At 67.3% G+C, this 55,623-nt stretch carries 57 protein-coding genes and 1 pseudogene (1 of these 58 only partly in view); 36 read left to right on the top strand and 22 right to left on the bottom strand.

Translation table 11 applies throughout. The features are described 5' to 3' along the window. The 5 genes and pseudogenes from rpoN to NS355_RS19180 all read left to right on the top strand — a co-directional run. Positions 1-135 carry the 3' end of an RNA polymerase factor sigma-54 gene (gene rpoN, locus NS355_RS00655; protein WP_058743887.1) on the top strand. Its footprint begins 1,350 nt before the window's first position, so only the last 135 of its 1,485 coding nucleotides appear in the window; its start codon lies beyond the left edge, outside the window; it ends in the stop codon at positions 133-135. A gap of 71 nt (positions 136-206) precedes the next feature. Beyond that, positions 207-578, top strand: coding sequence for a hypothetical protein (locus tag NS355_RS00650; protein WP_058743886.1), 372 nt, complete (start codon positions 207-209; stop codon positions 576-578). A gap of 754 nt (positions 579-1,332) precedes the next feature. Then, the gene (locus NS355_RS00645) at positions 1,333-1,824 is read left to right on the top strand and encodes a MucR family transcriptional regulator (RefSeq protein WP_056432212.1); all 492 of its coding nucleotides are present in this window, start codon (positions 1,333-1,335) and stop codon (positions 1,822-1,824) included. 237 nt (positions 1,825-2,061) lie between these two features. Then, a complete protein-coding gene (locus NS355_RS19185; protein ID WP_209445001.1) occupies positions 2,062-2,322 on the top strand; it encodes a GNAT family N-acetyltransferase in 261 nt (86 codons plus the stop codon). Positions 2,323-2,346: 24 nt separating this feature from the next. Then, a pseudogene (locus NS355_RS19180) lies at positions 2,347-2,652 on the top strand (GNAT family N-acetyltransferase); the annotation flags it as partial. Positions 2,653-2,676: 24 nt separating this feature from the next. On the opposite strand, the gene NS355_RS00635 reads toward NS355_RS19180, so the two are convergent. From NS355_RS00635 to flgB, 13 genes are all read right to left on the bottom strand, one after another. Then, a complete protein-coding gene (locus NS355_RS00635) occupies positions 2,677-3,567 on the bottom strand; it encodes a flagellar motor protein MotB (RefSeq protein ID WP_058743885.1) in 891 nt (296 codons plus the stop codon). A gap of 3 nt (positions 3,568-3,570) precedes the next feature. After that, positions 3,571-4,434: a flagellar motor stator protein MotA gene (gene motA / locus NS355_RS00630; protein WP_042487297.1), complete on the bottom strand. Its 864-nt coding sequence runs from the start codon at positions 4,432-4,434 to the stop codon at positions 3,571-3,573. Between the two features lie 101 nt (positions 4,435-4,535). Beyond that, the gene (gene flgL, locus NS355_RS00625; protein ID WP_058743884.1) at positions 4,536-5,429 is read right to left on the bottom strand and encodes a flagellar hook-associated protein FlgL; all 894 of its coding nucleotides are present in this window, start codon (positions 5,427-5,429) and stop codon (positions 4,536-4,538) included. A 5-nt stretch (positions 5,430-5,434) separates the two neighbouring features. Continuing rightward, complete coding sequence (flgK, locus tag NS355_RS00620; protein ID WP_058743883.1) at positions 5,435-6,778, bottom strand: flagellar hook-associated protein FlgK; 1,344 nt, start codon at positions 6,776-6,778, stop codon at positions 5,435-5,437. Positions 6,779-6,793: 15 nt separating this feature from the next. Beyond that, complete coding sequence (locus tag NS355_RS00615; protein WP_084787413.1) at positions 6,794-7,123, bottom strand: rod-binding protein; 330 nt, start codon at positions 7,121-7,123, stop codon at positions 6,794-6,796. Continuing rightward, the gene (locus tag NS355_RS00610; RefSeq protein ID WP_058743882.1) at positions 7,120-8,217 is read right to left on the bottom strand and encodes a flagellar basal body P-ring protein FlgI; all 1,098 of its coding nucleotides are present in this window, start codon (positions 8,215-8,217) and stop codon (positions 7,120-7,122) included. The genes NS355_RS00615 and NS355_RS00610 overlap by 4 nt, the downstream gene beginning before the upstream one ends. Positions 8,218-8,228: 11 nt before the next feature. After that, entirely contained in the window at positions 8,229-8,897 is a 669-nt protein-coding gene (locus NS355_RS00605; protein ID WP_058743957.1) for a flagellar basal body L-ring protein FlgH, read from the bottom strand. Between the two features lie 74 nt (positions 8,898-8,971). Further along, positions 8,972-9,760, bottom strand: coding sequence for a flagellar basal-body rod protein FlgG (gene flgG, locus NS355_RS00600; protein ID WP_058743881.1), 789 nt, complete (start codon positions 9,758-9,760; stop codon positions 8,972-8,974). 13 nt (positions 9,761-9,773) lie between these two features. Further along, positions 9,774-10,529 (bottom strand): flagellar basal body rod protein FlgF, encoded by a 756-nt coding sequence (locus tag NS355_RS00595; protein WP_058743880.1) that lies wholly within the window; start codon positions 10,527-10,529, stop codon positions 9,774-9,776. Between the two features lie 30 nt (positions 10,530-10,559). Continuing rightward, entirely contained in the window at positions 10,560-11,852 is a 1,293-nt protein-coding gene (locus NS355_RS00590; RefSeq protein WP_058743879.1) for a flagellar hook protein FlgE, read from the bottom strand. Positions 11,853-11,881: 29 nt separating this feature from the next. Continuing rightward, on the bottom strand, positions 11,882-12,577 hold the full coding sequence (locus tag NS355_RS00585) for a flagellar hook assembly protein FlgD (RefSeq protein ID WP_058743878.1): 696 nt from the start codon (positions 12,575-12,577) through the stop codon (positions 11,882-11,884). 2 nt (positions 12,578-12,579) lie between these two features. Continuing rightward, positions 12,580-12,990 carry a flagellar basal body rod protein FlgC gene (gene flgC / locus NS355_RS00580; protein WP_056432238.1) on the bottom strand — a complete coding sequence of 137 codons (411 nt, stop codon included), beginning with the start codon at positions 12,988-12,990 and terminating at the stop codon, positions 12,580-12,582. Positions 12,991-12,993: 3 nt separating this feature from the next. Then, complete coding sequence (gene flgB, locus NS355_RS00575; RefSeq protein WP_058743877.1) at positions 12,994-13,344, bottom strand: flagellar basal body rod protein FlgB; 351 nt, start codon at positions 13,342-13,344, stop codon at positions 12,994-12,996. 222 nt (positions 13,345-13,566) lie between these two features. Between flgB and NS355_RS00570 the strand changes: the two genes are divergently transcribed. From NS355_RS00570 to NS355_RS00530, 9 genes are all read left to right on the top strand, one after another. After that, a complete protein-coding gene (locus NS355_RS00570) occupies positions 13,567-14,277 on the top strand; it encodes a motility protein A (protein WP_058743876.1) in 711 nt (236 codons plus the stop codon). Beyond that, complete coding sequence (locus tag NS355_RS00565) at positions 14,274-14,825, top strand: hypothetical protein (RefSeq protein WP_244489502.1); 552 nt, start codon at positions 14,274-14,276, stop codon at positions 14,823-14,825. Before NS355_RS00570 ends, NS355_RS00565 begins: the two co-directional genes overlap by 4 nt. Continuing rightward, on the top strand, positions 14,822-15,319 hold the full coding sequence (locus NS355_RS00560; RefSeq protein ID WP_058743875.1) for a flagella basal body P-ring formation protein FlgA: 498 nt from the start codon (positions 14,822-14,824) through the stop codon (positions 15,317-15,319). The genes NS355_RS00565 and NS355_RS00560 overlap by 4 nt, the downstream gene beginning before the upstream one ends. Positions 15,320-15,424: 105 nt before the next feature. After that, a complete protein-coding gene (gene flgM, locus NS355_RS18035) occupies positions 15,425-15,715 on the top strand; it encodes a flagellar biosynthesis anti-sigma factor FlgM (protein ID WP_084787411.1) in 291 nt (96 codons plus the stop codon). Continuing rightward, positions 15,712-16,023: a hypothetical protein gene (locus NS355_RS00550; RefSeq protein WP_058743874.1), complete on the top strand. Its 312-nt coding sequence runs from the start codon at positions 15,712-15,714 to the stop codon at positions 16,021-16,023. The genes flgM and NS355_RS00550 overlap by 4 nt, the downstream gene beginning before the upstream one ends. Before the next feature lie 221 nt (positions 16,024-16,244). After that, positions 16,245-17,102 carry a hypothetical protein gene (locus NS355_RS00545; RefSeq protein ID WP_058743873.1) on the top strand — a complete coding sequence of 286 codons (858 nt, stop codon included), beginning with the start codon at positions 16,245-16,247 and terminating at the stop codon, positions 17,100-17,102. Between the two features lie 3 nt (positions 17,103-17,105). Further along, entirely contained in the window at positions 17,106-19,187 is a 2,082-nt protein-coding gene (gene flhA, locus NS355_RS00540; protein ID WP_058743872.1) for a flagellar biosynthesis protein FlhA, read from the top strand. After that, positions 19,184-20,002 (top strand): sigma-70 family RNA polymerase sigma factor, encoded by an 819-nt coding sequence (locus NS355_RS00535; protein ID WP_058743871.1) that lies wholly within the window; start codon positions 19,184-19,186, stop codon positions 20,000-20,002. Before flhA ends, NS355_RS00535 begins: the two co-directional genes overlap by 4 nt. A gap of 207 nt (positions 20,003-20,209) precedes the next feature. Then, complete coding sequence (locus tag NS355_RS00530) at positions 20,210-21,436, top strand: FtsX-like permease family protein (protein WP_058743870.1); 1,227 nt, start codon at positions 20,210-20,212, stop codon at positions 21,434-21,436. Between the two features lie 134 nt (positions 21,437-21,570). Here the strand turns inward: NS355_RS00530 and NS355_RS00525 are convergent, their stop codons facing one another. Beyond that, a complete protein-coding gene (locus NS355_RS00525; protein WP_058743869.1) occupies positions 21,571-22,416 on the bottom strand; it encodes a flagellin in 846 nt (281 codons plus the stop codon). Positions 22,417-22,629: 213 nt separating this feature from the next. Beyond that, entirely contained in the window at positions 22,630-23,505 is an 876-nt protein-coding gene (locus NS355_RS00520; protein WP_058743868.1) for a flagellin, read from the bottom strand. Positions 23,506-23,791: 286 nt separating this feature from the next. Between NS355_RS00520 and NS355_RS00515 the strand changes: the two genes are divergently transcribed. The 18 genes from NS355_RS00515 to fliS all read left to right on the top strand — a co-directional run bounded on the left by NS355_RS00515 (position 23,792) and on the right by fliS (position 40,004). Beyond that, positions 23,792-25,075, top strand: a complete 1,284-nt coding sequence (locus NS355_RS00515) for a sigma-54 interaction domain-containing protein (protein ID WP_058743867.1) — start codon at positions 23,792-23,794, stop codon at positions 25,073-25,075. Next, entirely contained in the window at positions 25,072-25,446 is a 375-nt protein-coding gene (gene fliE / locus NS355_RS00510; RefSeq protein WP_058743866.1) for a flagellar hook-basal body complex protein FliE, read from the top strand. Before NS355_RS00515 ends, fliE begins: the two co-directional genes overlap by 4 nt. A 1-nt stretch (position 25,447) precedes the next feature. Continuing rightward, entirely contained in the window at positions 25,448-27,262 is a 1,815-nt protein-coding gene (gene fliF, locus NS355_RS00505) for a flagellar basal-body MS-ring/collar protein FliF (RefSeq protein WP_058743865.1), read from the top strand. Further along, positions 27,262-28,275 (top strand): flagellar motor switch protein FliG, encoded by a 1,014-nt coding sequence (gene fliG / locus NS355_RS00500; protein ID WP_058743864.1) that lies wholly within the window; start codon positions 27,262-27,264, stop codon positions 28,273-28,275. The genes fliF and fliG overlap by 1 nt, the downstream gene beginning before the upstream one ends. After that, the gene (locus NS355_RS00495) at positions 28,268-29,065 is read left to right on the top strand and encodes a FliH/SctL family protein (RefSeq protein WP_058743863.1); all 798 of its coding nucleotides are present in this window, start codon (positions 28,268-28,270) and stop codon (positions 29,063-29,065) included. The genes fliG and NS355_RS00495 overlap by 8 nt, the downstream gene beginning before the upstream one ends. Continuing rightward, positions 29,059-30,396 carry a FliI/YscN family ATPase gene (locus NS355_RS00490; RefSeq protein ID WP_058743862.1) on the top strand — a complete coding sequence of 446 codons (1,338 nt, stop codon included), beginning with the start codon at positions 29,059-29,061 and terminating at the stop codon, positions 30,394-30,396. The genes NS355_RS00495 and NS355_RS00490 overlap by 7 nt, the downstream gene beginning before the upstream one ends. Positions 30,397-30,421: 25 nt before the next feature. Further along, positions 30,422-30,859 carry a hypothetical protein gene (locus NS355_RS00485; RefSeq protein ID WP_244489501.1) on the top strand — a complete coding sequence of 146 codons (438 nt, stop codon included), beginning with the start codon at positions 30,422-30,424 and terminating at the stop codon, positions 30,857-30,859. A 10-nt stretch (positions 30,860-30,869) separates the two neighbouring features. Then, a complete protein-coding gene (locus tag NS355_RS00480; RefSeq protein ID WP_058743860.1) occupies positions 30,870-32,402 on the top strand; it encodes a flagellar hook-length control protein FliK in 1,533 nt (510 codons plus the stop codon). 10 nt (positions 32,403-32,412) lie between these two features. After that, positions 32,413-33,117: a flagellar basal body-associated FliL family protein gene (locus tag NS355_RS00475; protein WP_058743859.1), complete on the top strand. Its 705-nt coding sequence runs from the start codon at positions 32,413-32,415 to the stop codon at positions 33,115-33,117. Between the two features lie 3 nt (positions 33,118-33,120). After that, complete coding sequence (locus tag NS355_RS00470) at positions 33,121-34,098, top strand: flagellar motor switch protein FliM (protein WP_058743858.1); 978 nt, start codon at positions 33,121-33,123, stop codon at positions 34,096-34,098. Then, positions 34,095-34,385, top strand: a complete 291-nt coding sequence (gene fliN / locus NS355_RS00465) for a flagellar motor switch protein FliN (protein ID WP_042487397.1) — start codon at positions 34,095-34,097, stop codon at positions 34,383-34,385. The genes NS355_RS00470 and fliN overlap by 4 nt, the downstream gene beginning before the upstream one ends. A gap of 7 nt (positions 34,386-34,392) precedes the next feature. Next, the gene (locus NS355_RS00460) at positions 34,393-34,749 is read left to right on the top strand and encodes a FliO/MopB family protein (RefSeq protein WP_058743857.1); all 357 of its coding nucleotides are present in this window, start codon (positions 34,393-34,395) and stop codon (positions 34,747-34,749) included. Continuing rightward, positions 34,746-35,627, top strand: a complete 882-nt coding sequence (gene fliP / locus NS355_RS00455; protein ID WP_058743856.1) for a flagellar type III secretion system pore protein FliP — start codon at positions 34,746-34,748, stop codon at positions 35,625-35,627. The genes NS355_RS00460 and fliP overlap by 4 nt, the downstream gene beginning before the upstream one ends. A gap of 201 nt (positions 35,628-35,828) precedes the next feature. After that, positions 35,829-36,098, top strand: coding sequence for a flagellar biosynthesis protein FliQ (gene fliQ / locus NS355_RS00450; RefSeq protein WP_042487406.1), 270 nt, complete (start codon positions 35,829-35,831; stop codon positions 36,096-36,098). 2 nt (positions 36,099-36,100) lie between these two features. Beyond that, positions 36,101-36,874, top strand: coding sequence for a flagellar biosynthetic protein FliR (fliR, locus tag NS355_RS00445; protein ID WP_058743855.1), 774 nt, complete (start codon positions 36,101-36,103; stop codon positions 36,872-36,874). Next, positions 36,874-38,001, top strand: a complete 1,128-nt coding sequence (locus tag NS355_RS00440) for an EscU/YscU/HrcU family type III secretion system export apparatus switch protein (protein ID WP_058743854.1) — start codon at positions 36,874-36,876, stop codon at positions 37,999-38,001. Before fliR ends, NS355_RS00440 begins: the two co-directional genes overlap by 1 nt. A 91-nt stretch (positions 38,002-38,092) precedes the next feature. Beyond that, positions 38,093-39,583, top strand: coding sequence for a flagellar filament capping protein FliD (gene fliD / locus NS355_RS00430; protein WP_084787408.1), 1,491 nt, complete (start codon positions 38,093-38,095; stop codon positions 39,581-39,583). A 1-nt stretch (position 39,584) separates the two neighbouring features. After that, positions 39,585-40,004, top strand: coding sequence for a flagellar export chaperone FliS (fliS, locus tag NS355_RS00425; protein ID WP_058743851.1), 420 nt, complete (start codon positions 39,585-39,587; stop codon positions 40,002-40,004). Between the two features lie 107 nt (positions 40,005-40,111). On the opposite strand, the gene NS355_RS00420 is transcribed toward fliS, so the two are convergent. The 5 genes from NS355_RS00420 to argH all read right to left on the bottom strand — a co-directional run bounded on the left by NS355_RS00420 (position 40,112) and on the right by argH (position 44,915). Beyond that, complete coding sequence (locus NS355_RS00420; protein WP_058743850.1) at positions 40,112-41,065, bottom strand: zinc transporter ZntB; 954 nt, start codon at positions 41,063-41,065, stop codon at positions 40,112-40,114. Beyond that, positions 41,062-41,835, bottom strand: coding sequence for a precorrin-2 dehydrogenase/sirohydrochlorin ferrochelatase family protein (locus tag NS355_RS00415; RefSeq protein ID WP_058743849.1), 774 nt, complete (start codon positions 41,833-41,835; stop codon positions 41,062-41,064). The genes NS355_RS00420 and NS355_RS00415 overlap by 4 nt, the downstream gene beginning before the upstream one ends. A 217-nt stretch (positions 41,836-42,052) precedes the next feature. Next, on the bottom strand, positions 42,053-43,315 hold the full coding sequence (gene lysA / locus NS355_RS00410; RefSeq protein WP_058743848.1) for a diaminopimelate decarboxylase: 1,263 nt from the start codon (positions 43,313-43,315) through the stop codon (positions 42,053-42,055). Next, on the bottom strand, positions 43,315-43,551 hold the full coding sequence (locus tag NS355_RS00405) for a hypothetical protein (protein ID WP_042487426.1): 237 nt from the start codon (positions 43,549-43,551) through the stop codon (positions 43,315-43,317). Before NS355_RS00405 ends, lysA begins: the two co-directional genes overlap by 1 nt. Then, positions 43,548-44,915, bottom strand: coding sequence for an argininosuccinate lyase (gene argH / locus NS355_RS00400; RefSeq protein WP_084787407.1), 1,368 nt, complete (start codon positions 44,913-44,915; stop codon positions 43,548-43,550). The genes NS355_RS00405 and argH overlap by 4 nt, the downstream gene beginning before the upstream one ends. 16 nt (positions 44,916-44,931) lie before the next feature. On the opposite strand from argH, the gene NS355_RS00395 reads away from it, so the two are divergent. Continuing rightward, on the top strand, positions 44,932-45,528 hold the full coding sequence (locus NS355_RS00395) for a TlpA family protein disulfide reductase (RefSeq protein ID WP_058743847.1): 597 nt from the start codon (positions 44,932-44,934) through the stop codon (positions 45,526-45,528). Positions 45,529-45,636: 108 nt separating this feature from the next. Here NS355_RS00395 and NS355_RS00390 read toward each other — a convergent pair whose 3' ends face one another. Continuing rightward, positions 45,637-48,603, bottom strand: coding sequence for a TonB-dependent receptor domain-containing protein (locus NS355_RS00390; protein WP_058743954.1), 2,967 nt, complete (start codon positions 48,601-48,603; stop codon positions 45,637-45,639). A 170-nt stretch (positions 48,604-48,773) separates the two neighbouring features. Between NS355_RS00390 and NS355_RS00385 the strand changes: the two genes are divergently transcribed. Beyond that, positions 48,774-50,339 carry a glucan biosynthesis protein gene (locus tag NS355_RS00385; protein WP_244489500.1) on the top strand — a complete coding sequence of 522 codons (1,566 nt, stop codon included), beginning with the start codon at positions 48,774-48,776 and terminating at the stop codon, positions 50,337-50,339. Next, a complete protein-coding gene (gene mdoH, locus NS355_RS00380) occupies positions 50,336-52,135 on the top strand; it encodes a glucans biosynthesis glucosyltransferase MdoH (protein WP_084787406.1) in 1,800 nt (599 codons plus the stop codon). The genes NS355_RS00385 and mdoH overlap by 4 nt, the downstream gene beginning before the upstream one ends. A gap of 18 nt (positions 52,136-52,153) precedes the next feature. On the opposite strand, the gene NS355_RS00375 is transcribed toward mdoH, so the two are convergent. Next, positions 52,154-53,152, bottom strand: coding sequence for a ligase-associated DNA damage response exonuclease (locus tag NS355_RS00375; protein WP_058743846.1), 999 nt, complete (start codon positions 53,150-53,152; stop codon positions 52,154-52,156). 19 nt (positions 53,153-53,171) lie between these two features. Here NS355_RS00375 and NS355_RS00370 point away from each other — a divergent pair, with 19 nt between their 5' ends. Continuing rightward, entirely contained in the window at positions 53,172-55,583 is a 2,412-nt protein-coding gene (locus NS355_RS00370; protein ID WP_209444999.1) for a ligase-associated DNA damage response DEXH box helicase, read from the top strand. The last annotated feature ends 40 nt before the right edge of the window (positions 55,584-55,623 follow it).

The raw sequence follows: 55,623 nt of genomic DNA, 5'->3' as shown, positions 1-55,623 counted from the left end.
TCGGACGACACGCTGGTCGAACTGCTCCAGGCCAAGGGTTTCGATATCGCCCGGCGAACGGTCGCCAAATATCGCGAATCGCTCGGTATCGGCAGCTCGGTCCAGCGTCGTCGCGCCCGCGCCCTGGCGGGGTGATATTGCCCGCCGCTTGAACACCGCGCCACGTGTATTACATCAAGCATACACGAGATTGCGAGGCCAGGCCGATGGGCAAGAAGAAGCATAAGAAGAAGCAGAAAAAGGCCAAGCTGGACGAACAGCCGGGCACGTCCTCGGGTCCCTCGTCCCTGCACCGGATCGGTCAGGCACTGCTCGATCAGGCTCGCAGTCCAGCCGGGCGGCAATTGCTCGCCACCGGACTGATCGTCGCAGCCTCGGCACTGGCGCGCGAGACGACGAAGCGGCCGACGGAAGGCGCGGCACCATCCCCCGAGCCGACCCGGACCGAAGCGTCCGATCCGCCGCATGAGGGCGGAACGACGAAGTCGGGCATGTCCGAGGTCGTTGCCTTTGCTGGCATGGCGCTGTCGGCGCTGGACCAGTTCATCCACCGCCCGTCGTCCGACAACAAAGGCTGAACCGGCTTTTCGGGGCGGGAGGGCTCGTGGGGTCTCTCCCGTCTTCTTTTGGATGACTTGGTCATCAGGTTCGGCCCTGGCCTTCGACTTCGCTCAGGCTGAACGGGGTTATGTAATCCGAACCATTCTTCGCTCCGTCCAGCCTAAGCGAAGTCGAAGGTCACGCCCAATCCTCGGACGATGATCGAAAAGGCCACCCGACAGCGAAGGTCAAACGGGGGGAGCGACCCGGTCGCTCGACCCCCGGCACCGACGCGCGATGCCGGTTTTTCCGGCGGCTTCCACTCCTGCTTATAACTATCGTTGAAGCGCGGCGATGGGTCAGCCTAGGCCGATGTGCGGCGGAAGCAAGACAAAAAAAGGGCCGATCGTGAGACCGGCCCGTAAGTTTTTTAGGAGAGGATGCCTGAAAGGCCCGCTCTCTATGCCGAGCCCGGACGATTTACACAAATGCAACCTCATTAATTTTGGTTGCATATTGTGCATTCACGTGTCGGAGACAAACGGTTTGAAGGCCTCCGCCCCGCGATCCCCTTTTGATCGAAATCAGAATGTTGCCGTGGTTTATATCCCGCCTGACCGGGTTCTCTTTTACCGATCTTTGCCTGATTTTCGCGGCTGATCGAGTCCATTCATGAGCATTACGCAAATATAAAATCGGTCATAAACCATCTAAATTCGATCCGATGCTGCTTCGGACGGTTGACCTTCTGTGATTGACGGTTAGGTCACACGGAAACAACAGGAGCGTATCATGGCCGACGACCCTATCGATGTGAATGCCGTAGAACTGGCAACTGAGCTGACCATTGCGTGGTTGGGAAATCCCAATACCCGCACTTCGTCGGAAGAGGTTCCGGCTTTCCTCCACAAGATGCACGAGACCGTGTCTTCGCTTCTGGGCAGCGCACCGCAGGCGACCGATGTCGAAGCGCCGACCGAATATGTTCCGGCCGTGTCGGTTCGCAAGTCGCTGGCGTCGAAGGATCACATCGTCTCGATGATCGACGGCAAGCCCTACAAGACGCTGCGTCGTCATCTGGCCACCCATGGCCTGACGCCCGAAGAATATCGTGAGCGTTACGGCCTGAAGCCCGACTATCCGATGGTCGCCGAGAGCTATTCGGAAAGCCGTCGCGCGATGGCCAAGAAGATCGGCCTGGGCCGCAAGCCTGGTCCGCGCAACGCTGCGGCCGCCCCCGCCCCGCGCAAGTCGCGCAAGAGCGAAGCCGCCGACGCCGAGTAATCGCGTCGCGATCGAATGACGAATAACCCGCCCGGCTGCCCATGCTTGTCTCCCGAAGCATGGATGGCCGGGCGGGTTTTCTTTTGGGGCACTGCGCCTGTCCTTGCGCACACGCATAGTAGTTAATGCGGCAGCGCCCATCGGTGATGACGGGACATGACCGATGTCCCGCCCGGCCCCGTCGTTACTGAAACAGTCCGCCCCCTGCCTGGGGCCAACCGTCATGTCGGCAAAGCCGTGACCCTCGAACCGCTGTCCGCCGGGCACGTTGCCGATCTGTGGGACACGGCGCAGGGCGCGGACCGATCATGGGCCTATCTGAAATACGGGCCATTCCCGACCACGCAGGACCTCGCGGCGCATGTCGCACGGATCAGCGACCTGGAGCAGCAGCCATTCTTCGCCGTCATTCCCGCGACCAGCGGCAAGGCCGAAGGCTGGGCCTCGTTCTGCGACATAGCCCCGCACGATGCCGCGTTGGAGATCGGAAGCATCTAGTTTTCACCCCGGCTACAACGCACCCGCGCCGCCACCGAATCGATCTTCCTGATGATGCGGCATGCCTTTGCGATCGGCTATCATCGGGTTGTCTGGCGTTGCAACGCGCTTAACGACGCATCCCGGCGCGCTGCGGGCCGGTTCGGCTTCACCTATGAAGGGACGTGGCGGGGTGACGGCATCGTCAAGGGACGCCGCCGCGACACCGCCTGGTTCTCGATCCTGGACCATGAGTGGCCAGCCCAACAGGCCCGGTTCGAAGCGTGGCTAGACGACCGCAACTTCGACGCAGATGGCCGGGCCTTCAAGCCCTTATGTCCGGGCGATTGAGGGCGCAAATCCCGCCCCCGCGCCCTACTGCCCGAACATGCCCTTGCGATAGAGCAGCGTGATCGCCACGCGACGGTTGCGCGGGTCGGAGGGGTTGCCCGCGATCATCGGTTCGCGGTCGGCCACGCCCTCGATCCGCTCGAACCGCGATTCGGGCAGCCCACCGGCGGCCAGGCGGCGGCGGGTCGACTCGGCGCGGCTGGACGAGAGCAGCCAGTTGTTCATCGCCCGCGGATCGCCATAAGGCACGCTGTCGGTGTGGCCGCGGATCATGATCGTGTTGGGCACGTCGGCGACCGTCTTCGCGATGGTGCCGATCAGGTCGGACGCCGCCGGAGTCAGGTTCGTGGTGCCGGTCGCGAACATCGAATAATCGGCATTGTCGACCAGATCGATGCGCAGGCCGTCATCGGTCGGGATGAAGCGCACCTGCTGCGCCAGCTTCTTGAGCTGGGGGGTGATCTCCATCTTCTTCAGGAGTTCGCGCTTGATCGCGTCGAAGGTCTTCTGGTCCTGCGCCTTGGCGTTGGGATTGCGCAGCGAGCCCTTGTCGCCGGTTCCGGCCTTGTCGCCGCCGCCCTCCGACGCCTTGGGCACGATCAGCTGGATACGCCCGGTGATCCCGCTCTGCTGGCGACCCGCGCCCGGCCCGCCGTTCAGCACCCCGCCGCCGATGCCCGTCGACTTGGTGTCGATCAGCGTCGGCGCGAAATAGTCGGCGATGCCCTTGCGCTGTTTCTCGGTGGTCGCACCCAGCAGCCAGAGCAGCAGGAAGAACGCCATCATCGCCGTCACGAAGTCGGCATAGGCCACCTTCCACGCGCCGCCATGATGCCCGCCATGACCATCGGCGATGATCTTCTTGACGATGACGATCTTGGGCGGCTCGTTCTTGCCATGCGGGGCGCGGGCCATGGCTTACTTGCCCCGCAGGCCGTCGAACACCTCGGCGAAGCCGGGCTGGTCCTTGTGCTTGATGCCCGAGCGCGCCGCCTCGATGACCAGCGGCTGCGGATGGCCGTGGAGCGAGGCGATGATGATCTGCTTGACCACGTGATAGATGGCGGCATCGGCGTCGATGACCTGCTTCAGGCGCCCCGCAAAGGGGTTGACGATGCCATAGGCCAGCAACACGCCCATGAAGGTGCCGACCAGCGCCGAGCCGATCATCCCGCCGAGCACGCTCGGCGGCTTGTCGATCGAGCCCATGGTCTTCACGATGCCGAGCACGGCCGCGACGATGCCCAGCGCGGGCAGCGAGTCGGCCAGGCTCTGTAGCGTGCCCTGCGGCCCCTCGACCTCGTGGTGATGGGTCTTGATCGCATTGTCCATGACCTCTTCGACCGCGTGCACGTCGAGCGTGCCCGACGACACCACGACCAGGCGCAGCGTGTCGGCGATCAGGTTCACCAGGGTGTGGTCGGCGACGAGCCGGGGATATTCGGCGAAGACCGAGGAGGACTTGGGGTCCTCGACATGCGGCTCCAGCGCGATCGGGCCCTCGGTGCGCAGCATCTTCATCAGCTTCGAGACGAGGAAGATGACGTCGAGATAGTCCTGCTTCTTGTATTTCGGGCCCTTGAAGATCTTGCCCATCGCCCCGCCCAGCGCCTTCAGCTCGGCACCGCTGTTGCCGATGACGAGCGCACCGACGGCCGCGCCGCCGATGATGAGCATTTCGTGCGGGATCGCCTCGAACACGGGGCCGAGCTTGCCGCCGGTGATGGCGAAACCGCCGAACACCATGCCGAGCAGGATGACTAGGCCGATGGCAGGAAACATGGTGAACCGATTCTCCCGAAGACCGGCCGCAGTGCCCGTCAGATCACCGGCCTAGCCTGGCAAGGTCAAAATACAGTTACCGGGCCGGTGCCCGGCCGCGGTCATTTCAGATAATCGAACAGCGACAGGCTGCTCAGCTTGGTGAAGCTGGCCTGGGTCGCCTGCAGCACGGTCATCGTCTGTTGCAGCTTCGTAATGGTCTCGACCGGATCGACATCCTCGACGCTGGAGCGCAGCTGCGCCCGGTCGGTGCTGGCGGCCTGTTGCAGCCCCTGCTGCAGCTCGACGCGGGCCTCGCGCGCGCCGACCGAGGCCTGCACGCTCGCGACATTGTCGTTGGCGGCCTTCAGCTTGTCCATCGCGTCCTTGACCGTCGCGCTGGCATCGCCGCCCGACTTCAGCGCGGTGACGAGCGTGTTGAGGACGTTCAGCGTATCATCGTTCGCCCCCGCCTGGAACACGCGGTCGGCGCTGACCGAGACGTCGACGCTCTGGCCGTCGGCGATCGGGATGTCGGACACATTGGCCTGCGAATAGGCGTAGCGGCCATTGACCATCGTCACCGCATCGGTGCCCGCCGCCGCGCCGAACAGCGGCAGCCCACGCGTGTCCTTGGAATTGGCAAGGCCGACCAGCGCGTCGCGGATCGAGGCGATCTGATCGCCCACGCTGGAACGATTGGACGCATTCAGCGTGCCGTTCGCCGCCTGGGTCGCCAGTTCCAGCGCTTTCTGCACCTGCTTGCCGATCTGGCCCAGCGTCGTGTCCGCCTGTTGCAGCAACGAGCCCGCCAGCGTCAGATTGGTCTTGTAGACCGCATCGTCGGCATCGCGGCGGTCGAATTCGGCGACCTGGGCGGCGGCGGCGGCGTCGTCCGACGGGTTGTTCAGCTTCTTGCCGGTCGAGATCTGGACCTGCAATGCATTCGCCTTGCCGGTCAAATCGGTCATCCGTCGCGCGGCGGAGTCATAGAAGAAGCTGGTGGAAATCTGCATGACCGTTACCGCAGCTCGAGAATGGATTGGAAGGTTTCGCGCGCCGCCTGGATCACCCGGCTGGTCGCCGAATAGGCCTGCTGAAAGCGCATCAGCGTCACCGCCTCCGAATCGAGCGTGACGCCCGAGGCCGCCGACAGCGAGGCCTTGGCCCCGTCGCGGATCGCGGACTGCGCATCGGCGACGGTCTGGCGCTGCTTCAGCGTGGTCGCGTTGTCGGTGACGATCTGGGTCAGCTTGCCTTCGAACCCGACCGATCCGCGCACGCTTTCCAGCGCGGCCAGATTGTCGGCATTGCGCGAACCCTGATTGCCCTTGGCCGCCGCGATCTTCGACCCGTCGGTCAGCAACAGGCTCATCTGCGCGGTGCCCGCCTTCAGGCCGAACATCGCCGTGCCGGTTGCGCCGGCCAGGTCCTGGCCGCCGGCCTGAAGGCCGTTGACCGTGTCGACGAAGCTCTTGGCGAGCTGGTTGAAGGAACCGCGGGCCACGTTGATCCGCTCGGCCCCGTCCAGCATCCCGGCTATCGCGCCGCCGGTGGGCACGAAATCGCTGATCTGCCCGTTCAGGGCGACCTGGAAGGATACGCTGCCATCGGCGCCGCGCTGATAGGTGACGGCCCCGGTGGTGTCGGTCCCCGCCAGGATCGGCCCGGCCCGATCGCCGAGTCGCACCGTTGCGCGACCGAGTTCGTCGGTCGTGCTGGTGATGTCGGACAACGCGCTCATCTGAGTCAGGATCTGGTCCCGCTGGTCGGCCAGCTGCGCCGCCGCCGCGGAGCCCGGCTGAGTCCGGCCCAGCCCGTCATTGACGCGGACCAGCGAGGTGGCGAGCGAGGACAGGTCGCGGGCCGCCTGCCGTGCCTGACCATCGAAATCGGCGTCGATCTGGCCGAAGGCCGAGTCGGTCGCGGTGAACGCCGTCGCGGTCGAACGCGCGGTTTCCAGCATCGTGGCGCGCAGCGCGGGCGAAGTGGGCTCGGCCGACAGGGTGCGCGCGGCGGTGAAGAAGGCGGTGAGGCGCGTCTGGACCTGATCGCCGGTCATCGCGCCTTCGATCCGGTTCAGCCAGGTCACGCCCGTCGTGGTGCGCGACAGGTCGGCGGTGGCCGAGCGGACCGCGGCGCTGGCATAGACGTCGGTGGCGCGCGCAATGCCCAGCACCATGACGCCCGAGCCCGCAGTGACCTTGTTCGCCGCCAGGCCGGCGGCGGGCGAGATCTCCTGCATCGTGACCGACCGGCGCGAATAGCCGTCCGTTCCGACATTGGCGATATTCTCACCAACGGCGGTCAGCGCGGTTTGATATGCGCGGACGCCCGAAGCGCCGATAGAGAGCAGGTCGCTCATGGTTACTGCGCTACGTTATGTCTGGTTAACGACAGGTTGAGATTTCGCCAGGAAGGCGGTCACGGCCTTGCCGATGCCGAGCGGCGCCTGGGTGGCCATCGTCTGGGCAACCTGTTGGTCCTGCATGTCCCGGAACGTGTCCAGCGCCTTGGAGTCGAACATGGTCTCGCTCAACTTGGTCTGGCGCATCGCCTTCAGCATCATGCCGGTGAAGATCGCCTCGAACTGGGTGCCCGCCTTGTCCAAATTCGCGCCGTTCGACAGGCGGCGGGTGTCGGTGGACACCGTGCCCGCGATCGCGGAGGCCGCCGTGACGGGCGTGGTGGGTGCAATGCTCTGGGTCACAGGACGATCAACTCCGCCTTGAGCGCGCCGGCTTCCTTCAGCGCTTCGAGAATGGCGACCAGGTCGGACGGGGCCGCACCGATCGCGTTCACCGCCTTCACCACGTCGGCCAGCTTGGGACCGGGGGCCAGGACGAACATCGGACGACGCTCTTCCTCGACCGAGACGCCGGACTTCTGCGTCACCGCCGTCTGGCCACCGCTGAGCGGGCCGGGCTGGCTGACGCGCTGATTCTCGTCGATCTTCACGGTCAGCTTGCCATGGGTGACCGCCGCCGGACCGACCCGGACCGCCGAATTGATGACGACAGTACCCGTGCGGGCGTTCACGATGACCTTGGCGGGGGGCTCGGCCGAGGTGACGTTCAGATTCTCGATCTCGGACATCAGCGTGGCGCGGACATCGGCGCCCATCGGCGCGCGGACCGCGACCGACACGGCGTCCATCGCCTGCGCGGTGCCCATGCCCAGCCGCGAGTTGATCGCCTGGGCGACATTCTGCGCAGTGGTGAAGTCGGCGCGGGCCAGGTTGAAAGTCAGGCTGGGCGCGGTGTCGAAGCCGGTGGCGACCGCCCGCTCGACCGTCGCCCCTTCGGGAATGCGGCCGACCGAGGGAATGTTGACGACGATCTTGGATCCGTCGGCGCCTTCGGCCCCCAGACCGCCGACCGCCAGATTCCCCTGCGCCATCGCGTAGATCTGGCCGTCCGCACCCTGAAGCGGGGTGAGGATCAGGCTGCCGCCACGAAGCGACTTGGCCTTGCCCATCGAGGCGACGGTGATGTCCAGCTTCTGGCCCGGCTTGGCGAAGGGCGGCAGCTCGGCCGTGACCATCACCACCGCGGCATTCTTCATGCCCGGATTGGCGGTCGGCGGCAGTTGCAGCCCGAAGCGCGAGACCACCGCCTTCAGCGACTGGACGGTATATTCCAGATTGTCGTCGCCCGTGCCCGGCAGACCGACGACGACGCCGTATCCGGTCAGCTGGTTGGTACGGATGCCCTGGAACCCGCCCAGATCCTTGATCCGGTCGGCCGAGGCTGGCCCCGCGATCGCGAAGGTGGCGAGGAGCATGAAGAAGAAGCGGAAAAGCATGGGATGCGGCCTCAGAACGGGCTGACGGCTTGAAAGAAGCGGCTCAGCCAGCCCTGACGGCTGGCGCGGGCGACGTCGCCCTTGCCGGTATAGGCGATCTGCGCATCGGCGACGCGGGTCGACTCGACGCGGTTGTCGATGCCGACATCGGCCATGCGGACCAGCCCCTTGATCTGGATGAACTCGTCCCCGCGGTTCAGCGTCACGCGCTTCTGCCCCTGGACCAGCATCGTGCCGTTGGGAAACACCTGCGCCACGGTCACGGTGATCTCGCCCGACAGCGAGTTGGACTGGTCGGCCGCGCCCGATCCGTTGAAGTTGCGGCTGCCGCTCATGCCGATATCGGTCGACTTGATCAGCTTGCCCAGCGGGCCGGTGGTCGGCGGGGCCAGGCCCAGATCGCCCTTGGAACCGAGCTTGGAGTTGGCCGACTTGGACGCCGCCGTCCGCTCGACCAGCACGATGGTCAGCGGATCGCCGACCTTGCGCGCGCGCCACCCTTCGTACAGCGCGGCATAGCCGTCCGACACCTGGAAGATGCCGCCATTGGGCTGGACGGGCTGCGCGACCGGCTGCATCGGCATCGGGGCCGGACGCACCGTCGAGAAATCCTCGGCAGGCTTCTTGCGACCGAACAGGCTGGCATGGGCGGGCGCGGGGATCAGCGCGACGGCGACCATGGTGCCCGCCGCCGCCGACAGCGCCAGCTCGGTCCAATAGTCGAAACGCAGGGTGGGGAAGCGCAGGGTCATGGTCACAGATTCTGGTTCGCGTACTGCAGCATCTCGTCGGTCGACTTGATCATCTTCGAGTTGACCTCATAGGCGCGCTGGGTCTCGATCATGTCGACCAGCTCCTCGACGACGTTGACGTTCGAGCCTTCGAGCATGCCCTGACGGATCTGGCCACGCCCTTCGAGACCCGCGACACCCATGTTCGCGGCGCCCGAGGCGGCGGTTTCGGTCAGGTAATTGTCGCCCTTGGACTGGAGCCCGGCCGAGTTGGGGAAGCTGGCGATCTGGATCTGGCCGATCTCGGCCGCCGCGGTCTGGCCCGGCAGGGTCGCCGAGACGGTGCCGTCGGTGCCGATCGTGATCTGGGTCGTGCCCTCGGGGATGGTGATGCCCGGCATCACCTGATACCCCTCGGCGGTGACCAGCTGCCCCTCGGCCGAGCGCGAGAAATTGCCCGCGCGCGTATAGCCGAGCGTGCCGCCGGGCAACTGCACCTGGAAATAACCGTCACCGTCCAGCGCCATGTCGAGGCTGTTGTTGGTGGTCTGCATCGACCCCTGGGTATTGATGCGCGCGGTCCCCTGGATCCGCACGCCGGTGCCCAGGTTCAGGCCGGTCGCATATTTGCTCTCGGTCGAGCTGGCCGCGCCGGGCGCGGTGATCGTCTGATAGGCCAGCGTCTCGAACGCGGCGCGATCGCGCTTGAACCCGGTCGTGTTGACGTTGGCCAGGTTGTTCGAGATGACCCGCATACGCATATCCTGGGCATCGAGCCCGGTGCGCGCGACGTGCAAAGCGGCGGAAGACATGTCTCTTTAATCCTCAGCTCGGCAGACGCATCAGCGATGCGCTGTTCTCATCCAACGACTTGGCCTCTTTCATGAGGTTGGCCTGAACCTCGTAGCTGCGCTGGTTCTCGATCATGTCGACCAGCGTCTGGGTCATGTTGACGTTCGACCCTTCCAGTGCGCCCGACTGGACGGTGGCGTCCATGTCCTGCGGCATCGCCCCGCCGCCCTTGACGCGCAGCAGGTTGTCGAGCCCCTTCACCGTCTGCGTGCCGCGCGTGTCGGCCAGCTTGATGCGGTCGATCACCTGGGGCTGGGTATCCGGCCCGGCGCCCAGGGGAATGATCGACAGCGTACCGTCGGGGGCGACGGTCATCGAATTGTACGGCGGCACCGTGACCGGGCCGTTCTGGCCGATCACCGGATATCCGTCGCCGGTCTGCAACACGCCCGAGGCCGTGACCTCCAGGTCGCCGCGACGGGTATAGGCTTCGGTCCCGTCCGGGGCCTGCACCGCCAGCCACGCGCTGGACGTCGCGATCGCCACGTCCAGTGCGTTGCCGGTATGCTGGATCGTGCCCGGCTGACGATCGGCGTCGGTCACTTCCTCGGCGGTCGGCATCCGCGCCTCGAACGCCGCGCCGCCACCCTTCAGGTCGATGCGGTCGAACACGACGCGGTCGGCGCGGAACCCGATCGTCGAGGCATTGGCCATGTTGTTGGCGATCGCGGTCTGCGCCGCCATATGCGCGCGCATGCCCGTCGATGCCGTATAGACCAGCTTGTCCATCGCGGTTCCCCGTTAGCCCCCGGCGTTCGCTTAGCTGCGGATGTTGAAGATGGTCTGCGAGATCTGGCTCGACGTATCGAGCGCCTTCGCATTCGCCTGGAAGTTGCGCTGCGCCGCGATCAGCTGGACCAGTTCCTCGGTGATGTCGACGTTCGACCCCTCAATGGTGCTCGACCGGATCGCGCCGAACGCGCCCTGGTTGGCGGTGCCGAACTTGGCCGCGCCGGACTTGCCGGTCGCTTCCCAATAGCTGTTCCCCTCCTGGCGCAGGCCCGGCATGTTGACGAAGGTCGCCACCGCGACCTTGCCCAGCGCCGCGGTCTCGCCGTTCGAGAAGGAGGCGGTGACCAGGCCGTCGTCGCCGACCGACACACCCGACAACAGGCCCACCGACTTGCCGTCCTGGGTGCGCGAGGCGACCGAGAAGATCGAACCCGACTGCGACGAGCCGGTATAGTCGATCGACAGCGGCTGCGAGACGATCGAGGTGCGCGGGGTGAAATTGTCGTACTTGGTCACCCCGACCGGTGCCTTCAGGCTGCCGCCCGAATCGAACGTCATCTTGATCGGGTCCTTCGACCCGCCATTGGTCGTCATCTGCTGATCGCCGACGAAGCTGTAGACCAGCCAGCTGCTGCTGCCGTCCGCAGGCTGGATCGCATTGCCATTGGCATCGACCGGTAGCGGCGCGCGGACATAGTAATTGGTCAGCGTCATGGCATTGCCGGTCGTGTCGTAGATCTTGGTCTGGGTCGTGTTGTTGTACGTGCCCATGTTGGTGCGGTCGAAGGCGGCGGTCGGTGCGACGGCGGTGCTCGACAGGTTGATGGCCATCGACACCTTCTTGGTGGCGACCGGGGTGCCGCTGGTCGTCGGCAGCTGCAGGCTGGTCAGGCCGTCGTTGCCGAACGAGGTGACGTTGCCGTCCTTGTCGACCGGGAACACCTGGACGCGGTTGCCCTGCGTGTCGGTGACGTAATTGTTCGTGTCGACCTGGAACGAGCCGTTGCGCGTATATTGGAGCGTACCGGCGGTGCCGCCCGCCTGCACCGTGAAGAAGCCGTCGCCCGAAATGGCGAGGTCGAGCGCGTTGGAGGTGCTGGTGTAATTGCCCTCCTTGAACTCCTGTCGGTTGGCCTTGACCACGGTGCCCGAGCCGACCTGCTTGAACGGGTCGGTCGAGAAATTGGCGGCCATCACGTCGGCGAACTCGGCGCGGCTCTTCTTGAAGCCGTTGGTGCCGACGTTCGCGAGGTTGTGCGAGATGACCGACATGTCGGTCTGCGAGGCCTGAAGGCCGCTGAGCGAGGTGTAGAAGGACATGGGCTATCTTCCTGGTGCGTGAAGGGGGATCAGCCGACGGCGCGGACGGCGGAAATCTGGACCTGGCCCAGACCGGCGACGGTCAGGACCGGCGAGCCGGTGGAGGGCAGCGAGACGGACTGGACCGGCGCCCAGACCAGCGAGCGGCTGACGACGGCGGCGTTGCCGTTGTTGGCGGACACCGAGATGGTGAAGGGGCCCGATCCGGCGCTCTTGCCGTCGGCGGTCTTGCCGTCCCAGTCATAGCTGGCCGTGCCCGCCTTCTGCGCGCCGAGCGACAGCGACTTGACGACCCCGCCACTGGCATCGGAGATCGTCACCGTCACGTCCGACGCCGCGGCGTCCAGTTCGACCTGACCCGCCAGCCCGCCGCTGGTGCGGCCATAGGCGGTCGTGCCCTGGGTCAGGACGGTCTTGCCGACATAGTTTATCGCGGCGGCGGGCGTGGTCCCGCTCAGCTTGTTCGCGAGCGATGTCAGCGTGGTGTTCATCTCGGAGATGCCCGCCACGCTGGAAAACTGCGCCATCTGGGCGACCATCTGGGTATTGTCCATCGGCGCGAACGGGTCCTGATTCTTGAGCTGCGCGGTCAGCAGCTTCAGGAAGTCGGCCTGGCCGAGCGTCGTCTTCTTGGCCGAGGCAGCGGCCGTGGTGCCGGTGGTCGCACCTCCGGCGCGCGTAATGCCCAGGCTGTCGAGCGTCGAGTCCATCACATCGGATGCCATGATCAGCGTCCCAGCTTGAGGGTATCGAGGATCAGCGACTTGGCCGTCTGCATCACTTCGACATTGTTCTGATAGGTGCGCGAGGTCTCCATCATGTCGACCAGCTCGCGGGTTTCGTCGACCGCCGCCTCGAAGACGTTGCCGTCCTTGTCGGCGAGCGGATTGTTGGGATCGTGGCGCTTGGTGGGGTCCTCGCCCGCCGTCACGATCTTCTCGACATCGACGGTGGACAGGCCGGTCGCGGCGTCGAAGCTGGTGCGGAACACCGGCTTCATCGTCTTGTACGCGGTGTCGACCGACCCGGCGATGCCACCGGCATTGGCCAGGTTCGACGCGGTGGTGTTCATCCGCACCAGCTGCGCCGACATGGCGCGACCGGCGACCTGGAAGATGGAAAGCGGTCCGTTCGGCATCGCTTATTCGCCCTTCAGCGCGCGGGTGATGGTGGAGATGCGACCGTTCAGGAACGACAGCGTCGTCTGATACTGGACCGCATTCTCGGCGAAGGCGGTCTGTTCCTGGTTGAGTTCGACGGTGTTGCCGTCGAGCGAGGTCTGGATCGGCACGCGGTACTTCATCGCGTCCGCAATGCCCCGACCCTGATCCTGACCGCCCTCGACCGAGGCGAGCGCCGCCTTGAAATCGATGTCGCGGGCCTTGAAGCCCGGGGTGGAGGCGTTGGCGATGTTCGACGCCAGCACACCCATGCGCTGCGCCCGCACCTCCAGTGCGGCACCGTGCACTCCGAAAAGCGTTTCTGCGGCCATCGTTCAACCTCCTTTCCCACGCGGGACTTCGCGATGGCCGGACCCTCGCAATGACCGTGCCAAGTGCTTGAACAGAAGGGCGGCAGGGCGGCGGCAGGCCTGGCCCGGCAAGCCGCTGCCGGTTTTTGCCGGTCGGCGGCAACCAGGCGGCAGCGCTCCCGGCAAGCGCCCTGCACGCCCTTCCCGTGCGCGAATTGGCCCAGTCTTTGCGTGAGTGCGCGCATGACTGCATTTCCTCCGCTTCATCAGTTCTTCGACGCCGCGGCGCTCGCCATCGTGCTGGGCGGAACGCTGATCGCGACGCTGCTGCGCACGCCCTGGCGCGATGCCGGACGGGCGATGCGCGCACTCGCGGTATTGCCGCGACGCCCCTTCTCCGCCGATCCCCTGGTCGAGCAGATCGCACACCTGTCGCGCATGGCGAAGCGCCAGGGTGTCCTGGCGCTCGACCGCTCGGTCATCACCGATCCCGACATGGCCGAGGCGGTCGCCGCCATCGTCGACGGCGAAGGGGCCGAGGCCGTGGCCGCCCGCCTGAACCTCGCGCGCGCGGCGCGGGTCGAGCGGCATGTGGCGACCGCCGATGTCTGGACGGGCGCCGCCGAGATCGCGCCCGCCATGGGCATGGTCGGCACGCTGATCGGCCTGGCGGCCATGTTCGCGACGATGAACGATCCGCAGCGGATCGGCGGCGCCATGGCGATCGCGCTGCTCGCCACGCTCTATGGTGCGCTGTTCGCCAATCTGGTCGCGCAGCCGATCGCGATGCGCCTGCGTCGCGCGGCGCGGATCGAGGCGTTCGAGCGGACCCGGATCGTCACGCCGCTGGCCGCCCTGGCCGCGCGCGAGGCCCCGCGCCCGTCGCGCGGGGGCACGGGTCCCGACCCCAAGTCCGGTCCGAAGTCCGGCCCCAATCTGGTCAGTGTCGCATGACCGAGCCGTTTTTTCCCGAAACGCCGCCCGCGCGGCCGATCTGGCTGATCACGCTGGCCGACCTCGCGCTGTTGCTGGTCGGCTTCCTCGTTCTGGTCCAGGCTACGGGTGCGGAGCGACGCCCTGCCCTCCTCAACGGCCTGCGCGCGCAGTTCGGCAGCAGCGACCATGTCGACCAGGCGCTGCGGGCGCCCCCTGCCCCGCCGCCCGCCATGCCGGTCGCCACCGCCGCGCTGAACTTCGCCGCCGGGTCCGCCGTGCCGGTCGAGCCCGACGCGCTGTTCGTCCCCTGGGCGCGCGAGGCGCTGGCCGATCCGCGCGTCCGCCTGTCCATCGTCGGCTCGACCGACGGCAGCGCCGCCGATGTCGATCCCGTCACCCATAGCGCGGTCGTGCTGGCCGCCGATCGCGCCCGTACCGCGGCCGCGCTGATCGGCCCCGCCGCCGCCGACCGCCTGATCCTGTCCACCGCCGGAAAGCCGGGCCCTCGCGTCGCGATGGTCACCCTGGTCTTTGCCGGTGAACCTTTACGGAGACCCTCACGATGATCCTGTCCCTGCTCCTGGCCGGTGCCGCCGGTTTCCAGGATGTCGCCGCGCTCGACGCCGCCGTCACCGCCTTTACCGGCCGTCCGGTCGGGGTGGAGGGCGGCCCCCGCTCGACGATCGACAATCGGCTGAAGCTGGCCCAGTGCCCGACCGTCGCCCTGTCCTGGCGCACGGAGGCGCATGACGCGGTGGTCGTCACCTGCTCCAGCCCGCAATGGCGCATCTTCGTGCCGGTGCTCTCCGCCCCCAGGCCCGCGCCGGAAGCGCGTGTCATTCCCGCCGTGGCGGTCAAGGCCGAACCCGTCATCAAGCGCGGCGACCCGGTCGTGATCGAAGCGGGATCGGACGGCTTTTCCATTACGCGAGAAGGGGTTGCCATGGCCGACGCGGCCCCCGGCGGACATTTCCCGGTGCGCATCGAATCCGCCCGCCAGCCGATCCAGGCCGTGGCCCTGGCCAGCGGTCGCGCCACCCTGCCCGGCTGGTCGGAATGAGGGACGCGGGCGCGGCGGAAAACGGGGAAAAAGCGTAAATTCGCGCTAAAGAATCCCCGGCCCCGGCCGTTATACCCCATGTCAGCGGAACCAGAGGGTGCGGGCATGGTGGAAGTAACAAGGCTGAGTGCCGGGGAAGCGAGGGTCGGGCGGGTCGCCGCCGTGACGCGTCCCAACGCGCTCGCTGGTGCCGCCAGCCCCGAACAGCCCCCGGTCAAGGCGAACGACACGAGCGGCGTCAGCAACCTGGCCCGCACCCTGGCTGCGCAGCCGCCGGTCGACATGGACCGGGTCGCCCAGATCAAGAAGGCCATCGCCAATGGCGATTTTCCGATCCTGCCGGCGACCATCGCCGACCAGATGATTGCGCTGAAGCTGGACTGGAATGGTAAATGACACGCCGTGACGCCCTGATCCGGGTCATCGAGGCCCTCCACCGCGAAATCGCGGCGCTGAAGGTCAACGACGTGGCCGCGCTGGAACGCGCGACGATCGAGAAGCTGGCCGCGATCGAGGAGGTCGCCGCGCTCGGCACCGGTCCCGCAGGCCCCGAGCTGCGCGAGCTGGCCGACGAGGCCAACCGCCTGAACGAGACCTGCCGCATCTACGTCAACCTGATGGCGGCCAATGTGCGCCGCCGCCTGCAGACGCTGACCGGCGACTCCGGCATGGGCTATCGCCCCGCCATGCGCGCCTATGCCTGATTGCCGCTTGCCGGGCGGCAACGGGTTGCCGCTTTGCCGGATCGGCGGCGGCAGACCCGGCGGGGAAATCGGCGGCCTAAGATAAGTTTAGCGAACAAGAGCCCGGTTTTCCGGGCTTTTTTATTGCCCCCCGCCCCTTCATGTCGCACCCCTGACGACATCGTCAGGAATTGGCACGTCCCTTGCTGAGTAAGGCCCGAACAAGGGCTTTTTACCGCAGCATGACCGTCCAACCCGTCTCCCACGCCAGAATCCAATCGGCCATCGCGCTGGCATCCAGCCGCACGGGTGTCGATTTCGGCTATCTGCTCGGCCAGGCGAAGCTGGAGTCCGGCCTGAACGCCAATGCCCGCGCGGGCACCTCCTCCGCCTCGGGGCTTTATCAGTTCGTCGAGCAGAGCTGGCTGGCGGTCGTGAAGAAGCACGGCGCGGAACATGGCCTGGGCTGGGCCGCCGATGCGATCGGCCAGTCGGGCGGACGCTATTATGTGTCGGGCGGCGCGCGCTCGGCGGTGATGGGCTTGCGCAACGATCCGACCGCCGCCTCGCTGATGGCCGCCGAACACGCCTCGGACAACAAGTCCGCGCTGGAATCGGCGCTGGGCCGCGAGGCGGGCGGCACCGACCTGTACATGGCGCACTTCCTGGGTCTGGGCGGCGCGACCAAGTTCCTGGGCACCATGGCCGGCAACCCGCAGGCCAGCGGCGCCGCGCTGTTCCCTGCCGCCGCGCGGGCCAACCGTTCGGTCTTCTACGCCGCGAACGGCCAGCCGCGCTCGCTCTCGGAAATCTACGACCGCTTCTCCGCCAAGCTGGCCGGCACCAAGGCCGACAGCGACGAGACGCGCGCCGCCAATCTGCAATTCGCGGCCCAGGCGCTCGCGCTCCAGGGCATGAACGGCGACGCGACCGTCGTCACCGGCAACAACGAAAGCGCCGCCGATGCGATCGCCTGGGCCAACAGCACCATGAACCAGCTGGGGATGCGCGGTGCGACCACGACCGGCGACAGCGTGCTGCGGCCCAAGCCCGATCATGCGCGCCTCGCCTATATGATGCTCGCACGGATGGGTGGCTAAGCGATGGGCAAGATCTTCGCCAGCGGCCGCACCATGGCCCTGCCCGCCGCGATCCTGCTGCTGGTGCTGGTCATGGTCGTGCCGATCCCGCCGGCGCTGCTCGACATCTTCTTCGTCGCCAACATCGCGATCAGCCTGGCCGTGCTGATGGTCGCGCTGAACGCCGAAAAGCCGCTCGACTTCTCGGCCTTCCCGACCGTCCTCCTGTTCGCCACCCTGTTCCGCCTGGGCCTGAACGTCGCCTCGACCCGCATCGTGCTGGTCCATGGCCATGAGGGCGAGAGCGCGGCCGGTCACGTCATCGAGGCATTCGGCACCTTCCTGATCGGCGGCGACTATGTCGTGGGTCTCTTCGTCTTTGCGATCCTGATGATCATCAACCTGATCGTCGTGACCAAGGGTGCAGGCCGCGTGTCGGAAGTATCCGCGCGCTTCACCCTGGACGCCCTGCCCGGCAAGCAGATGGCGATCGACGCCGACCTGAACGCCGGGCTCATCACGCCGGACCAGGCCAAGGCGCGCCGCGTCGAGGTGTCGACCGAGGCCGATTTCTACGGCTCGATGGACGGTTCGTCCAAGTTCGTGAAGGGCGACGCCGTCGCCGCCATGCTGATCCTTGCGGCCAATGTCATCGGCGGCCTGATCCTGGGTCCGGTCAGCCATGGCATGGGCATCGCCGACGCCGCCAAGACCTATATCCTGCTCGCCATCGGCGACGCGCTGGTCGCGCAGCTCCCCTCGCTGATGCTGTCGATCGCCGCCGCCGCCATCGTGACGCGCGTGTCGTCGGACAGGGATCTGGCCGGCCAGATCGGCTCGCAATTCGGTGCGTCCAAGACCTGGATCCCGGTCGCCGCGATCCTGGGTCTGCTGGGCGTCCTGCCGGGCATGCCGCATCTGGTGCTGCTGCCCGCCGCCGGGATCGCCGGGTTCACCGCCTGGAAGCTGCGCCAGATCGAGAAGCGCCCGGTCATCGCCCCCGCCGCCCCCGCGCCCGAGCCGGTCGACCCCTCGCGCATCGGCTGGGACGAGGTGATCGACGGCATGCAGGTGCATATCGACATCGGTTACGGCCTGGTGCCGCTGGTCGACGAGCGCCGCGGCGCGCCGCTGATGGCCCGTATCACCGGCGTCCGTCGCCAGCTGTCCAAGGACCTGGGCTTCGTCGTGCCGCAGGCCCGCGTCCGCGACGACATCAACCTGGCGCCCTATAGCTATCGCATCATCATCAACGGCGTCGTCGCCGCCGAGGATCAGGTCTCGCCCGACGAGATGCTGGCGCTCGACACCGGCCAGGCCTTTGGCGAACTGAACGGCAAGCCGGTCAAGGACCCGACCTTCGGCCTGCCCGCCACCTGGATCCTGAAGGGCGACGCCGATGCCGCCACCGGCATGGGCTACCTGGTGGTCGATCCGGGCACCGTCATGGCGACGCACCTGAACCACATCCTGTCCTCGAACGCCGCCGAACTGCTCGGCCCCGACGAGGTCCAGTCGCTGCTCGACGGGCTGAAGGAGCGCGCCGCGCAACTCGCCGCCTCGCTCAGCCCGAACCCGCTGCCGCTCACCACCCTGACCCAGGTTCTCAAGGGCCTTCTTTCGGAGAACATCACCTTGAAGGAGTTCCGCCGCATCGCCAGCGCGATCGCCGTGGCGGCCCAGAAGACGCTCGACGCCGAAGAGATCGTCGAGCTGATCCGGCCGCAGCTGGGCGCGCTCATCATCCAGAAGCTGTGCGGGATGCGCGAGCCGCTGCGCGTCATGACGCTGGACGGCCAGCTCGAAGGGCTGCTGGGCCAGGCCATGCGCGCCGATACCGGGCGCCGCCATGTGATCGAACCCGATCTGGGCCGCCGCATCACCGAGGCGTTGACCCAGGCCGCCCAGCCGCTGATCGCCGAGGCCAAGCCCTTTGCGCTGGTCGTGCAGCCGGGCGTGCGCATCGCGATGCGCAAGCTGGTCCGCACCTGCCTGCCCGACACGCCCGTCCTCTCCTTCTTCGAAGTGCCCGAGGACAAGGCGGTCGAAGTCGTCGCCGTCATCGGCTCTCCCCATCATCACCAGCAACAGGCGTTGGCCGCATGAGCGCACATCCCCTGAGCGGCGCGTTCATGGACGCGCAGAGCTTCAACCCGGCGAATTTCGATCCCGCGCTGGCCAATCCCACGGCCGCCGATCAACCGCTGACCTATCGTCCCGCGCCGCGTCGCGCCGGGATGCCCGGCGGCGATGCGAATGCGGTCATCCGCCAGCACCTGCCGCTGGTCCGGCGCATCGCGTGGCATGTGCATGGGTCCATGTCGAGCATGATCGAGGTCGAGGATCTGGTGCAGGTCGGACTGGTCGCGCTGGTCGAGGCCGCCGCCTCGTTCGAGGAGCGCGGCGTCGAGTTCGGCCATTATCTGAAGTCGCGGCTGCGCGGCGCGATGATCGACGAGCTTCGGCGTCAGGCGACGACGACGCGCGGCGCGATGCGTCGCCGCCGCCAATATCACGAGGCGGTCAACACCCTGTCCCAGACCGAGGGCCAGGCCCCATCCGACGAGGCGGTCGCCGAAAAGCTGGGCATCACGGTTGAACGGCTGCGCGCCGATTACAAGACCGCCGAGGCCGTGCGGATGGAGGCGATCGACGATGTCTATGCCGACGACCTGCCCTGGTTCGCCGACGACACGCCCGACGCCTTCGAGCAGCTGGCCGAAAGCGACCTGCGCGACGCGCTGATCGCCGCCATCTCGGCGCTCCCCGAGCGCGAGGCGATGGTGATCCAGCTTTATTATGTCGAGGAACTCAACCTGGAGGAAATCGGCCAGGTGCTCGGCGTCGGCGCGGCCCGCGTCTGCCAGATCAAAAGCGCGGCGCATGCCCGCCTGAAAAAGGCCCTCGCCAGCCAGCGGTAAAACGCTTCCTCCCCTGCAAGGGGAGGGGGACCATGCGCAGCATGGTGGAGGAGTGTAACCGCTAGCGAGTGTGGGCCTCCCTCACAAACGGCGACACCCCTCCGTCAGGCCTTCGGCCTGCCACCTCCCCTTCCAGGGGAGGATTGGGCGGCCATTCCCGCCAACTCCATTTTCCTCTAAGCGCGTCCCCGATGACCGGGGACGCCGATGCTCGCACGCCATGAACGCCATCTGATCGCCCGCTATCTGTGGCCGGGCGCGGGTGGGCGGCTGGTCCTGCTGGTCGCAGGCATCGGCTGCACCGGCGTCATGATCGGCGTCGCCGCGCTGGTGCTGGTCATCGCGGTCATGAACGGCGCGCAGACCAGGCTGGCCGACAGCGTCGCGCCGGTCGACGGGCATCTCAGCGTTACCGTGCCCGCCAGTGCCCGGCTGACCGAGGCGCAGGTCGCCGCGACCATCGCCCGCATCCCGGGTGTCGTCCGCACCGAGCTGATCCGCGAAGTCACCGCCGGTCTGTCGATCGACGGCCGGATCACGCCAATCACATTGCAGGGCCGCGACACACGCACACTCTATAGACTCGTGCCGACGATGCGTTCGGCGCTGGCGCATAGTCCCGATCCCGCGAGTGCCGTGGCGATCGGCCAGAATGCGACGCTGCAACTGGGCCTGTTCCCCGGTGATCGGATCGCGATCGGGCGGGTCGTCCTCGGCCCCGACCGCACCCTGTCGCTCGACCTGACCCCGGCGCGGATCGCGGCCTTCTATGCCGATGACGACAAGGGTGGCGATCGGGTGACGGTCTATGCCCCGCTCGATTCGCTGCCGATCCTCCGGGACGATTCGGCCATCACCCGTCGCGTCGCGGTGGTGCTGACCGACGCCGCCCAGGAAGCGGCCGTGATGGCGGCGATTCGACGGCGGCTGGGTCCGGCCTATCCGATCACCAGCTGGCAACAGGCGAATCGCGCGCTGCTCGCCGCCCTCGTTACCGAGAAGATCGGCATGACGATCGCGGTCGGGCTGGTCACCCTGGTCGCGCTGTTCAACATCCTGTCGTCGATGACCCTGCTCGCACGGGCCAAGCGGCGCGAGATCGCGATCCTGCGCACCATGGGCGTGACCGCGCGCAGCATCATGCGGATCTTCGCCACCGTGGGTAGCATCATCGCCTTGATCGGGGCGGGCATCGGCCTGTCGCTGGCCGCCGCCCTGTTGACCCAGCGGGCTGCGATCGTCGCGGCCGTGCGCCACCTGTCGCCCGCGCGGCAGGCGGAATGGGACGTATTCCTGTCGCTGCCGATCGGGATTTCGGCGCGCGAGCTGGCGGTGATCGCGTCGAGCGTGCTGGCGGGCGCGGTGCTGGCCAGCCTCTATCCCGCCTGGCGCGCGGGGCGGACCTCGCCCGCCCTGGTGCTGCGCGCGGATTGAGCCAATACGAGTAAACCCCGGCGGCATCGCTGCCGCCGGGGTTTGTCCTGCAAACCGGTCCGCGAGGATCTCTCGGCCGGTCGGCCCCGCCACCCGAGTGGGGGCGCGGTGCCGGGGCGCTCAGGATCCGGGAATTACTGTCCGAGCAGCTTGAGCACGCCCTGCTGCGACTGGTTGGCCTGGCTCAGCATCGCGGTCGAGGCCTGGCTGAGGATCTGGGCCTTGGCGAGCGCGGTGGTTTCGGCCGAGAAATCGGTATCCTCGATGCGGCTGCGCGCGTCCGTCAGGTTGGTGACGTTCGAGGTCAGGTTATTGACCGCCGACTGGAGCCGGTTCTGCGTGGCGCCCAGGCCTGCACGGATATTGGCGACCTTGCCGATGGCCTTGTCGAAGCTCTCCAGCGTCGCGGTGGTGGCGATGGTGCTGGGGCCGGTGGCCGGATCGACCACGGCGATGGCGCTGTTGATATCGGTGTCGGTGGTCAGATTGCTGAAGGTCATGGTGATGGCGTCGCTGGTGTTCGCGCCCGCCTGAATCTTCACCGCCCCGGCAGTACCCGCCGAACCGTCGAGCAGCTTCTGGCCGTTGAACTGGGTGTTGAACAGGATGTTCGACACCTGCGACGCCAGCGCGTTCTGCTCGGAGGTGATGTTCGCCTTGTCGTTGGTGGAATAGATGCCGTTGGCCTTCTGCACGGCCAGTTCGCGCATCCGCTGGAGCATGTTGCTCACCTCGTCCAGCGCACCTTCGGCGGTCTGCGCCATCGAGATGCCGTCATTCGAGTTGCGGATCGCCTGATTCATGCCGCGCACCTGCGACGTCATCGAGGCGGCGATGGCGAGGCCGGCGGCGTCGTCCTTCGCGGAATTGATGCGCTTGCCGGTGGACAGGCGCTGCATCGAAACGTTCAGCGCTTCGGTGGCGGCGCCGTTGGCGCTCGAGGCGCGTAACGCCGAAATATTACTGGCGATAACCGTCATGGTCGTTCTCCAAAGCCGGAGCTCTCCGCCGCCCCCAAGGCGAAGGTCGAGCTGCCAAGACGGGTAACGACCGCTTGAGGCAGGGCTTTAGAGAAAAGAGTCGATTGGGCGCGTTTTTTCGGGCGGAGCCCCCCGACACCTTATTATAAGGCATCGGGGGGTCCACCTTCCGCGACCGAGGGGATAACCGCGGTCGGCATTCGCCCAGGGCGATTAGCCGAGGAGCTTCAGCACGCCCTGCTGCGACTGGTTGGCCTGGCTCAGCATCGCGGTCGACGCCTGGCTCAGGATCTGCGCCTTGGCGAGCGCAGTGGTCTCTTCCGAGAAGTCGGTGTCCGAGATGCGGCTCTTCGCTTCGGCCAGGTTGGTCATGTTCGACGTCGCACTGTTGACGGCCGACTGGAGACGGTTCTGCGTGGCACCCAGACCCGCACGGATCGAAGACACGTCGGCGATCGCGGCGTCGTAGTTGGCCAGCGTATCACCGGCGGACTTCAGGGCAGCGCTATCCGAAGTGGCAGCAAAGTCGACGATCGCGCCAAGCTGCGAACCAGTTGCGGGCGTCGGCGTCGCGCCGGTGGTGGCAGCGACATAGGTTGCCGTCAGGTCGCGCAAACCGATGCTGACGGTGTCATTGGTCGTCGCACCCGTCTGGATCGACACGGTCGAGGCAGCACTGAACAACGCCTTGTTGTTGAATTGGGTGTTCTTAACGACGGCGCTGATCTGCGCGGCCAGCGTGGTCTGCTCGTTGGTGATGTTCGCCTTGTCGGCGGTCGAATAGGTACCGTTGGACGACTGAACCTTCAACTCGCGCATACGCTGGAGCATGTTGCCGACTTCGTTCAGCGCGCCTTCCGCCGTCTGCGCCAGCGAGATGCCGTCATTCGCGTTGCGGATGCCCTGCGCCATGCCCTTGATCTGCGAGGTCATCGAGTCGCTGATCGCCAGACCGGCGGCGTCGTCCTTTGCCGAGTTGATGCGATTGCCGGTCGACAGGCGCTGCATCGAGGTGCTCAGCGCGAGCGAAGCCGAGGTCGACGCGGCAGTTGCACGCATAGCACTGATATTGCTGGCAATAACGGTCATGTGATGTCTCCAAATCTGCTCGGCGATCCGTCTGTGTCCCCTCTGGACCACCGTGCCGCCGAGTGGAGTAACGGCCGCTTCCCGGCAGGCTTTAGCCGGTTCCATGCAAATTTTTGCCGGTGGGCTTGCCGGTTTTGCCGGAACGGTCGCGCGCGCGGCCGGGCGTCGCCCGCACACATACGGGCGCGCGTCGCGCCCGGAAAAAACTTGCCGTTCGCGTTGCCGAATTAACCACGGTTTTACCAAACAGGGACCATTGCGGAGTCACGAAAGGACTCCACGCCAGATGTCGTCGATTCACCCCTCCGCTGCGCTCGTTAAGCAGAAATATGCCCTGATCTCGGGCCTGCGGGCCCAGGGCATGGCCATTGCCGAGCAGGGCGCCGTCGCCCAGGCCGGGGACCTGTTCCTCGTCACCGACGGCGACGTGGTCGAGCATCCGGCGCGCACCATCGTCGTGTCCGATGGTCCGGTCCCCGCCATCATCCCGGCGATGGGCGGCCAACCGGCGAGCGTGACCTATTCCGCCGCCGAGTCGGGCGTCGGCAACAGCTTCGTCCGTGCGCTGCTGGCGGGCTCGGCCATGCCGACCGCCGCCGATCCGGAGAGCCTGGCGCTGTTCACCCTGGCCGAGCGGGTCGCGCAGGCGGACATCACCGTCCTCATCAACGGCCCGACCGGCACCGGCAAGGAAGTCGTGGCCCGCGCCATCCATGCGCAGTCGGCCCGCGCCAACAAGCCGTTCGTTGCGATCAACTGTGCCGCCCTGCCCGAATCGATGCTGGAGGCGCTGCTCTTCGGTCACCAGAAGGGCGCGTTCACCGGCGCGGCGCAGGCGGGCGAAGGCTTCTTCCGTGCGGCGGACGGCGGCACGCTGCTCCTCGACGAGATTGCCGAGATGCCGCTCCAGCTCCAGGCCAAGCTGCTCCGCGTGCTCCAGGAGCGCGAGGTGATCCCGCTCGGCGCGTCGATGCCGCAGTCGGTCGATGTCCGCGTCATCGCCTGCGCCAACCGCGACCTTCAGGCCGAAGTGGCGGCCGGCCGGTTCCGCGCCGACCTGTACTACCGCCTGTCGGTGTTCCCGCTGACCACCAAGGCGCTGGCCGAGCGTCGCCTGGACATTCCCGCGCTCGCCGCGACGATGATCCTGCGTCACGCGGCGGGCCGCACCGCCATTCCGTGGCCCAGCGCGGCGGCGATCGAGAAGCTCGCCATGCACAACTGGCCCGGCAATGTCCGCGAGCTGGAAAACGTCATCCAGCGCGCGCTGCTGTTCGCCGGTGGCGCGACGATCGAGCCCGAGCATATCGTGTTCGACCGCCCGATGATCGCCAACGACCTGGACGACGAGCCGCTGACCGTGACGACCGCGGAAGCGACGCTCGGCAAGGTCGTGCAGATGAGCGAATTCGCCGCGATCCGCGAGATGCTGGCCGCGTGCGGCGGCAACCGGGTCGAGACGGCCAAGCGTTTGGGCATTTCGGAGCGCACCCTGCGCTACCGTCTCGCCAAGGCGCGCGAACAGGGTGAGGAGATCATCCGCCCCTCTAGCCGGGCCGTGATGGCATGAGCGTCGGTGGTGTCGGCGGTGCGATGAGCGTCGACCGGGTGATGGCGCTTCGCGCCCAGATCCTGGAACGCAATCAGGCACTCAAGGCGGCAAGCCAGGCCGGTGCCAACCAGGCGGCACAGGCCGCCCAGACTCAGCCGGTCGCCGCGCCGACCAGCTTCGCCGATACGCTGGAGTCCGCGCTGAAGGGCGTGAACGAAGGCCAGCAGCAGGCCGCCCGCCTGTCCGAATCCTACGAACGCGGCGAAACGGTCGACATCGCCAAGGTGATGATGGCCCGCCAGCAGGCATCGGTCGGGTTCGAGGCGACCCTGCAAGTCCGCAACAAACTCCTGTCCGCCTATAAGGACATCATGAGCATGCCGGTGTAAGATGAGCACTGCCCTCACCCCCGCATCCGCCAATCCCGCAACCGCGCTGCCGCCCTTGCCGGAAAAGTTCGCCAACCCGCTTCGCCAGATCAAGTCGGTGATGGCGCAGCCCGCCGTGCGCCGGTCCGCGCCGATGGCGGCGCTGATCGGACTGATCGCCGCCGCCGCGCTCGCCTGGATGGCGCTGTCCAGCGCGCCGCAGAAGACGCTGTTCGACAATCTGTCGGACGCGGACAAGCAGGCAGTCACGACCGCGCTGTCGGCCGCGAACATCAAGAGCAAGATCAACGACGGCACCGGCGCGCTGACCGTGAACGAGGAGGATTACTCCAAGGCGCGGATGCTGCTGGCGGGCCAGGGTCTGCCGAAACAGGCGCCCGGCGGCTATGCGATCCTCGACCAGTTGCCGATGGGTGTCAGCCGCGCGGTCGAGGGCGAACGCCTTCGCCAGGCGCGCGAGAGCGAGTTGGCGCGGTCGATCGAGGAGATCGACGCGGTGGCCGAGGCGCGCGTGCACCTCGCCACGCCCGATGCCTCGCCCTTCATTCGCGACAAGTCCTCGCCATCGGCCTCGGTCGTGCTGAAGCTCAATGCCGGGCGCTCGCTGTCCGAATCGCAGGTCCAATCGATCGTCAATCTCGTCGCCTCGTCGGTGCCGGGCATGAAGCCCGAGGACGTGACCGTGGTCGACCAGATGGGTGGCCTGTTGTCCAAGAAGGGCGCGGACGGCGCGACCGGTGACGATCGCCGCATCGATTTCCAGCGCCGCCTGGAGGAGAAGTACCGCACCCAACTGATCCAGCTGCTGACCCCGCTGGTCGGTGCAGGCAACTTCACCGCCGAGGTACAGACCGAGGTCAATCTGGACGAGACCAGCGCGACCCGCGAACGCTATGACAAGGACGGCGCGCTGCGTGCCGAAACCGGCAACTGGACCGGCAATCAGAAGGACCCGACGACCCCGGGCGGCATTCCCGGCGCGCTGTCCAACACACCGCCGCCCGCCAGCACGCTGCAACAGCCGCAGCCCGCGAACGGCGCGAGCGGCAACCCGCCCGCCGATGGCAAGCCGGTCGCCGGTGGCCCGGGCGTGAACCCGGAAAAGCAGTCGGACGCCTTCCAGCGCGCCTATGACCTGAACAAGGAAGTGTCTGTGACCCGCGCTGCGCCGGGTTCGATCAAGCGGCTGACCGTTGCCGTCCTGCTGCGCGACCCCGCCACCGGCAAGCGCAGCCAGATGGAGATCAACCAGATTTCCGACCTGGTGAAGTCGGCAGTCGGCTTCGACCAGCAGCGCAACGACAATGTGACGGTGATCAGCCGCAAGTTCGCCGACGCCACTGTCGACGACAAGCGCGCCTGGTACGACAATAGCTGGCTGCCCATCGTGGCCCGCAATGCGACCGCACTGCTGATCGCGCTCCTGGTCCTGCTGCTCGGCGTGCGTCCGCTGGTGAAGGCCATGTCGAAGAAGAAGGACGAGGCCCAGGGCAAGGCCTTGCCGATGGGGGCGGCCGATGGCGCGACCGAGGGAGCCGGCAATGTCCTGCTCGGCGCCGATGGTCAGCCGGTGATCGGCCCCAATGGCCAACCCGTGCAGATCGGTGCCGATGGCCAGCCCATGTGGGTCGGCGCGGACGGCCAGCCCATGCCCGGCATGATCACCGCGCAGCCGCCCGCCGTGACGCTCGACGAGATCGAGGACACCAACAACTTCAACGAGCGGATCACCAAGGTGCGTGGCTTCACCCGCGACAACCCGGCGCGCGCCGCGCTCGCCGTCCGTGACATGATCCGTTCGGAGGCGCAGCAATAATGGCTTCCACCGAAGAGGGGCGCGTCTATTCGGGGGTCGAACGCGCCGCCGTCCTGATGATGCTGGTCGGCGAGGAGGAAGCTGCCGCCATCCTGCAGAAGCTGGAACCCGATGAAGTGCGCGAACTGGGCAAGGCGATGTACTCGATCGCCGATGTCAGCGAGCAGGATGTCGGCTTCGTACTCGACGATTTCGTCGGCTGTGCCCGCGCCCGTGCTTCGATCGCCTTCCAGCCCAAGCCGATCGTCGAGAATCTGATGAACCGCGCGCTCGGCCCCGAACGCGCCGGCAGCGTGTTGTCGCGCATCGTGCCCGCCGAGGCGCAGTGCGAGATCGAGATGCTCGGCTGGCTCGATCCGGTCGACATCGCCAAGATCGTCGAGAAGGAACATCCGCAGATCGGCGCGGTGCTGATCGCCAATTGCGACCCCGCCGTCGCGGGCAAGGTGCTGGAACTGCTGCCCGAGGCGATGCAGCCCGACATCCTGCACCGCGTCGCCCGGCTGGGCCCGGTGACGCCGCAGGCGATCGACACGCTGAACGGCGTGCTCAAGCGCTGGAGCGAAGGCGGCAGCGGCGGCCAGGGCCTCGCAATGGGCGGTTCGCGCGAAGCGGCCAAGATCCTGTCGAGCGCGCGCAAGGCGACCGAGCAGCGGGTCATGCCCAAGCTGTTCAAGATCGACCGCGACGTCGCCAAGCAGATCGAGGAAGCGCTGTTCATCTTCGACAACCTGCTCGACATGGACGACAAGAATCTCGGCACGCTCATCCGCAACGTCGACGGCGAAGTCCTCACCCGCGCGCTCAAGGGCGCGGACGAGGCGGCGCGCGAGCGTTTCCTGGGCTGCATGTCGGCGCGTGCGGCGGCCGGTATCCGCGACGAGATCGAATCGCGCGGGCCGATGAAGCTGTCCGAAGTGCTCGAAGCGCAGAAGTCGATGATCACCACCGCCCGCAACCTGGCCAAGGAAGGCACGATCATGATGGGCGGAGGCGAGGACGACTATGTCTGATTTCGTCGCCGGTTTCTCCGCACGCCAGAATGCGGCGGCCGCCGCGCTGCAACAGGCGTTCGCGCCGCCCGGCGGCTTCGCGCCCTCGGGCATGCCGGGCGTCAATATCGACCTGGGCTCGGGCCCGATCTCGTTCCGGCCGCAGGCGCCGACCGGCGGGCTGGGCGCGACGGCGGCCGACAATGTCGCGCCCGGCCAGCCCCGCCATTTCCACCCCGCCAGCCGCGATCACGATCCGACCCAGGGCTGGGACCCCTTTGCTGCCTGCGAGGATGTCGCCGAACCGGCCATCGATCCACTCGCCGCCGCCCATGCGTCGGGCCATGCCGAGGGTTATGCCGAAGGGCTCGCCGCCGCCCAGCGCCAGTTCCAGGCGCAGGCCGAGGCCGAGGCGCGCGACGGCCAGATGGTCGATTCGATTGCTCAGGCGCTAAACGCGCGCATCGATCGCCAGGCGATGGCCGAACAGCTGCGCCAGACCGTGCTGATGCTGGTCGGCAAGCTGGTCGGTGAGATCGGCGTCGATGCCGACCGGCTGACCGGACGGATCGAGGCGGCGATGGACCTGCTGTCCGATGCCAAGGAAGCCGCGATGCTGCGCGTCCATCCCGATGACGTGGCGCTGCTGGCCGAGCGGCTCCCGCAGACCGTCTTCCCCGTCGGCGATCCGAATGTGGAGCGCGGCGGCTTCGTCCTCGAAAGCGCCTCGACCATCGTCGAGGACGGTCCCTCGCTGTGGCTCGACCAGCTCGCCGCCGCGATCGACAAGGTGCCCGTTCCCCAATGCTGAACCGTTTCACGACCGATTATCTGGAAACGCTGTCCCAGGCGGATTTCGCCCCGCGCCCCGTGGTGGCGGGTCGGCTGGCCTCCTATGACGGCCTGCTGATGGAAGCGGTCGGACTGTCGCTGCCGGTCGGCACCGTCTGCGCCATCGGAGAGAAGGACGGGCATTGCGTCGAGGCCGAGGTGATCGGTTTCCGCAACGGCCGCACGCTGATGATGAATCTGGGCGGCCCCGCCCCCCTGCTCCCGCGCGCGCCGGTGCGCCCGCTCGGCCCTCCGGGCGAAGCGGAAGTCGGTGCGGCGATGCTGGGCCGCGTGGTCGACGGGTCGGGCAAGCCGATCGACGGTCTGGGCCCCATTCGCGGCGCGGGCCGCTGGCCGCTGGCGGGCAAGATGCAGTCGCCGCTCGACCGGGGCCGCGTGCTGGAGCCGATGGACGTGGGCGTGCGCGCGATCAACGGCCTGCTGACCATCGGCCAGGGCCAGCGTGTCGGCATCATGGCGGGGTCCGGCGTCGGCAAGTCGGTGCTGCTGGGCATGATGGTCCGTGCGGCCCGCGCCGACGTCATCGTCATCGGCCTGATCGGCGAGCGCAGCCGCGAAGTCGCCGATTTCCTGGAAACCAAGGTCGCTGGCGCCGCCCGCGCCCGCTCGGTCGTGGTGGCGGTCCCCGCCAACCATTCGCCCGTGCTGCGTATCCGGGGCGCGCTGCGCGCCACCGCCATTGCCGAGGCGTTCCGTGCCGAGGGCAAGAAAGTGCTGCTCATCATGGATTCGCTGACCCGCGTCGCCCATGCGGGGCGCGAGATCGGACTGGCGCTGGGCGAGCCGGCCTCGGCGCGTGGCTATCCGCCGTCCGCCATCGCGATGCTGCCCAACCTGATCGAGCGGGCCGGGGCCGATGCGCATGGCACCGGATCGATCACCGCCATCTACACCGTGCTGGCCGATGGCGACGACGGCAACGACCCGGTGGTCGACTCGGCGCGGTCGATCCTGGACGGGCATATCGTGCTCAACCGCCATCTGGCCGAGCGGGGCGTCTATCCCGCCATCGATATCGGCCCGTCGGTCAGCCGCGTGATGACCGACATCGTCGGCCGCCCGCATGCGCAGGCGGCGCGGACGCTGCGCCGTCATCTGGCGACCTACGAGGAGAATCGCGATCTCGTCCTGATGGGCGCGTACCGCGCGGGCGCGGACCCGGCGATCGACGCCGCCATCGCCTGCCACCCGGCGGTGATGGAGTATATCCGGCAGGACGCCGACGAGGTCGTGCCGCTCGATCATGCGGTCGAGGAGCTGGTGGGCATTTTCGGCCAGCCGCTAGGCTGAGCCGTTTCCAAGGGGGGAAACAGACATGGCATCCCGGCAACAGACGATGCTGTCCCGGCTTCACCGGGTCCGCACGCTGCAACTCAATCTGACCATGGCCGACGAGGCGCGCGCGCAGGAGCGTGTGGCGTCCGAGCATCAGCTGTCGCAGCGCATCGGCCAGCTGATCGATGCGGTGACGCCGACCCCGGCGGTGACCGCGTCCGCCGCCTCGCTGATGGCGAATGCGCATTTCCGTAACCGCCTGCTCGAATCGGCCGATGCCGCGACGGCGCGGATTCAGGTGGCCGAGCATCGCGCCGCCCAGGCGGGCGAACAGACCAAGGCGGCCAAGCGCGACCAGACCGCCGTCGAGAAGCTGATGGACCGCGCGCGCCTCGCCGCGATCCGGGCCGAGATGCGTGCGCTGGAGGATATGCCCTCCAGTGGCGGCGCACGTCGCAATCGGCACGATCCTTGCTGACAGACTTGTCATGATGTCCTCCATCACCTCGCTCACGCCCTCTGGCACCGCGTCCGCCCGTCTGCAGGCGGGCGGTGGCGCGGGCGATCCGATGGCCTCCGCCTTCGCGATGCTCTTCGCGCTGATGCCCGGCATGGGCGACGCGGCGGATACGGGCAGCGGCGAGGGCGTGCCCAAGTCAGACGGCGACACGGCCAAGGACGGCAGCACGACCGAAAAGGACGGCAAGGACGTGCCGAGCGACGCCGCCGTCTTGCCGGTGATGCCGTTCGCGATCCCGACCGTCCCACTAACGCCGGCCGAACCCGTCGCGTCGCCGGTCGCCGCGTCGGGCGCTTCGCCCGCACCGATCACCACGCTTCTGGCGGCGATGCCGACCCTGCCGGACGCCGGGTCCACGCCGACGACCGCGCCCGCTCCGACCACGAGGCCGGTGGTGGCGGACTCGCCGATCGCCTTCGATCCGCTCAAGGGTACGATGCCCATACCGCCCGCCATGACGGCGGCCATGACGGATGACGGTGTGCCCGAGCTGCCGGTCCCGAACCGAACCGCTCCGACGCTGGCGACGGCCGTGCCGACCGGCGCGGCGGCGACGCCAGCGCCCGCGTCACCCGTCATGGTGGCGCAACAGGCGGCTACGACCGCGCCCGCGGTTGCGCGTGACACGGTGGCAGCCCTCCAGACCTCGCCAGCCCCGGACGTGACCCCGCCCACGAACGAGCCCGTCGTCCGTGCCACCGCGCCCGGCATCCCGCTGGCGATTCGTGGCGATGCCTTGCCGACCGCGATTCCGATCGACGCAGCGCCCATTGCTGCGGCGAACGATGGCATACGCCCCCCATCCACCCGGCAGGACACCCCCCTCCGCTTTGCGGTGACGAACGGGTCCGCGCCCGTCGTGGCCCCCTTGCCGATTCAGGCCCCTGCCCCGATCATCCAGGCGGGCCAGAGCGCCCCTGCCATCCAGCTTTTCGGAACCGCGATGCGCGGCGAGCAGAGCTTCGACCCGCGCACCGATCGCCGCAAGGACGAAACCGCGCTGTCGGTCGACCCTGCAACGCTGACCCGTGCCGACTCGCTGACCGCCGCGCCGGTCGTCGCGACGACGGGGGCCGAGCAGGCTCCGCTCGACATGACGCAGCATCATTGGCCACAGGGCATGATCGACCGCATCGACCGGATGCGCGAGGACGCCGCCACCGCCGATACCCGTATCCAGCTGTCGCCCGACGCGCTGGGCGGCATCGCGGTGAACCTGCGCCATGAGGACGGCGCGACGCATATCCACTTCACCGCCGACCAGGCGCAGACCGCATCCCTGCTCACCGACGCCCAGCCGACCCTGGCGCGACTCGCCGAGGAAAAGGGGATGCGCCTGGGCCAGACGGCGGTCGATCTCGGCCAGTCGGGAATGGGCGGCGAACGACAGGCGCCGCCGCGTCGCCCCGATCCCGTGATGCCGACCCGCCCCGCCTTTGCGGGCACCACCGCTTCCAGCGACGCCGGGGACCCGGCCGCCGCCTCCACCCGAATCGCCTGAGGACTGAACCATGAGTGACGCGAAGGAAACCGACGAAAAGGCACCCAAGAAGAAGGGCAAGCTGGGCAAGATCATCGTGATGGTGGTCGGCGTGCTCGTCCTGCTGGGCGGGGGCGTGGGCGCCGGGCTCTATGCCGCCAATTCCGGCCTGATCGGCGGTGGCGGCCATGCCAAGGAAGACAATGGCGAGGCCGAGGCCGAGGCCAAGCATCCCGGCCCCAAGCTGGTGCCCAAGTCGGAGCAGAAGCGCGCCGGGGCCGCGGGTGAAGGCGGCGAGGGCGGCGAAGGCGGTCATGGCGGCGGTGAAGGCGGCGGCGAGGGCGGCCATGGCGAAGGCGGCGGCGAGGCCCATGAAAACAAGGGCATGCCGACCCCGGTGGGCGATGGCGGCGAACGCTATGCGTCCAACTATTACGAGCTGCCCAAGGACTTCACCTCGAACATGCGCGACTCGGTGCATATCATCCAGGTGGGGCTGGCCATCTCGACCCCCTATGACGACACGGTCATCAACAACCTGAAGACCAATGACCTGGCGGTCCGCTCGGCCATCCTGATGACCCTGGGCGACGCCAATGAGGAAATGGTGTTTTCCAGCGAGGGCAAGCGCCAGCTGCAACGCAAGCTGGTCGACTCGATCAACGAGATTCTGCGGCAGAAGGAGGGATTCGGAGGCGTCGCTAACGTCTACTTTACCAATTTTGTTGTTCAGTGAGGCATGGTTAACGCCGCCCCTCAGGTTGAACGCCGCGAACGCGGTCGTGAACAGATCGCCGATCACGGCGTGCTGGGCACGACCAAGCTCAATCCGTTCGGCGACCTGCATACGATGCAGCATCTGTCCGCGCGCCTCGCGCGGTCGCTGCGGGGGCTGTTCGAATCCCTTCTGCGCGAGGAACTGCGCTGCTGGGCGGAGCCGCTGGTCGTCCAGCGCTTCGCCGATTACCGGGCCGAGCGTGGCGACGGCCTGAGCGCATGGCTGCCCATGGCGATGACCTCGCCCAGCGGTATCACCGCCGACGCCCAGGCGCTGATCGTCATCGACGGCGCCTTTAGCCTGGCGATGATCGACCTGCTGTTCGGCGGCACCGGCGCGGTGCCCGATGTCCTGCCGCCCGAATTCTCGCCCGCCGCCGAGGCGATGGTGAGCCAGCTGGGCGACATGATGGCCGCGCCCTTGCGCGGCGCCTGGGAATCGCTCGCCCGGATCGACTTTCGTGCCGGTCGCCCCGAAGCCTCGCCCGCCATGCTGTCGGGCATCGAGGGCGACGACGCGATGATCGTCACCCGCTTCGGCATCGACGGCCGCAATCGCCGCCCGACCATGATCGACATCCTCTACCCCGTCAGCGCGTTGAAGCCGCACGGCTCCGCTTTGACCGGCAAGGTCGTCGACAAGCAGGCCGAGGTCGATCCCACCTGGCGCGGCGACCTGACCCGCGCGGTGATGACGGTGCGCTTCCCGGTCCGCTCGGTCCTTGCCGAACCCGTCGTGTCGCTCAGCCGCCTGATGGAGCTGAAGATCGGCGACGTGATCCCGATCAGTTTCGGCCCGGAAGTGCCGGTGATGGTCGGCGGCGACCTGCTCGGCATGGGCACGGTCGGCACCGCCAATGGCCGCGCCGCCGTCCAGCTTACCTCGCTTAACCGGTCCATCGAAGGACTGGCCCGCGCTCACGAAGGATTCGAAGAATGAACGATATGGCCGGGGGCTTCCCCGTCGATACGTCGGTCGCGGCCAATTTCCGGCTGCTTCAGGATGTCGACGTCAAGCTGACCGTGGAGATCGGCTCGACCCAGCTGTCGCTGCGCGAGCTGCTGGCGCTGTCCGAATCGAGCGTGATCGAGCTGGACCGCCAGGCCAACGAGCTGCTCGACGTGCTGGTCAACGGCACGCTGATCGGGCGCGGCGAGGTGGTGACGGTCGGCGACCGGTTCGGCGTGCGCCTGACCGAGCTGGTCAACCCCGACAAGCGCGGCTGATCCCCCCATGCTCTGGTCCTATATCCTGAAGCTGGTCATCCTGCTGCCGCTGATCTGCGGCCTGATGATCGGTTGCCTCTATCTCTGGCGCCGCCTAGAAAGCCGGATGCCGGGTCGCCCCGCCACGCGGCTGATCCATGTCCGCGAGACGATGATGATCTCGCCCGGCCTGCGCCTGGCGGTCATCGAGTTCGAGGGGCGCAACCTGCTCGTCTCGGTCGGGCGCGGCGGCGTCCAGCTGGTCGACAAGGTCGAGGGCAATGGGACCACGCCTGCGGCCGCCAACTCTGCGCCCCTGACGCCGACGCCCCCGCGCCGCCCCGATTTCGTCTCGCGCTTCGCGCCCAAGACGTTCGACCAATGAGCATTTCCGTGACCCGCCGGGGCACCGGCCCGGCGCTGATCCGCAGCCATGGCCGTGACCTCCCGAAGCGCAGCCTGAAGCCGCTATGGATCCTGCTCGCCCTGCTTCTGGCGCTGGTCATCGCGATGCCCGCCTTTGCGCAGGCCGCTCCGGCCGCGGCTCCGGCGGCAGCCCCCGCACCGGGCGTCGGCGATGCGGTCGACCGCGCGCTGGGCCAGCTGGGCGGCGGCGCCAATGGCGGCTCGGGCTCGCTGAGCCTGTCGCTCCAGGTCCTCATCATCATGGGCCTGCTGACGATCCTGCCGGGCATCATCCTGATGATGACCAGCTTTACCCGGATCGTCATCGTGCTCGCCATCCTGCGCCAGGCGCTGGGCCTGCAACAGACGCCGCCGAATCAGGTGCTGATCGGCCTGTCGGTCTTCCTGTCGCTGTTCATCATGGCCCCGACGATCAGCCAGATGAACACAAACGCGATCGAACCCTATGCGCAGGGCCGCCTGCCCGGCACCGAGATGATCAAGGCCGCGGGCGCGCCGCTCCACGCCTTCATGGCCAAGCAGACGCGCGTAAAGGACGTGACGATGTTCGCCGAAATGGCGAAGTCCGGCCCCTATGCCAGCCCCAACGACATCCCCTATGCCGTGCTGCTGCCCGCCTTCGTCACCTCGGAACTGAAGACCGCGTTCCAGATCGGGTTCCTGATCTTCCTGCCCTTCATCGTCATCGACCTGGTCGTCGCCACCGTGCTGATGGCGCTGGGCATGATGATGCTGTCGCCCTCGATCATATCCCTGCCCTTCAAGCTGCTGCTCTTCGTACTGGTCGATGGCTGGGCGCTGACCATGGGCAGTCTGGCGAACAGTTTCGCGACGTAGCGGCGGGGCATGGGCTTCGACTTCGCTCAGCCTGAACGGCTGTCGGGAGAAGGTCTTCGTTAACCAATCTCGACCATAATCCGTTCAGCATGAGCCCTTGGGCTGGCTGGCAAGCCAGCCGCTCCGGGTAAACTTTGGCGCTTTGCGCCGAAGTCGAAAGCCACAGGACACCCTCACCCACACGGGACCAGAGACCGCATCATGGACGCCCAATATTTCCTGACGCTGGCCAACCAGAGCATGTGGGTGCTGGCGCTCGCCGCCGCGCCGATCCTGGTGCCCGTGCTCGTCTCGGGCCTGGTGATCGGCATGATCCAGGCCGCGACCTCGATCAACGAACAGACGCTGTCGTTCGTGCCGAAGCTGATTGTCGTCGCCGTCTCGATCCTGATCTTCGGCAGCCTGATCGTCGGACTGCTCAGCGACTTCATGGTCAGCATGTTCGAGCGTATTCCCGATCTCGTGAAGTAACTATGCTCGGCTTCGGCCTCTCGATCGAGCCGCAGGCTTGGGCGATCCTGTTCCTGATGATCCGCATCGGGGCCGCCTTCATCACCGCGCCCGTGTTCGGCGCGGTGTCGATCCCCCTGCCCGTGCGGGTCAGCCTGGCGGGGGCGATCGCCTTTCTGGTGAACGCGGTCCATCCGGTCGTGCCGCCGCCCGTCATCTTTTCGGTTCCCACGATCATGTCAGTCGCGGCCGAGGCGATCGTCGGCCTGGCGCTGGGCCTGATCCTTCAGATCGCCTTTACCGCCCCCCTGGTTGCCAGCGAGCTGATCGGCGGGTCGATGGGGCTCAACTTCGCCACGACGGTCGATCCGCTCAACGGCCGGTCGAGCCAGGCGCTGGGCCAGTTCTTCACCGTCATGCTGACCCTGTTGTTCCTGTCGGTCGACGGGCACCTCGTCCTCGTCGAGACGATCGTGAAAAGCTACGAGGCGATGCCGCCCGGACAGGCCTGGATGGCCCCGGCACAGTTCAAGGCGATCGCGCTTTTCGGCGGCTATGCCTTTCTGGCCGGGCTGCTGCTGGCGCTGCCGGTCGGTTTCCTGCTGCTCTGCCTGAACCTCGTCATGGGCATGATGAGCCGCGCCGCGCCCTCGCTCAATCTCTTCTCGGTGGGCATGCCCGCCGCGCTGACCATCGGCGTCATCACCATCGCCGTCGCCTTCCCGGCGATGGGCGACTATATGCTCGTCATCATCCGTGAGGCGCTGGCCGCCACCGAGACGTTGGTGATCGGCTGATGTCGGAGGGCGGCGAAAAGACAGAAGCCCCAACCCAAAAGCGCCGCAACAAAGCGCGCGAGGATGGGCAGATCCTGCGCAGCCGCGACCTGGCGGCGGCCCTGGTAATGATGGCGGGTATCGCCTGGCTGATGTTCGCGGGGCCCACCTTGCTGGGCGCGTGCAAGGCGGTGATGGCGACCAGCTTTCAGTTCACCCATGCCGATGTCGAGGATTTCGAACCGTTCCGCCCCTTGCTGGAGGCGGGGGGCAAGCTGTGGCCGTCGCTCGCCTCGCTGTTCGCGGTCACGATCGTCGCGACCATCGCGTCGCAGGCGGGCCTCGGCTCGCTCCAGTTCAATCCCAAGGCGATGGCGCCCAAGCCGTCCAAGCTGAACCCCGCCTCGGGCCTGAAGCGCATCTTCGGCACGCACGGCTGGATCGAACTGGGCAAGTCGCTGCTCAAGGTCGTGCTGCTCGGCGCGCTGGGCACCTATATGCTGTGGAAATCGTCGCGCACGACCCTGGGGCTGGCGCAGTCGGACCTGAACGGCGCAATCGGATCGCTGGGCGGCACCTTCATCACCATCCTGCTGGTCATGGGCTTCGGCCTGATCCTGATCGCCGGGTTCGACGTGCCGATCCAGATCATCCAGCTCTTCTCCAAGCTCAAGATGACCAAGCAGGAGGTCAAGGACGAGCATAAGGAAAGCGAAGGCAATCCGGAGGCCAAGGCGCATATCCGTGGCAAGCAGCGCGAGATGTCGCGCCGGGCCGTGCGCGCGGCGGTCATGGAGGCGCATGTCATCCTGACCAACCCGACCCATTTCGCCGTCGCCCTGCGTTACGACCGGGGGCAGGACGAAGTGCCGGTGGTGGTCGCCAAGGGACGCGGCGCGACCGCGCTGGCCATTCGCGAACTGGCGGCCGAACTGGATACGCCAGTGCTGGAATATCCGCAGCTCGCCCGCGCCGTCTATTACACCAGCCGCGAGGGCCAGGAGGTGCGCGCCGACCTGTACCAGGCGATCGCCGTCGTGCTCGCCTTCGTCTTCGGCCTCAATGCGGGGGCGGGCGGTACGTCACAGCCGCCGGTCGAGGTGCCGGTGGGCGCCCGCTTCGACGAGAACGGCGTCGAGCAGCCATGATGCGCATCGCGCCCCGCCATTCGTCGCATCCCCCTAAAGCCCGGCGGCCGGCGGCCGTTAAGCATGGCAAGCGCGCGCCGGAGTATCGTCGATGACCACCGTTTCCTCGAGTACATCGTCCAATACCACGACGACCTCCTCCACCTCGTCGTCCAGCTCGACGAGCTCGAGCAACGCCGCGCAGAATACGACGAAGACCGCCGCCCAGCAACTGTTCAACTCGTTGCAGGCGGGTTCGGGCATCGACCTGTCGACAGTCGTCCCCTCGCTGATCGAGGCGCAGTTCGCCGCCAAGACTGCGGCGCTCAAGGCGCAGTCGGACACGCTGACCGCAAAGATTTCGGGTGTGTCGTCGATCAAGAGCGCGATCACCGATTTCGCCTCCGCGCTGGCCTCGCTGGCGAGCGGGGGAACGCTGGCGACTCAGGCGACCAGCTCCGATCCGTCGACCATGAGCGTGACGACGGCCGCGGGCGCCAAGCTGGCGGGCATGTCCAAGTCGATCACCGTCAATGCGCTGGCCAGTGCGCAGGTATCCTCGACCAAGGCGTCCTTTTCCAAGACGGCCTCGCTGGGCACCGGCAGCCTGTCGATCAAGGTCGGATCGAAGGATGCCGTGTCGGTGTCGTTCGGCACCGACGACTCGACGCCCGACCTGCTGGCGGCCAAGATCAATGCCGCGAATACCGGCATCACCGCATCGGTCGTCACCGATGCCAGCGGCAATGCCTTCCTGTCCTTCACCGGGGCCAGCGGCAAGGACAACAGCTTCACCATCACCGCAACCGAAGGCGATACGGCGGGGCTCGCCCGACTGAACGTCGGCAACGGCGCGACCGGCACCGCGACATCGTCGACCGCCGCCAATGCCAGCATCACGATGGATGGCGTCACCGTCGAGCGGGCCAGCAATACCGTCAACGACCTGGTGCCCGGCGTGAACATGACCCTGTCCGCAGTGTCGACCAAGCCGCTGACGCTGACCGGCTCCAGCCCCAGCGCGGCGCTCAGCACCGTCGTGTCCAACTTCGTCTCGACCTATAACGACAATATGACCGCGCTGAACAAGGCGATCGACCCGATCACGGGCGATCTGCGCGCCGATCCCGCCGCGCGTTCGCTGGCCCAGACGATGCGCACGCTGACCACCACCAAGCTGGTGCCCGGCAGCGACGTCGATCTGGGCCCCAAGACGCTGGCCGATCTGGGCGTCAGGACCGAGAAGGACGGCACGCTGACCGTCGACCAGACGCAGCTGTCCAAGGCGCTGTCGACCTATCCCGGTTCCGTCGAGAAGATGTTCCAGGCCAGCGGCGACAATCTGATCGGCCTGTCGGCGCGGATGAACAGCATCCAGCTGTCGGCGACCAGCAGCGTTTATGGCCTGACCGCATCGTACAGCAACCTGACACAGGCGCAGAAGGATCTGGCGGATCAGCAGAGCCGCCTGTCCGACAATCGCGAACGGGCCAGTGACGCGCTGACCGCGCGCTTCGCGGCGATGAACAGCCGGGTCACCGCCTATAAATCGGCACAGGGTCTCATGGATCAGCAGGTCAAGATGTGGACGAAGAGCAACTGATATGACCTATGCCTCCGCCCTTCTGACCGATCCCGCCGCCGTCTATCGCCAGATCGACGTGGTCGGTCGCACCGCCATGGCCGACGGCCCCGCGCTGGTGCAGCTGCTCTACGAGGAACTGATCTCCGCGCTCCGTTCCGCCGCCTGGGCGACCGAGCATGGCCAGCTCGCGCGCAAGAGCGAGCGGGTGACGCGCGCCACCGCCATCCTGTTCGCGCTGGAGGCGGGGCTGGATTTCGAGAATGGCGGCGAGATGTCGATCACCTTCGCCCGCCTTTATGGCGGCGCGCGCAAGCAGATCGTCGATGCCTCGCTGGGTCAGGACGCGCACATCTTCCGCAACGTCGCGGCCAGCATCGCCGACATCGCGGAGGCGTGGGAAACCGTGCGCAAGATGAACGCGCCGAAGGCCAAGAACTAACGCACGAGCTTATCCAGCCCTCCGTTCAGCCTGAACGAAGCCGAAGTGCACGCCCGACGCCTTGCCAAGGGAAATGTCTCCTCTGGCATCATTGCGGTTGGTTCGTCTTACCGCCGGAACCAGTGTTTCTGGACGAAGTAGATGACGATCCCCGCCGCGATCAGCGCACACGCGCCCAGGATCGCATCGAACGCCCAGGGTTCCTCGGCATAGGGCAGGTTCTTGACGTTCATCCCGTAAAGCCCGGTGATGAAGGTCAGCGGCAGGAACACCATCGCGACGATCGAGATGACGAGCGCGCGATTGTCGATCTGCTCGGCCCGCATGTCGGTCAGCGTTTCGTGGACCAGCGCGGCGCGTTCGCGGATCGACTCCAGTTCCTCGGCCATGCGCGCGGCGCGGTCGGCGGCGGCGGACAGGTGCAGCCGGTCGTCATCGGCCAGCCAGTCGCCGGGTAGCGCCGCCAGCTTCTCCAGCGCGGCACGCTGCGGATTGAGGAAACGGCGATAGCCGATCGCGGCGACGCGGACCCGGCTGACCGTGCGGCGCAGCTGGAAGACGCGGTGTTCGTCCAGCTGCTCCTCGCATCCGTCGAGTTCGTCGCCCAGATTGGCGACATCGGGATCGAGATCGTTGGTGATGGCGGTGGCGAAGGCGGTGATCAGGTCGCCCGGATCGGCGATGGTGCCGCCCTCGACCTCCTTGCGCACCGTATCGACCGCCAGCAACGGGCGGCGGGTGACCGAATAGACGCGGCCCTTCATCGCCCAGATCCGCACCGAAGCGAGCATGTCCGATCCGTCGAGCGGCGCGCTGCTGCGTCCGCGCAGGTTCAGGAACGCCCCCTCGCCCACCGCCTCGCAACGCGGCCGGGTTTCGGCGGCGGTCAACGCATCGATGACGTAATCGGCCAGATGCGCTGAATCGCGCAGCCATCGCTGCGCCACCGCGTCATTGGTCTCCAGATGTACCCAGACCAGCCGTGCCTTGGCCTCCACCGCCGCGCGGATCGGGATCGCCTCGGCCTTGCCGCCGTCGATGCCATAGGCGAAGCCGGTCATGCGCGGCGGTCCATGGTCAGGTCGACGATCTGCCCGTCATCCGGCTCGACGGGGAGCGCGTCGCACTCGATCCGAACCGCATCGGCGCGCGCCCGGTCGAGGATCGCGGGCGGCACATCGGCGCGGTGATAGACCCGGTCGGCCGCCGCCAACGCCCGCGCCTGGCGCAGGGTCAGGTCATCGGGGTCGGTCGAGGTCAGTACGAACGCCTCGACCTTTGCCGCCGGGCGGCCGGCCTGCGACAGCCAGCCGTCGACATCGGTATCCCCCGCGAGCGGATCGAGCACGCCGCCGGGCGACAGCGCCGCCCCGATCGCACGCCGCCGCTCCGCCCCGTCGGGGAAGCGCGCGCGCAGGGCGCTTCGGGCAGCGTACAGCCCCTCGGCCAATGCGCCGAGCCCTGCGGGCAGCAAGGTCTCCAGCCGCTGGCGCAGCGCCGCCGCCAACCCGGCCGACACGCCGCCTGTACCGATCGCGACGATCACCGGCCCCCGCTCGACGATGGCGGGCAGCGTGAAGTCGCAGGCCGCAGGCCGGTCGACCGCGTTGACCAGCACGCCGCGCGCCTTCAACCGCGCGATGGCGGCTTGCGCTTCATCCTCATCCCCGATCGCGACGATGGCGAGCGCGGCTTGTGCATCCTCGCCGACCACGAGCGCGCCCGCCCGATCGAGCAGACGGCGCTTGGCCTCGGCGGGTTCGCCCTCGCCCAGTAGAATGACGGGGCGCCCGCCCAGCCGGACGAACAGCGGCAGGCTGGCGAGGCTCACCTCCCTTTTCCTCCCCTGTAAGGGGAGGGGGTGTGCGAGCTTTGGCTTGCCCCCGGCAAGTCAAGACTGTGCCGGGGGCACAATCTCGCTCGCGCACGAAGCTGGTGGAGGGGTGTCGCCATTGGCGAGGAAACACTCCCTCGCGACCGCCGACACCCCTCCGTCAGGCCTGCGGCCTGCCACCTCCCCTTACAGGGGAGGAAGGCCGCATATGCCGTCACTTCTTCAGCCACTCCGGCACACGCTCGGCGGCGATGATCGTCTCGGCGGCGATGCGGTCGGCGACGACGGCGAAGCGGTCGCCCTCTACCATGACTTCGGGCACCAGCGGACGGCTGTTATAGGTCGAGGCCATGGTCGCGCCGTATGCGCCCGCCGTGCGGAACACGGCGAGGTCGCCCGACTTCACCGCGTCGATCTCGCGGTTCATGCCGAAGGTATCGCCCGTCTCGCACACCGGGCCTGCGATATTCGCCATCATCGTCTCGCCGGTCGGCTTCACCGCGACGAAGTCGTGATGCGCGTCATAGAGCGCCGGCCGCATCAGATCGTTCATCGCCGCATCGACGATGACGTACGGGTTGGCGACGCCGGGCTTCACCCAGACGACTTCGGTCGCGAGAACCCCGGCATTGCCCGCGATTACCCGGCCCGGCTCGAACATCAGCTCGACATCCCAGTCCTTCGTCACGCGCGCGACCATCTCGCCATAGGCGGCGGGCGCGGGCATCACGTCGCCCGGCTTGTACGGCACGCCCAGGCCACCGCCCAGATCGACGCGGCTGATGCGATGCCCCGCCCCGCGCAGCTCGGCGACCAGCTCGCCCACGCGCTTGTAAGCGGCCTCCAGCGGGGCGAGATCGCCCAGCTGGCTGCCGATATGGCAGGCGACGCCCTTCAGGTCGATGCCCGGCAGCCCGGCCAGACGGTCGAACATGCCCAGCGCCTGGTCGATCGGCACGCCGAACTTGTTCTCCTTGCGCCCCGTGGAGATCTTGGCATGCGTGCCCGCATCCACGTCCGGGTTCACGCGCAGCGTGGCGGGGGCGACCAGCCCGCGCTCATGCGCCAGCTCGGCGAGGACCGCGCCCTCTTCCTCCAGCTCTAGGTTGAACTGCCCGATCCCGGCTTCGAGTGCGGCGACCAGCTCTCGCTTCGTCTTGCCGACGCCGGAGAAGACGATGTCCTCCGCCTTCATCCCTGCCGCCAGCGCGCGGCGCATCTCGCCGACCGAGACGACATCCGCGCCATAGCCTTCGTCGGCCAGCACGCGCAGCACGGCGAGGTTCGGATTCGCCTTGATCGCATAGGCCAGGTGGACGCGCGGCAGGGCGCTCAGCCCCTCGCGGAACACCTGCGCATGACGGCGGAAGGTCGAGGCGGAATAGATATAGACCGGCGTGCCGACTTCGGCGGCGATCCGGGATACGGGCACATCCTCCACATGGAGTTCGCCGTTCGAAAAGTGAAAATGGTCCATCAGCGGGGGGGCAAATCGAATTCGTCCGAGCGCCGGTCCTGCGACTGGGTCATCAGTTCGTCGGAGCGCTGCGGGCGTTGTTGGGGGGTGGCCGTCAGCAATTGCTGCGGCGTCGGGGTCGCGGTGGCGCCGCGCGGCGCGACCGGCAGGCTCTCGCCCTTGGCCGGTTGCAGCCGGTTGGCCGCGCCACAGCCGGTCAGCGCCAGCGCGACCAGCAGGGCGAGCGCGGGCTTCATGCGCGCAGCCCCCGCGCGGTCGCGATCGCGGCACGGACATTGGCGGGCGCGGTGCCGCCGAAGCTGACCCGGCTGGCGACCGAGGCATCGACCGACAGCACGTCATAGATGCTGTCGTTGATGCGCGCGTCGATGCCGGTCAGGTCGTCGATCGACAGCTGGTGCAGCATCACGCCCTTCTCCTCGGCCAGCTTCACCGCGCGGCCGGTGATGTGATGCGCCTCGCGGAAAGGAATGCCGCCGACGCGGACCAGCCAGTCGGCCAGATCGGTCGCGGTCGAGAAGCCCGCCTCCGCCACGCCACGCATCCGGTCGGTCTTGAACGTCGCGCTCTGGACCATGCCGGTCATCGCCGCGATGGACAGCGCCAGCAGGTCGTGCGCCTCGAACACCGGCGGCTTGTCGTCCTGCATGTCCTTGGAATAGGCGAGCGGCAGGCCCTTCATCGTGACCATCAGGCTGGTCATGCAGCCCATGATCCGCCCCGCATGGCCGCGCACCAACTCGGCCGCGTCGGGGTTGCGCTTCTGCGGCATGATCGAGCTGCCGGTCGACCATTGGTCGCTGAGCGCGACGAAGCCGAAGGGCTGCGACGCCCAGAGCACGAACTCTTCGGCCAGTCGCGACAGATGCAGCGAGCAGTTGGTCGCCGCCTGCAGATAGTCGATGGCGAAGTCCCGGTCGCTGACCGCGTCGAGCGAGTTGCGCGTCGGCTCGTCGAAGCCCAGCGCTTGCGCCGTCATGTGACGGTCGACCGGGAAGCCCGTCCCCGCCAGCGCCGCCGACCCCAGCGGACACTGGTTCATCCGCGCCCGCGCCGCCACGAAACGGCTGGCATCGCGCACGATCATCTCGTGATAGGCCATCAGATGATGGCCCAGCGTCACCGGCTGTGCGGATTGCAGATGCGTGAAGCCCGGCATCACGCTGTCGGCATGCTCCTCGGCGCGGGTCAGCAGCGCATTGCGCAAGGCACCCAGCGCCGCCAGCGTCTCATCGATCGCATCGCGCACCCACAGGCGGAAATCGGTCGCCACCTGGTCGTTGCGCGACCGCGCGGTGTGCAGACGGCCCGCGACCGGGCCGATCAGCTGGGCCAGCTTCGCCTCGGTCTGCATATGGATGTCTTCGAGGGTCAGGTCCTCCGACACGCCGTTCGCGGCATAATCCTCGGCGACCTTGTCCAGCCCGGCGGAAATCGTCGCGGCGTCCTCGGCCGAAACGATACCCTGTTTGCCCAGCATCGCGACATGCGCTTTCGACCCGGCGATGTCCTGTTTCCACAATCGCTTGTCGAAGGGGATGGACGCGTTTATCTCGCGCATCACCGCGGCGGGACCTTCTGCGAAGCGCCCGCCCCACATTGCGTTGGAGCCGCCCATGTCGTCGCGTACCGTGATCGCCTGTCTCCTGGGGCTGATGGTCGCCGGGTGCGATAAGCAAAGCCCCGCCCCGGAGCAAGCCGCCAACACCTCCAGCGGCGAAGTTTCGAGCGGCGAAGTCACCAGCGGCGAGGCCACGGGATCGCAAGCCCCCAAGCCCACGGGGGCGGTCGACCGCAGCCACAAGGGCGAGGCCGCACCGACGCTGGGCTTCACCACGCTGGACGGCAAGCCCGCGACGCTGGCCGATTTCCGGGGCAAGCCCGTGCTGGTCAACCTCTGGGCGACCTGGTGCGGGCCGTGCGTGGCCGAGATGCCGACACTCGCCGCACAGGCCGAGCGGTCGAAGGGCAAGATCGCGGTCATCGCCGTGGCGCAGGACGACGCCGCCAAGGTGAAGCCCTTCCTGGCGGGCAAGAAGCTGGACGCACTGCCCATCTATCTCGACCCCAAGCTGGGCCTGAGCGTCCATTACAAGGCCAACCTGCCGACCACGATCCTGTACGGCGCGAACGGCAAGGAAATCTGGCGCGTGACCGGTGGCTTCGAATGGGTCGGCGCCCAGGCGGACCAGTTGCTCGCCGAAGCGATGTAAGCCGGACGTCGCCCCCATGAAAAAGTCCCGCCCGGGGTGAACCGGACGGGACAGGCTGGGGTAAAATGGTTTGAACCGGGGGCGGCACGCGACCGCCCCCTTCTCGCATCAGAACTCCGCCGTCAGGCCGATGAACACGGTGCGGCCCACGGCGTCGTACATGCCGGGATAGGTGTTGCCGTTGCCGAACGCGGCCAGCAGGCCCTGCGCGATGATCGGCGGATCCCGGTCGAACAGGTTGTTCACGCCGGCGCGGAACGTGATGCCGTCCTGCACCTTCGCGGTGCCCGCCAGGTCGAAATAATTGTACGCCTTGATCCGGCTGTTGAAGATCGACGGCGTGCCGGCCAAATTCGGGTCGGTCGAATTGTTGGTCAGCTTGGTCGGGCCGATATAGCGCCAGTTGAGCGAGATCGAGCCGACCCTGGCCGCATCGGTCCAGGTGAAGCGCGACTGGTGCCGCCATTCGGGCATGGGCTGGCCGCAGGTCGGGCCGAAATAGCCGACGCAATCGAACGATCCGAGGCCGGGCACCGGCTCGTTCACCAGCTTGCGGTTCCAGGTGCCCTGGAAATCGACGGCGAGCGAACCAGCACCGCCCAGAGGCTGGGAATAGCTGAGACCGAAGTCGACGCCCGAGGTACGCAGCGAACCGGTATTCTGCGTCGTCGAGACGATATAGCCCTGGTCGCCGAAGATGATGCCGCCGCGCGGATCACGCTTGAACAGGTTGCAGAAGAACGGATTGCCGGTCGCGATGCATTGGCTGATCGTCTGCGGCACCGAGATCGAGCTGATATAGTCGCGCACCTTGATGTCGAAATAGTCGACGGTCAGCGACAGGCGGCGCAGGAAGGTCGGCGTGAACACGATACCGGCGGTCAGCGTGTCGGCCGTTTCAGGCTTCAGCGCCGGGTTGCCGCCGAACTGCGCAGTGCAGGTTTCCGCCGGGCAGTCGGTGATGCGGCCATATTGCGCCTGGGTCACGCCGGTGCGGGCGCACTGGGCGAAGGTCGCGGTCGGCGTCGCGGTGGCGCAGGGGTCCTGTGCGCTGACATTGCCGTTGAACTGCGGCCCGAACAGCTCGGACACATTGGCGGCGCGGATCGCGCGGTTATAGCTGCCGCGCAGGCGGATATCGCTGCTCGGCGCCCAGGACACCTCGGCCTTGTAGGTCGAGACGATCTTGGACAGGTTGGAATAGTCCGATCCGCGATAGCCCGCGTTCAGCGCCAGTTCCTTCACGAAGGGCTTGTTCTGAATCAGCGGCACTTCGATTTCGGCGAACACCTCGTTCACGTCGAAGCGGCCTTGGGTCTCCTTGGTGCCCTTTTGCAGCGCCAGTGCGTCGGCCTTGAACTCCAGGCTCTCGTAACGATGCTCGACGCCCAGCACGACGCCGATGCCGTCGTCCGACCAGGGCGACTTCACGCCATAGGTGCCCAGGTCCGCACTGATATTGCCGCTGAGCACCGTTTCGCGGTCGACGCCGCGGGTCGAGGTCGGCGCATAGATATAGCCGAACGCCGCATCCGAAATGCCGTTATAGCGGAAGATGTCGAGCGGCACGCACTGCGGGTCGCTGCCGTCGATCACCGACTTGCAGGTCGGGGTGCCGTTGACGTTGACGACCTGGATACCACGATTGGCGCGCGACGGATCGATGTCGTTCTCATAGGTCTCGTTATAGAGAACCGTCGAGAACAGCGCGTTGGCGTCATAGCGGATGCCGGGCGCGATCTCACCGCGCACGCCGCCGGTGACACGGAAATCGGTGTGGCGCAGGTCGTCGCGGCGCGGACGGGCGTTCCCGGCGACGGGGCGATAGCCGATATAGGCCTGCTGCGTCGCACTGGTGCCATAGGCGTTGCCGCACAGGATCTGGCCCTGCTGCGCACTCAGGAACGGATTGTCACAGTTGATCGAGTAGGTATAGCCCTGGAACAGCGCGGACGGGGCGACCTGTGAATTGGTGTGGTCGTCCATGAACATGAAGCTGCCATAGGCTTCGATCGCGGGCGAAATCTCATACTTGGCAAAGGCCCCCGCCGTGTAGCGGGTGTCGTTGCGCTGGAAATAGTTCAGCGGCGCATAATTGTAGCGGAAGCTGGAGTCGTAGGGCACCCAGGTCCGGTTGCCGTCGCGGGTGTTGTTGAACCGGCCCGCATCGGCGTTCGGCCCGGTGATCGGATCGAACAGACCGTACTGGTTGTTGCTGGAGCCACCGCAGGTCAGCGTCGAATTGCCGGTCCCCGCCGGATCGAAGGCGCAGGACGATACGTCGCGATCGCCCTGCAGCACCGGCTTGGTGTCGCGATAGCCGAAATAGGCGGTCACATTGCCGCGCCCGTCGGGTAAGTTGGTGCCGAAGGCGACGTTCACGTCCAGCTTCTGACCGTCGAGGATCATCGGCTGGGCCAGGCGATAATTGGCCTGGCTCTGCACGCCGCGAGCGAAGCCATTGTCGTTCTGGTGCTGGGCAAAGCCGTACTGGACGTCCGTGCGCACACCGTCCAGGTCGTCGCGCAGGATGAAGTTGACGACACCCGAAATCGCGTCCGAGCCATAGACCGCCGACGCGCCGCCGGTGACGACATCGACCCGCTTGATGAGCGCGGCGGGGATGAAATTCAGGTCGTTGGCCTGCACCGGCAGCATGCGCTGGCCGTTGACGAGCACGAGGTTGCGGTTGCTGCCCAGGTTGCGCAGGTTGACGCGCGCCGTGCCGTCCGACCCGTTCGAGCCGTTCTCGTTCGAATCCGGCGTCACCTGCGGCAGGCGGTTCAGCACGTTTTCGACCTGGATCGCGCCCTGATAGCGAATCTCCGTCGCGTCGACGACGGTCAGCGGGCTGTTGCTGGTGAAGTTGGGGCGCTGAAGCCGGGTGCCGGTGACGACGATGGCCTCGCCTTCGGTCGAGGCTGCTTCGGGCGGACAGGGCTGGTCGGGGACGCAGCGTGCATCCTGATCCTGAGCGGACTTTGGTTTGTCCTGCGCATGGGCCGGCGAAACCGAAAGCAACGCGATCGCAATAGCCCCGGCCGAACAGGCCAAGCCACGGTAATTTCCAATCATGAAATTGCCCCCCAATTGATTTTATTGTGTTTCTCCTGCCAAAAAACGAAACAGTCGTCAAATATAATATACGGTATCGGAATTTTAGCGTGATAGGGCCAACTGATCCTGTCGCGGCAACCGATCGTCGCACGCTGCGTTGCACAATCAGCCGGGCCTGCGCAGCCGTGATGCGCGCTCTGCTCCGAGCGTTACGGGAGATGCTGAAGCCGATGATGCAGGCCAATCGTCGAGAACTGGTCGCGGCGCTTGCCGTTCTGGGTGTGACCCCGACCATCGCCGCCCGTGTCGCGGCGCAGGGCCGTGGCGGAGGTGCGTCACTGGGCGCGCCCACGCCTTTTTCCTGGACCGCGCTGCAAGCCCAGGCCGAGGCACGGGCGCGACAGCCTTACCGGGCACCGGCCAAGGTCGCGGCGGCCGAAGCGATAGGCTATGATGCGGTCGGGACCATCCGCTATCGCGACGACCGGACGCTGGCCGGGGGCATCCGGCTGTTTCCGCTGGGCCGCTACGCCCCCGTCCCGGTCGGCATCCACATCGTCGAGAATGGCCAGGCCCGCGCCGTGCCCTTCTCCCCCTCGTTGTTCACCGCCGAGGCGGGCCATGCGCCGCCTTTGGGCATTGCCGGGTTCCGCGCGATGACGGCGGACGGGAAGAGCGACTGGCTGGCCTTTCAGGGTGCCTCCTATTTCCGCACCGCCGGCGCGCAGGACCAATATGGCCTGTCGGCGCGCGGGATCGCGATCGACACCGGCATCGACGGGCGCGAGGAATTTCCCGCCTTCACCGACTTCTGGATCGAGCGGACGGGCGCGCAGGGCTATACCGTCCATGCGCTGCTCGACGGACCGAGCGTGAGCGGCGCGTACCGGATCGAGTCGATCAAGGGCGCAAGCGGCGTCGAGCAGCGCGTGTCCGCCGTCCTGTTCTTCCGCCGCAATGTCGAACGGCTGGGCATCGCACCCGCGACCAGCATGTTCTGGTATGGCGAGGGCAACCGCGCCGCCGCGCGTGACTGGCGGCCCGAGATTCACGACTCGGATGGACTGGCGTTGTTGACCGGTGCGGGCGAGCGGCTGTGGCGGCCGCTGGTCAATCCGCCCCGCCCGACCCTCGACAGCTTCGCCGACACCAATCCGCGCGGCTTCGGCCTGCTCCAGCGCGACCGGAACTTCGACCATTATCAGGATGACGGTGCCTTCTACGACCGCCGCGCCAACCTGTGGGTGCGGCCGGAGGGCGATTGGGGGCGTGGGCAGGTCATGCTCTATGCCTTCCCCACCGCGAGCGAGACGGTCGACAATATCGTCGCCTTCTGGAACCCCGCCGATGCGCCCAAGGCGGGGCAGAAGCGGCAGTTCGACTATCGCCTGAGCTGGGGCTCGACCGATCCGACGGCCGTGCCCGCCGTGGCCCATGCGGTCGACAGCTGGACGGGCGATGCCGGTCGCCCCGGCGCCGAGCCGACACCGGGCGCGCGCAAGCTGGTCGTCGATTTCACCGGCCCCGCTCTGGCCGGGCTCGATCGGCAGAGCGGCGTCACCGCCGACATATCCGTGGCGCGCGGCAAGCTGCTGGCCCAGGCCGCCTATCCGGTCGTCGGCCAGTCGAACCGCTGGCGCGTGACCGCCGATATCGCGCCGGAAGCGTCAGGTCCGGCCGATGTCCGCCTCTTCCTGAAGCAACAGGCCCGGGCGCTGAGCGAGACGGTGTTGATGCCGGTCTTCCTGCCATGACCGACAGCCGCGCGATGATGCCGCCGCCCGCCCCGCTGACGATGGAGGTCCAGCGGTTCGACGGCGTGCCACCGCCGCATAATGCACCCGAGCCGCGCGAGGGCGTCAACCTGGCGCCCGACGATATCCTGACGCGCCGCCTGCTCCTGGTGCTGCTCACCGGACTGCTGGCGACGGCCGCCTCCGCCTCGGTCAAGGAGGCGTTGTTGAGCGACGGGTTCAGCCTGCTCGACGGGCTGCTGCTGCTGCTGTTCTTTCCGCTGTTCGCCTGGATTTCGTTCGGATTCGTGACGGCGGCGATCGGCTTCGTGTTGCTGATCTCGCGCGCGCATCCCGGCATCACGCCTGCGCCCAAGGGGGCCGCGCCGCCGACCGCGCGCACCGCGGTGCTGGTGCCGGTGCATAACGAGGATGTCGACGCCGTCTTCGACCGGATCGCGCGCATGGCCGTCATGATCGACCGCGCGGGCGCCGCCGACCGCTTCGCCTTCTTCGTGCTGTCCGATTCGGGCGAGGCGGCGGAGGCGGAGGAACGCGCCGCCTGGGAGCGCCTCGCCCCACGATTGCGCGTGCCGCTCCATTATCGCCGCCGGACCGAGAATAAGGGCCGCAAGCCGGGCAATGTCGCCGAGTGGATCCGCAATTACGGCGGCGGATACGACTTCATGCTCATGCTCGACGCCGACAGCCTGATGGGTGGCAACACGATCGTCGGCATGGCGCAGATCATGGAGCAGCGCCCCTCGATCGCCCTGCTCCAGACCGTGCCGATGATCATCGGCGCGACGACCTTCTTCCAGCGCTGGATGCAGTTCGCCAGCCGCTTCTACGGGCCGATCTCGACCGCCGGGCTGGTCTGGTGGTCGGGGTCGGAATCGACCTTCTGGGGGCATAACGCGCTGATCCGCATCCGCGCCTTTGCCGAAAGTTGCGGCCTGCCCGATTTGCCCGGACGCCCACCCTTCGGCGGCACGATCATGAGCCACGACATGGTCGAGGCGGCGCTGCTGCGGCGACGCGGCTGGCGGCTGCACATGCTGATGGTCGAGGACAGTTTCGAGGAGTTTCCGCCCACCCTGATCGACCAGGCGGTGCGCGACCGGCGCTGGGCGCAGGGCAATATCCAGCATCTGAAATTGCTGGGGGCCAGCGGTTTCCACTGGATCAGCCGGCTGCAGCTGCTGATCGGCGCCACCGCCTATCTGATGTCGCCCGCCTGGCTGGTCCTGATCGCCACCTCGATCGCCCAGAGCCTGTCGGACGATGCCGCGACGGTCCATGCCGTCACCTCGGCGCGGGTGCTGGCGGTGACTTTGGTGCTGCTGTTCGGGCCGAAGATCCTCAGCATGATCTGGGCGATGGCGGACCGCGACCGTCGGGCGAGTTATGGCGGGGTGCGCGGCATCCTGTCCTCGGTGGCGCTCGACATGCCGCTGTCGATCCTGACCGCGCCGGTGATCGCGCTGACCCAGACGATCGACCTCATCAACATCGTGCGCGGCAAGCCGTCGGGCTGGAACCCGCAGAGCCGGGTGCGCGACGGGCTGGCGGCGGCGGACGCGATGCCGCGCTATCGCTGGCATCTGGGGGTCGGCGCGGTGTTGGTGGTCGTGTCGTTCCTCAACCCGATGCTGGGGGCATGGCTGTCGCCGGTGACCCTGGGGCTGTTGCTGTCGCCCTGGCTGGCGATGGAGACGGCGAAGGTCCGGCCGGGCGAGCAACTGGCGAAGAAGGGCGTGTTCGCGGTGCCGGGGTCAGAGGTGGCCGAGCCGGTTCGGCCTTTGGCTCTGGCGTAGGCCCAGCGCTACAGCCGCTCAATCATCCTCATCCTCGAACCCCACCAGCGCCAGGGCCCGCGCCTTCATCTGCCGCGTCTCGCACCAATGCACCAACGCCTCCTCCCGGCCATGCGTCACCCAGACCTCGCGCGGGGCGATCTCGGTCAGCGTCTGGGTCAGCTCGTCCCAATCGGCATGGTCGGACAGGATCAGCGGCAGCTCGACATTCTTCTGCCGCGCGCGCTGGCGCACCCGCATCCAGCCGCTGGCCATCGCCGTGATCGGATCGGGCAGCCGCCGCGACCAGCGATCGTTGAGCGCGCCGGGCGGGCACATCACGACGTGGCCCGCCATCTCCGCCTTGGGCGTGTCCGCGACCATGCGCAACTCGCCCAGATCGACGCCCAGTTCCTGATAGAGCGCGCATAGCCGCGCCAAAGCGCCGTGCAGATAGATGGGCGCCTCATGCCCGCGCACGCGAAGTTCGGCGATCACCCGCTGCGCCTTGCCCAGCGCATAGGCGCCGACCAGCACGCAGCGTGTCGGATTGGCGTGCAGCCGCGCGATCAGCTTGTCGATCTCGTCACCGGTCTCGGGATGACGGAACACAGGCAGTGCGAAGGTCGCCTCGGTAACGAAGACGTCGCACTTTACCGGCTCGAACGGCGTGCAGGTCGGGTCGGCGCGGCGCTTATAGTCGCCCGACACCACCACCCGTTCGCCCCGATAGTCGAGCACGATCTGTGCCGATCCCAGCACATGGCCCGCAGGCACGAAGCTGACGTCCACCTCGCCCAGCCGGATCTTTTCGCCATAGCCCACGCCGATCCCGTTTTGCGGGCCGTAGCGCGCTTCCATGATCGCCAGCGTCTCGGGCGTCGCCCAGACCGTGCCGTGCCCGCCGCGCGCATGGTCGGCATGGCCGTGGGTCACCAGCGCCTTGGCCTCGGGTTCGGACGGATCGACCCACACATCGGCGGGGGCCACGTAAATCCCATGTTTATGGGGCTGTATCCAGTCGCCGAGCTTGACCATGATACCTATATCGACGGGCATGCCCCCCGGTTCCCTTCCCTCCGCCCTGACCGACTGGTTCGCCGCCAAGGGTTGGTGCCCACGCACGCACCAGCTGGCGATGCTGGAGGAAGCGCGCGCGGGCCGCCACGCGCTGCTGGTCGCCACCACCGGCGCGGGCAAGACGCTGGCGGGGTTCCTGCCGACCCTGACCGAGTTGATCGAAACCCCGAGCGAGGGGCTGCACACCCTCTATGTCTCACCGCTGAAGGCGTTGGCGGTGGATATCCGCCGCAACCTCGTGACCCCGATCGAGGAGATGGGCCTCGACATCCGAGTCGAGACGCGCACCGGCGATACGTCTTCGGACAAGAAGGCGCGGCAGCGGGTGAAGCCGCCGCAAATGCTGCTGACCACGCCGGAATCGCTGTCGCTGCTGCTCAGCTATCCGGACGCCGAGGCGATGTTCGCCGGGCTGAAGACCATTGTCGTCGATGAGGTCCATGCCTTCGCCACCGGCAAGCGTGGCGACCTGCTGTCCTTATGTATGGCGCGGTTGCAGCGTCTGTCGCCCGGTTTGCGCCGTGTCGCGCTGTCGGCGACGGTGGCGGACCCGGACGGCTATCGCGCCTGGCTGGCCCCCGATGGCGATATCGATGCGGTCGGCCTCGTCACCGGCGAACCCGGCGCGCCGCCGGATATCTCGATCCTGCTACCCGAGGACCGCGTGCCCTGGGCGGGCCATTCGGGCCGCTATGCCGCCGCGCAGGTCATGCGCGTGATCGAGGCGAACCGGACGACCATCGTCTTCTGCAACACGCGCAGTCTCGCCGAGCTGATCTTCCAGGATCTGTGGAAGGCCAATGACAAGAGCCTGCCCATCGGCGTCCATCACGGCTCGCTGTCGCTGGAAGCGCGCCAGAAGGTCGAGGGCGCGATGGCGGACGGGCAACTCCGCGCGCTGGTCGCCACCGCCAGCCTGGACCTGGGCGTCGACTGGGGCGATGTCGATTGCGTGATCCAGATGGGCGCGCCCAAGGGCTCGTCGCGGCTGCTCCAGCGGATCGGCCGCGCCAATCACCGGCTGGACGAATCGAGCCGTGCGATCCTGGTCCCCGGCAACCGCTTCGAATATCTGGAGGCGCGCGCCGCGCTCGACGCGGTGGAGGCGGGCGAGCTGGACCCCGACATCTCCCGACAAGGCGCGCTCGACGTGCTGGCGCAGCATGTCATGGCCTGCGCCTGCGCCGCGCCGTTCGAGCAGAGCGCGCTGCTCGACGAGATTCGTTCCGCCATGCCCTATTCGGCGCTGGACGACGCGACCTTCGACCGGGTGCTGCACTTCATCGCGGACGGCGGCTATGCCTTGCGCGCCTATGACAAGTTCAAGCGGCTGGTCCAGCAGCCCGATGGCCTGTGGCGCGTCACCCATCCGCAATTCGTCGCGCAGCATCGCCTGAACGCCGGGATCATCGTGGAAGCGACGATGCTGAAGGTCCGCTTCCGCAACGGCCGCCAGCTGGGCCGGGTCGAGGAGGGATTCGCCGCAACGCTGGCCCCCGGCGACACCTTCTTCTTCGCCGGGCTCAGCCTGGAGGTGGAATCGATCGACGGCGAGGATTTGATCGTCCGCGCCACTTCGCGCCCCGCCCGCATCCCGACCTATGGCGGCAGCCGGATGCCGCTGTCGACCAGCCTCGCCGACCGGGTGCGCGAATTCCTGGCCGACCGGCGCGCATGGGACCGCTTTCCGCCGGACGTGCACGACTGGCTGGAGATGCAGGATCGTCGCTCGGTCCTGCCGCGCCCCGGCCAGTTGCTGGTCGAGACCTTCCCGCGCGAGGGGCGGCATTACATGGTCGCCTATAGCTTCGAGGGATGGAACGCGCACCAGTCGCTGGGGATGCTGATCACCCGGCGGATGGAGGCGCAAGGGCTCAAGCCGCTGGGCTTCGTCGCCAGCGACTATGCGCTGGCCTGTTACGGGCTGGAAAAGGTCACCGATCCGGCCAGCCTCTTCTCCCCCGACATATTGGAAAACGAGTTCGTCGACTGGGTGCAGCAATCGCACCTCCTGAAACGCGCGTTCCGCGAGGTGGCGGTGATCGGCGGGCTAGTCGAGCGACAGCATCCCGGCAAGCGCAAGACCGGGCGGCAGGTGACCTTCTCGACCGACCTGATCTACGATGTGCTGCGCAAATACGAGCCCGGCCATCTGCTGCTCCAGGCGGCGTGGGACGATGCGCGGGCGCGGATGACCGATGTCGGGCGGCTGGCGAACCTGCTCGACCGGGCGGGGGGCACGATGCTGCACGTCGATCTGGAGCGGGTGAGTCCGCTGGCCGTGCCGGTGCTGGTGCTGATCGGGCGCGAGAAGGTGTCGACGGGGAGCGCGGACGACGATTTGTTGATCGAGGCGGAGGCGCTCGCGGCGGAGGCGATGGGGGAGTGAGGTTATGCCCAACGCTCGCCTCTAGCCGCTCCCCTCCCGC

The sequence above is a fragment of the Sphingomonas yabuuchiae genome, assembly GCF_001477495.1.
GTDB classification, from domain to species: domain Bacteria; phylum Pseudomonadota; class Alphaproteobacteria; order Sphingomonadales; family Sphingomonadaceae; genus Sphingomonas; species Sphingomonas yabuuchiae_A.
This window is presented reverse-complemented; position numbering and strand designations above follow the sequence as displayed.

What these genes read in the sequence shown, in the direction of transcription:
- mdoH (WP_084787406.1), top strand. Translation starts at nt 50,336, where the DNA reads ATGACCGACAGCCGCGCGATGATGCCGCCGCCCGCCCCGCTGACGATG.
- lysA (WP_058743848.1), bottom strand. Translation starts at nt 43,315, where the DNA reads ATGGACCATTTTCACTTTTCGAACGGCGAACTCCATGTGGAGGATGTG.
- NS355_RS00420 (WP_058743850.1), bottom strand. Translation starts at nt 41,065, where the DNA reads ATGACCGGCTTCGCCTATGGCATCGACGGCGGCAAGGCCGAGGCGATC.
- NS355_RS00520 (WP_058743868.1), bottom strand. Translation starts at nt 23,505, where the DNA reads ATGACCGTTATTGCCAGCAATATCAGTGCTATGCGTGCAACTGCCGCG.
- NS355_RS00545 (WP_058743873.1), top strand. Translation starts at nt 16,245, where the DNA reads ATGACCGTCCAACCCGTCTCCCACGCCAGAATCCAATCGGCCATCGCG.
- NS355_RS00605 (WP_058743957.1), bottom strand. Translation starts at nt 8,897, where the DNA reads ATGGTCGCCGTCGCGCTGATCCCCGCGCCCGCCCATGCCAGCCTGTTC.
- NS355_RS00470 (WP_058743858.1), top strand. Translation starts at nt 33,121, where the DNA reads ATGGTTAACGCCGCCCCTCAGGTTGAACGCCGCGAACGCGGTCGTGAA.
- NS355_RS00440 (WP_058743854.1), top strand. Translation starts at nt 36,874, where the DNA reads ATGTCGGAGGGCGGCGAAAAGACAGAAGCCCCAACCCAAAAGCGCCGC.
- NS355_RS00475 (WP_058743859.1), top strand. Translation starts at nt 32,413, where the DNA reads ATGAGTGACGCGAAGGAAACCGACGAAAAGGCACCCAAGAAGAAGGGC.
- flgG (WP_058743881.1), bottom strand. Translation starts at nt 9,760, where the DNA reads ATGTCTTCCGCCGCTTTGCACGTCGCGCGCACCGGGCTCGATGCCCAG.
- NS355_RS00460 (WP_058743857.1), top strand. Translation starts at nt 34,393, where the DNA reads ATGCTCTGGTCCTATATCCTGAAGCTGGTCATCCTGCTGCCGCTGATC.
- NS355_RS00480 (WP_058743860.1), top strand. Translation starts at nt 30,870, where the DNA reads ATGATGTCCTCCATCACCTCGCTCACGCCCTCTGGCACCGCGTCCGCC.
- fliR (WP_058743855.1), top strand. Translation starts at nt 36,101, where the DNA reads ATGCTCGGCTTCGGCCTCTCGATCGAGCCGCAGGCTTGGGCGATCCTG.
- NS355_RS00535 (WP_058743871.1), top strand. Translation starts at nt 19,184, where the DNA reads ATGAGCGCACATCCCCTGAGCGGCGCGTTCATGGACGCGCAGAGCTTC.
- fliD (WP_084787408.1), top strand. Translation starts at nt 38,093, where the DNA reads ATGACCACCGTTTCCTCGAGTACATCGTCCAATACCACGACGACCTCC.
- flgL (WP_058743884.1), bottom strand. Translation starts at nt 5,429, where the DNA reads ATGCAGATTTCCACCAGCTTCTTCTATGACTCCGCCGCGCGACGGATG.
- NS355_RS00650 (WP_058743886.1), top strand. Translation starts at nt 207, where the DNA reads ATGGGCAAGAAGAAGCATAAGAAGAAGCAGAAAAAGGCCAAGCTGGAC.
- NS355_RS00635 (WP_058743885.1), bottom strand. Translation starts at nt 3,567, where the DNA reads ATGGCCCGCGCCCCGCATGGCAAGAACGAGCCGCCCAAGATCGTCATC.
- flgM (WP_084787411.1), top strand. Translation starts at nt 15,425, where the DNA reads ATGGTGGAAGTAACAAGGCTGAGTGCCGGGGAAGCGAGGGTCGGGCGG.
- flgC (WP_056432238.1), bottom strand. Translation starts at nt 12,990, where the DNA reads ATGCCGAACGGACCGCTTTCCATCTTCCAGGTCGCCGGTCGCGCCATG.
- fliS (WP_058743851.1), top strand. Translation starts at nt 39,585, where the DNA reads ATGACCTATGCCTCCGCCCTTCTGACCGATCCCGCCGCCGTCTATCGC.
- NS355_RS00530 (WP_058743870.1), top strand. Translation starts at nt 20,210, where the DNA reads ATGCTCGCACGCCATGAACGCCATCTGATCGCCCGCTATCTGTGGCCG.
- fliE (WP_058743866.1), top strand. Translation starts at nt 25,072, where the DNA reads ATGAGCGTCGGTGGTGTCGGCGGTGCGATGAGCGTCGACCGGGTGATG.
- NS355_RS00525 (WP_058743869.1), bottom strand. Translation starts at nt 22,416, where the DNA reads ATGACGGTTATCGCCAGTAATATTTCGGCGTTACGCGCCTCGAGCGCC.
- NS355_RS00570 (WP_058743876.1), top strand. Translation starts at nt 13,567, where the DNA reads ATGACTGCATTTCCTCCGCTTCATCAGTTCTTCGACGCCGCGGCGCTC.
- NS355_RS00385 (WP_244489500.1), top strand. Translation starts at nt 48,774, where the DNA reads ATGCGCGCTCTGCTCCGAGCGTTACGGGAGATGCTGAAGCCGATGATG.
- NS355_RS00585 (WP_058743878.1), bottom strand. Translation starts at nt 12,577, where the DNA reads ATGGCATCCGATGTGATGGACTCGACGCTCGACAGCCTGGGCATTACG.
- NS355_RS00375 (WP_058743846.1), bottom strand. Translation starts at nt 53,152, where the DNA reads ATGGTCAAGCTCGGCGACTGGATACAGCCCCATAAACATGGGATTTAC.
- motA (WP_042487297.1), bottom strand. Translation starts at nt 4,434, where the DNA reads ATGTTTCCTGCCATCGGCCTAGTCATCCTGCTCGGCATGGTGTTCGGC.
- NS355_RS00485 (WP_244489501.1), top strand. Translation starts at nt 30,422, where the DNA reads ATGGCATCCCGGCAACAGACGATGCTGTCCCGGCTTCACCGGGTCCGC.
- NS355_RS00405 (WP_042487426.1), bottom strand. Translation starts at nt 43,551, where the DNA reads ATGAAGCCCGCGCTCGCCCTGCTGGTCGCGCTGGCGCTGACCGGCTGT.
- argH (WP_084787407.1), bottom strand. Translation starts at nt 44,915, where the DNA reads ATGTGGGGCGGGCGCTTCGCAGAAGGTCCCGCCGCGGTGATGCGCGAG.
- NS355_RS00595 (WP_058743880.1), bottom strand. Translation starts at nt 10,529, where the DNA reads ATGGACAAGCTGGTCTATACGGCATCGACGGGCATGCGCGCGCATATG.
- NS355_RS00590 (WP_058743879.1), bottom strand. Translation starts at nt 11,852, where the DNA reads ATGTCCTTCTACACCTCGCTCAGCGGCCTTCAGGCCTCGCAGACCGAC.
- fliF (WP_058743865.1), top strand. Translation starts at nt 25,448, where the DNA reads ATGAGCACTGCCCTCACCCCCGCATCCGCCAATCCCGCAACCGCGCTG.
- NS355_RS00370 (WP_209444999.1), top strand. Translation starts at nt 53,172, where the DNA reads ATGCCCCCCGGTTCCCTTCCCTCCGCCCTGACCGACTGGTTCGCCGCC.
- NS355_RS00610 (WP_058743882.1), bottom strand. Translation starts at nt 8,217, where the DNA reads ATGCTTTTCCGCTTCTTCTTCATGCTCCTCGCCACCTTCGCGATCGCG.
- NS355_RS00490 (WP_058743862.1), top strand. Translation starts at nt 29,059, where the DNA reads ATGCTGAACCGTTTCACGACCGATTATCTGGAAACGCTGTCCCAGGCG.
- fliP (WP_058743856.1), top strand. Translation starts at nt 34,746, where the DNA reads ATGAGCATTTCCGTGACCCGCCGGGGCACCGGCCCGGCGCTGATCCGC.
- NS355_RS00560 (WP_058743875.1), top strand. Translation starts at nt 14,822, where the DNA reads ATGATCCTGTCCCTGCTCCTGGCCGGTGCCGCCGGTTTCCAGGATGTC.
- flhA (WP_058743872.1), top strand. Translation starts at nt 17,106, where the DNA reads ATGGGCAAGATCTTCGCCAGCGGCCGCACCATGGCCCTGCCCGCCGCG.
- NS355_RS00515 (WP_058743867.1), top strand. Translation starts at nt 23,792, where the DNA reads ATGTCGTCGATTCACCCCTCCGCTGCGCTCGTTAAGCAGAAATATGCC.
- NS355_RS00495 (WP_058743863.1), top strand. Translation starts at nt 28,268, where the DNA reads ATGTCTGATTTCGTCGCCGGTTTCTCCGCACGCCAGAATGCGGCGGCC.
- NS355_RS00395 (WP_058743847.1), top strand. Translation starts at nt 44,932, where the DNA reads ATGTCGTCGCGTACCGTGATCGCCTGTCTCCTGGGGCTGATGGTCGCC.
- fliG (WP_058743864.1), top strand. Translation starts at nt 27,262, where the DNA reads ATGGCTTCCACCGAAGAGGGGCGCGTCTATTCGGGGGTCGAACGCGCC.
- NS355_RS00645 (WP_056432212.1), top strand. Translation starts at nt 1,333, where the DNA reads ATGGCCGACGACCCTATCGATGTGAATGCCGTAGAACTGGCAACTGAG.
- fliN (WP_042487397.1), top strand. Translation starts at nt 34,095, where the DNA reads ATGAACGATATGGCCGGGGGCTTCCCCGTCGATACGTCGGTCGCGGCC.
- NS355_RS00390 (WP_058743954.1), bottom strand. Translation starts at nt 48,603, where the DNA reads ATGATTGGAAATTACCGTGGCTTGGCCTGTTCGGCCGGGGCTATTGCG.
- flgK (WP_058743883.1), bottom strand. Translation starts at nt 6,778, where the DNA reads ATGAGCGACCTGCTCTCTATCGGCGCTTCGGGCGTCCGCGCATATCAA.
- NS355_RS00565 (WP_244489502.1), top strand. Translation starts at nt 14,274, where the DNA reads ATGACCGAGCCGTTTTTTCCCGAAACGCCGCCCGCGCGGCCGATCTGG.
- fliQ (WP_042487406.1), top strand. Translation starts at nt 35,829, where the DNA reads ATGGACGCCCAATATTTCCTGACGCTGGCCAACCAGAGCATGTGGGTG.
- flgB (WP_058743877.1), bottom strand. Translation starts at nt 13,344, where the DNA reads ATGGCCGCAGAAACGCTTTTCGGAGTGCACGGTGCCGCACTGGAGGTG.
- NS355_RS00550 (WP_058743874.1), top strand. Translation starts at nt 15,712, where the DNA reads ATGACACGCCGTGACGCCCTGATCCGGGTCATCGAGGCCCTCCACCGC.